This is a genomic window from Mesorhizobium sp. M0923 (assembly GCF_040319365.1).
Lineage (GTDB): Bacteria > Pseudomonadota > Alphaproteobacteria > Rhizobiales > Rhizobiaceae > Mesorhizobium.
The window spans coordinates 506,337-564,007 of sequence record NZ_JAMYNW010000001.1; the positions used below are offsets into that span (position 1 = coordinate 506,337).

The window sequence follows — 57,671 nt, forward strand, 5'->3', positions numbered from 1 at the left end:
ACTGGATGGCATTCGACAAGAGTTTCTGGTCGCATCTTGCCGCTGGCGCTGTTGATCGCGGCTATGCCGTGGCGATGCCGTCCTACACGCTCTGTCCGCAGATGCGCATTGGCGGCATCGTCAAGGAAGTCGGCGCGGCGATCGGCAAGGCGGCGGGGATGGTCGCAGGGCCGCTGATGCTGACCGGACACTCGGCCGGTGGCCATCTTGTTAGCCGGATGGTTACGACGACGACGCCGCTGGCGCCCGAAATTGTCCGGCGCATTCGCCATGTCGTATCGATCTCGGGTGTGCACGATTTGCGCCCGATCATGCGCACCGGCATGAACGAGACGCTGGCGATCGATGAGGCCGAGGCGCAGGCCGAAAGCCCGGTGCTGCTGCGCCCGATGGACAAGGCCCGCCTGACCTGCTGGGCCGGCGGCGGCGAGCGCGCCGAATTCCTGCGCCAGAGCGCGTTGCTGGCCAATATCTGGATCGGCCTGGGTGCCGCGACCAGTTCGGTGGTCGAGCCTGACCGGCATCATTTCAACATCATCGACGGTTTGGCCGATCCAGACCATCCGCTGACCCGGACCTTGATCTCGGAGTGAGGCAGGTTCAGCGTAGCATCAGCACGTCGCAGGCGGCGCCCGCCGCCGCGGCGGGCGTGAACGGCGCACGGACGATCAGCCCGTTGGCATCGGCCAGCATTTTCAGCATCGAGGAGTCCTGGATGCCGAACGGCGTCGCCACGAGCGTACCGGCGTCGTCTGTGACAACAGCCCGCACATAATCTTGCCTGAGATCGTTGGCCGGCATGGCAGCGCCGAGCCGTGCCTCACGCATATCCTGCTGAAAGGCGCGGCCGCCGAGCCGCGCCAGCAGCGGCTTCAGGAAGAGCTGGGTGCAGACCAGGCTCGCCACCGGATTGCCGGGCAAGCCGATGCAGCGAATGTCGCCCAGCCGCCCGAACATCAGCGGCTTGCCCGGCCGCATGGCGATCTTCCAGAAATCGAGAGTCATGCCTTGCCCGGTCAGCACGTCATGGACGAAATCGTGGTCACCGACCGAGGCACCGCCCAGCGTGACGATGACGTTCGCGCCAGCCTTCACGGCCTTTTCCACCAGCGCAGCGATCGCCTCCCTGCGGTCCGGCGCGATGCCAAGGTCGAGCACTCGCGCACCGACCGACTGTGCGGCGGCGGCGACACCATAGGCGTTGGAGGAGATGATCTGGTCGGGGCCAAGCTCGCTGCCCGGCGGCAGCAATTCGTCGCCGGTGGCGATGATGGCGACCAACGGCCTTTTGACCACGCCGACCTCGGGGTGGTTGGCCGATGCCGCCAGCGACAAGGCCGCCGGGTCGAGCAGGCGGCCTTTGTGCAGCAGGACGTCGCCTTTGGCGAAATCGAGCCCGAGGCGGCGGATGTTTCGCCCCTGCACCGTCGGCTCCGTCACTTCGACGACACCGCGGCCGAGATCGCGGACGTTCTCCTGGATGACGATGGTGTCGGCGCCTTCGGGAAGCGGCGCGCCGGTGAAGATACGGACGGCCTGCCCCTGCTGCACCGTCCCGGCAAAGCCGCTTCCGGCCGGCGCCATGCCGACCACCGAAAGCTTTGCTGGTAAGGACGCGATATCAGCCGCCCGCACGGCATAGCCGTCCATGGCGGAGGCGTTGAACGGCGGCTGGGTGCGGAGCGCCACAACCGGCTCCGCCAGCACGCGGTCGGCGGCATCCAGCAGCGCGACGCGTTCGCCCTGCAGTGCAGCTGCGCCGTCCAACAGGCGCTCGAGCGCCTCAGCAACTGGGACCAGCGCCATCAGCGGCCTGCCTCGGTGACCCCATCTTCGGTGATCTTGTAGTCGCCGGATTTGCCGCCGGTCTTTTCAACCAGCCTGATGCCGGAGATGACCATGGCGCGGTCGACCGCCTTGGCCATGTCGTAGATGGTCAGGCAAGCGACCGAGACGGCGCTCAGGGCCTCCATCTCAACGCCGGTTTTGCCGGTGACGCGGGTCAATGCTGTGACCTTCAGGCCGGGCAAAGCTGCGTCCGGCTCGATATCGACAGATATCCTGGTCAGCAGCAGTGGATGGCAGAGCGGGATCAGTTCATGCGTCTTCTTGGCCGCCATGATGCCGGCGATACGCGCGGTACCGAGCACGTCGCCCTTCTTGGCATCGCCGGCGAGGATCATGTCCAGCGTCTCGGGCCGCATCGACACGAAGCCCTCCGCGACTGCCGTGCGCACCGTCTCAGCCTTGTCGCCGACATCGACCATGTTGGCTTCGCCGCGCGCGCCAAGATGGGTGAGGGCGGCCGCCATCCTCAGATCGCCTCTGCCGGCGCCTTGCCCGTCAAAAGCAGGCGCGTTGCAGCGGCCACGTCCTGTTGACGCATCAGGCTCTCACCGACCAGAAAAGTGGCGATGCCGCTCCGCTCCAGCCGGCGGCAATCGTCATGCGAAAAGATACCGCTCTCGCTGACCAGAAGGCGGTCGGCGGGCACCATCGCGACCAGCCGTTCCGAGGTCTCGAGGCTGGTTTCGAAGGTCCGGAGATTGCGGTTGTTGATACCGATCAGCCGCGACGACAGCTGCAGCGCGCGTTCCATCTCAGCCTCGTCATGCACTTCGACCAGCGCGTCCATGCCGAGCCCGAAAGCTGTCGCTTCGAGTTCTCTTGCCAACGCGTCGTCGACGCTGGCCATGATGATCAGTATGGCATCGGCGCCCCATGCCCTGGCCTCGTAGACCTGATAGGGATCGAACAGGAAATCCTTGCGCAAGGCAGGCAACTCGACGGCAGCGCGCGCATCGCTGAGGAACGCGGGCGCCCCCTGGAAAGAGGGTGCGTCGGTCAGCACCGAAAGACAGGCGGCACCGCCTTCCGCATAGGCCCTGGCCAGCGCCGGCGGATCGAAATCGGCGCGGATCAGGCCTTTGGATGGGCTAGCCTTCTTGATTTCGGCAATCAGCGCGAACCTGCCGGATTGGCGCTTTGCTTCAAGGACGGAAAGAAAGCCGCGCGGCGCTTCGGCGTCCGTTGCCCGTGCCTTGATCTCGGCAAACGGCACTTGCGCCTTGGCCGCCGCGATCTCGTCGCGCTTGTAAGCCTCGATCTTGCGCAGGATGTCGGACATAGTTCTAACCGTTCGAAATCTCGACCAGCCTGTCGAGCACTTTCAGCGCGCGGCCGCTGTCGATGGCCTGCGCCGCCGTCACCATGCCGTCGGCAAGTGTCGTCGCCTTGCCGGCCACCACCAGCCCGGCGCCGGCATTCATCAGCACCGTGTCGCGAAAGGCGCCGGCGGCGCCGCCCAGCATGTCGCGCAGTGCCTGGGCATTGTGGGCGGCGTCGCCGCCGCGCAACTCGTCCTTGGTGTGACGCTTCAGCCCGACCGCTTCCGGGGTCAGCACAAAGCTGCGGATCTCGCCGCCGGCCAATTCGGCGACCTGCGTCTCGCCGGTGGTGGTGATCTCGTCATAACCGTCGCCATGGACGACCCAGGCATGGTCGGCACCAAGCTCCTTCAACGTTTCTGCCACCGGCATGATCCATTCGGGCAGGAACACGCCGACCATCTGCCGTCTGACACTGGCCGGATTGGAAAGCGGACCCAGCAGGTTGAAGATGGTGCGGGTGCCGAGCTCGACCCGGGTCGGGCCGACATGCTTCATCGCCGGGTGGTGCGCCGGCGCGAACATGAAGCCAACTCCGGCCTCGTGGATGCAGCGGCCGATCGTCTCCGGAGGGATGTCGATCTTGACGCCCAACGCGATCAGAACATCGGCGGCGCCGGTCAGCGAGGACAGTCCGCGATTGCCGTGCTTGGCGACGGGCACGCCGCTGCCGGCGATGACGAAGGCGGATGCGGTCGAAATGTTGACGCTGTGCGAATTGTCGCCGCCGGTGCCGACAATGTCGATGGCGCCCTCGGGGGCTTCGACGCGCAGCATCTTGGCGCGCATGGTGGCGACGGCGCCGGCGATCTCGCTGACGGTCTCACCGCGCACCCGCAATGCCATCAGGAAGCCGCCGATCTGGCCGGGGGTGGCGTCACCGGACATGATGATGTCGAAGGCCTCGCGCGCCTCCTCGAAGGAAAGAGCGCTACCGGCGGCGACCTTGGCGATGTGGATCTTCAGCGCGCTCATCTGGCCAGGGCTTGGGTTACGGCCGTCTGATCGATGCGGACGTCATATTGCGTCTGCAACTGCGCCACCAACTGGTCGAGCAGGTCGTCGGACATACCGGAGGTGAAGGATTTCTGCGCGTCCTGGGGTACTGAGTTGGCGTCGGCCCCGGCGGGCTCGAATACCTCGGCAACCTTGAACAGGATCTGTCCGTCGCCTGTGGGCGAGGGGATTAGCCCGGTGCCGCCTTCGCCGACGCCGAACATCGCGGCGGCCCCTTCCTTGCCGAAATCGACGTCGTCAGCATCGCGCTTGACACCGCGCTTGGTCTGCTTTTCGAGCTTGAGCTCACCGGCGATCACCTCGAGCGTGGCGCCGGCCTTGAGACGCTTCTCGAGCTCTTGTGCCTTTGCGGTAAGCCGTTTGGTGGTCTCCGCCGCGGTCCAGTCGGCCACGACCTTCTGGCGGACTTCGTCCAGCGTGCGGTCGCGGGCCGGCGTGATCGCGCTCACGTCGTAGAAGACGAAGCCGTTATCGGCGGTGGTGAGGCCTTCATTGTCGGTTCCGGGTTCGGATTCGAACACCGCCTTGATGAGCGCCGGCGATTCCGGCAGGTCTTTGACGATGCTTTCATCCGGCCTTCGGCCGGTGCGGTCGATGGCGTCGATGGTAACGACCTTCAGCTTCAATTTGGCAGCTGCCTCAGCGAGCGAACTGCCGGAGGCGCGAGTATCCTCGTAATTGTCGTGCACGTCCAGCAAGATGCGACTTGCCTCGCCCAGTGCCAGATCCTTGCGGATCTGCTCGGACACTTCGGCCAGCGGCTTCACCACTTCGGGCTTGATCTCGGTGACGCGCAGCAGAACGGGGCCAAAGGCGCCCTGTACGACCGGGCTGACTTCATTGGCGTTGAGCTTGAAGGCAGCATCGGCAACCGCCTTGTCGGCGATCTTGTCCTTGGCCAGCGTGCCGAGCAGGGTGTCGGCCGGCGTCTTGCCTTCGGCGGCGACGATCTTGTCGAAGGTCGCGCCGGTCCTGAGCGAATCGAGCGCCGCCTTGGCAGCATCAGGCGTCTTGAACACAAGCTGCTCGATGGTGCGCATCTCGGGCGTGGTGTAGCGCGCCTTGTTCTTGTTGTAGTCGTCGCTGACCTGTTGATCGGTCACTGCGCTCAAATCCATGATGTCTTCCGGTTCGAGCCTGACATAGGAGAACTTACGGTATTCGGGCGCGGCGTAGGTTTTCTTGTTCTCCCCGAAATAGGCCGAAAGCACGCTGTCGGACGGCGCTTCTATCGGTTCGACCAGCGATTTCGGCAAGGTCAGGTAGTCGATTGTGCGATCTTCGCCGCGATAGAGCGCGACCGCCTTGAAGAATGTATCCGGGGCTTTGAGGCCATCCGAAACCGCCTCGACGATCTGCTGGCGGACCGCCACCTGGGCGCGGTTTTTCAGATAGTCCTCCGGCCGCATGCCGATCTGCCGGAGCAGGTACTCGAAGGTTCGCCTGTCGAAGGTTCCGCTAGGCCCTTTGAACGCCGGGTCTTCGCGGGTCAGTTCGGCCAGCCGGTCCTTGGACAGGCCAAGGCCGAGCTTGCGGGCCTGCTCGTCGAGGACGGCGCCCGAGACGAGTTGCGCCAGCACCTGGTTGTCGATGCCGAGCGCCGTCGCCTGCTCACGGCTGATGCGCTGGCCGAATTGCTGCGACATTACGCTGAGCTGGCGATCGTAGGCGAGGCGGTATTCGTTGATCGAGACCTTGGTGCCTCCGGCCGTAATCACGGCGTCATGGCCGGCAAGACCGCCCATCAGCCGCCCCGAGATGCCCCAGACGGCGAAGCTCAACACCAACAATGACAGCAGCAGTTTCGCGACCCAGGTCCCCGCCGCGCTTCTCAACATACCAAGCATGAGTACTTCCGATTTTTGCGCATTTCGCATGCGCCGAGTCTGAAACAAGCGCAATAGCGCCCTTCCTGCTCACTGTCGATTGCTTTGTGGCCTGATTTTGATAGTGAGAGCCAGCTGGAAATTGCCCGGAGAAACAAATCCCATGACGCCTGGAATCCGCCCGCTCGTCGCCGGCAACTGGAAAATGAACGGGACCAGCGCCTCGCTCAACGAGCTCAGGATGATCGGCAACGGCTTCATGAGCGGGCTCGACGCCGAGACCGAAGCCGTGGTCTGCGTGCCGGCGACCTTGCTTGCGCACGCCGCCGAGATTCTGTCGCGCACGCCGGTCCGGGCCGGTGGTGAGGATTGCCACACCGAGGAAAGCGGCGCCTATACCGGCTGTATTTCGGCGGAGATGCTGAAGGATGCAGGCGCCAGCCATGTCATCGTCGGCCATTCCGAATGCCGTGCTGATCGCAAGGAGAACGATGCCATAGTGCAGGCCAAGGCCTCCGCCGCATGGCGCGCCGGGCTGGTGGCTATCATCTGCATTGGTGAGACAAGAGCCGAACGCGAAGCAGGAGCCACGCTTGACGTGCTGTCGCGCCAGGTTGCGGGCTCGGTACCGCCAAACGCCACGGCGTCCAACAGCGTCATTGCCTATGAGCCGGTATGGGCGATCGGCACCGGCTTGACCCCGACCGCCGCCGACGTCGCCGAGGCGCATGCGCATATCCGTGAAGAACTGGCGCGGAAGCTTGGCAATACGGCGGCCAAGATGCGCATTCTCTACGGCGGCTCGGTCAAGCCGTCCAACGCCGTCGAGTTGCTCGGCGTCAGGAATGTCGACGGCGCGCTGGTCGGCGGCGCCAGCCTGAAGGCAGCGGACTTCCTCGGCATCGCGGAAGCCTATCGAAACATCGCTTGATACTGGGACTGCTTGCCGGATTTGAGCGGACGGCCGGCGCCAGAATCGTTGCAAAGGACGCATTGCTTCCCATATTCCGGCCACGGGCTTGGAAATGCCGTCAAAGCATTGTATTGAGCCGCCTCCAAATCAGCGGCCGCGCAAGGCCTTGCCAGGATAAATTATGGAAACCGTACTGATCGTCGTCCACCTCATGGTCGTGCTCGCGCTTGTCGGCGTGGTGCTGCTGCAGCGCTCCGAAGGCGGCGGTCTCGGCATCGGCGGCGGATCGGGCTTCATGACCGCGCGTGGCGCCGCCAATGCGCTGACGCGGGCGACAGCGATCCTGGCCGCGGCTTTCTTCGTCACTTCGCTGACACTGTCGATCGTCGCGCGCTATGGCGAGAAGCCGATCGACATTCTCGATCGCGTCCCGGCGAGCTCGGACGGGGCAGGCAAGGGCGTACTCAACCAATTGCCCGGCACCACGACGCCGCCTTCAGGCAACACGGCGCCGACCCCGCCGTCCGGCAATGGCGCGGCAACGACGCCTCCGGCAACAGCCCCGGCGACGCCGCCAGCGACAAACGGCGCCACCGCGCCGGCCACGCCGCAGGTCCCCAACCAGTAATCGGGCATCTGATGCCGCGATCTGTTGTCGTTTGAACACAGTCGCGGCAAATGCCGCACAATCACGAAGATTCGACCGCGCCCTACGCTTGAGGCGCTTCCGGCTAATCGATTATACATTGCGCGCGGCATTTTCGGCGTCCTTGGGGGGCGCCGGGCGACGCCGTGGGCAACAAGCATTGAACGATCGGATCTTCCCCATGCAGCTTCGCAGCTTCATTTTTGCCGGCCTTTGTGCCGTGCTCAGCCTAGGTGCGCCCGCTTACGCGGCTATGCCGACGGCAAATTCGGCTCATAAAGCCGCGACAACAACTGACGTCGTCAACGTCGCTGCCAAAAGCGATGCGGCGCAATTGAAGCTTCTCAAGAAGAAGAAAGATCCGACGCCGGACGACCTTGCGCAGATCCGCAAGATCGAAGCCAAGATCGCAGCCGATAAGGAAGCCGCTCGCGCCAAGGCACTCGAAGCCAGGAAGCTGGCGATGCGCGAGGCGGCGAAAGCCAAGGCCGATGCGGAACGGCAGGCATTCCTTGCCAAGGAGAGCCAGCCGGTCGCGGCGGTCAAGGTGGCTGATGCCAAGCCGGCCAAGAAGAAGACCGTCAACATCATCGAACCGATCGCACCCATCGCGCCGATCCAGTCGGCCGAGCCGATCCCGGCCGAGGCCATGAACGTTGCGCTGACCGGCAACAATGGCGAATTGCGCAGCGAACCGGTCGGGCAGAAGCCGCAGAGCGTCGGGCTGTTCGCGGGACTGTTCGGCGGCACATCCTCTTCATCGATGTCGCTGCTTCCTGAGACGCGCGCGCTCGACGCCGCGCTCGAAAGGAAGCAGGCCAAGCGCCAGTTCAAGGTCAAGCCGGAATTCGTGCCGCAGGAGGTCGAATTCACCGGCTACAACCCCGGCACCATCGTCATCGATACCAGCGCCCGCCGTCTCTACCTCGTCGAATCATCGTCAACCGCCCGCCGTTATGCCATTGCGGTCGGCCGCGAAGGCCTGCAGTTCAAGGGGACGGTTGCCGTCGGCGACAAGCAGGAATGGCCGCGCTGGATTCCGACGCTGGATATGCAAAAGCGCGAACCCAAGCATTATGGGCAGTACAAGGACGGTATGCCCGGCGGCGGCGACAATCCGCTCGGTGCGCGCGCCATCTATCTCTACGATGGCAAGAAGGATACCCATCTGCGCATCCACGGTACCATTGCACCGCAGTCGATCGGAACCAGCGCCTCCAATGGCTGCTTCCGCATGATCAACGAGCACGTCATGGATCTCTATCGCCGGGTGAAAGTAGGCACCAAGGTCGTCATCATCTGACGCCTCGACAGATCGTGCCAAAAGGGCCGGCCTCGCCGGCCCTTTTGTTTTGATACGCCAATGACCAGAGCGCCTTCTTGGGAAAAAGCCTTCGCGGCGGTTTTTTCTCTGGCGGAATCAATTCGGCCGCGTTAAGCGATGACTCCCATGGCGCGATATGTATTCATCACAGGCGGCGTGGTTTCCTCACTTGGAAAAGGCATTGCTGCAGCGGCCCTTGGGGCTCTCTTGCAGGCGCGGGGCTATCGCGCACGCATCAAAAAGCTCGATCCCTATCTCAATGTCGATCCCGGCACGATGTCGCCCTACCAGCACGGCGAAGTCTTCGTGACCGACGACGGCGCCGAGACCGATCTCGATCTTGGCCATTATGAGCGCTTCACAGGCCGCTCGGCCAACCAGCAGGACAACATCACCACCGGCCGCATCTACAAGAACATCATCGAGCGCGAGCGGCGCGGCGACTATCTTGGCGCCACCGTGCAGGTCATTCCGCACGTCACCGACGAGATCAAGAACTTCGTCCTCAACGGCAATGACGACTACGATTTCGTGCTGTGCGAGATCGGTGGCACCGTCGGCGACATCGAGGCGATGCCGTTCCTGGAGGCGATCCGCCAGCTCGGTAACGACCTGCCGCGCAACAACGCCGTCTACGTCCACCTGACCTTGATGCCTTACATTCCGACGGCGGGCGAACTGAAGACCAAGCCGACACAGCATTCGGTCAAGGAGTTGCGCGGCATCGGCATTGCGCCTGATATCCTGCTGGTCCGCGCCGACCGGCCGATCCCCAAGGAAGAGCGCAGAAAACTGTCGCTGTTCTGCAACGTGCGAGAAAGCGCCGTCATCCAGGCGCTCGACGTGCCGCATATCTACGACGTGCCGATGGCCTATCACAATGAAGGGCTGGATTCGGAAGTGCTGGCCGCCTTCGGCATCGATCCGGCGCCGAAGCCGCGCATGGAACGATGGCAAGCGGTGTCCAACCGCATCCACAATCCGGAAGGCGAGGTGACTATCGCCGTCGTCGGCAAATATACCGGCCTCAAGGATGCCTACAAATCGCTGATCGAGGCGCTGTCGCATGGCGGCCTCGCCAACCGGGTCAAGGTCAAGCTCGACTGGATCGAAAGCGAGATATTCGAGAAGGAAGACCCGGCGCCGTGGCTGGAAAAGGTCCATGGCATTCTCGTCCCCGGCGGTTTTGGCGAGCGCGGCTCGGAGGGCAAGATCCTGGCGGCGAAGTTCGCGCGCGAGCGCAAGGTGCCATATTTCGGCATCTGCTTCGGCATGCAGATGGCCTGCATCGAGGCGGCTCGTTCGCTGGCCGGCGTCGAGCACGCATCATCGACCGAGTTCGGTCCAACCGAGGAGCCGGTCGTCGGCTTGATGACCGAATGGCTGAAGGGCAACATGCTGGAAAAGCGCAGGGAAACCGGCGACCTCGGCGGCACCATGCGGCTCGGTGCCTACCAGGCCGACCTCGCCAAGGGATCGAAGATCGCCGAGATCTATGGCGATACGCAGATTTCCGAACGCCATCGCCACCGCTATGAGGTCAATGTCGACTACAAGGAGCGGCTCGAGGATTGCGGCCTGGTGTTTGCCGGCATGTCGCCGGATGGCGTGCTGCCGGAAACGGTCGAATATCCCGACCATCCCTGGTTCATCGGCGTGCAGTATCATCCCGAGTTGAAAAGCCGGCCGCTCGATCCGCACCCGCTGTTTGCCAGCTTCATCGAGGCGGCGGTAGAGCAGTCGCGGCTGGTCTAGATTAGCCGCCGATGCGAACTTACGTCGCGCTGCTCTACAGCATCATCCTGGGCGAGGGGCGGCGGGTCGTCATGTCCGATCTCAAGGCGATGGCCGAAGGCCTGGGCCTGAACAACCCGCGCACACTGGTGGCGACCGGCAATCTGGTCTTCGAGGCGCAGGAGACAGAACTCGCGGCGTTGGAGCAGCGGCTGGAGGCGGCGTTCGCAAAGACTTTTGGCCGCCATGTCGACATCATCGTGCGCCGCGCCGACGGCTGGCTGAGGCTGGCGGCCGGCAATCCGTTCCCAGCCGAATCGGCTAAAGCCGCGGACCAGGTGGCGGTGCGCGTGATGCGGGCGCCTGTTTCCCCCGATGCGGTCTCTGCGCTGCAGGCCTATATCGGCAGGAATGAAAAGCTGCAGGCGGTCGGCGGCGACATCTGGATCGTCTTTTCGCGCGAGACGCCGAGTTCGCGGCTGCTTGCGGCGGTGAGCCACAAACGCCTCGGCATCGGCACGTCGCGCAACTGGAACACCGTGCGCCGCCTGGCCGAGATGGTCGCAGAATGAACGGGGCGGCTTGCGCCGCCCCGAATCCGTTTAGGCCTTGGCCATCTTGGCCCAGGCGCCGAGTGCCATCGTACGCAGCACGTAATAGATGACGCCGGCAATTGCCACGCCGAAAAACCAGCCATAGACGCCCCACCAGGACGGCAGCAGGCTGGTGAAGTTGGGCAGGATCGACGAGAAGACCGCGCCAATACCGGCGGCGATGAAGGCATTGACATGCCAGCCGCCCTGGAAGCGGAATTCGCCATTCTCCCTGTAGAGCGCCTCGACATCGACCTCGCCCTTCCGGATCAGGTAGTAGTCGACCATCATCACGCCGAAGATCGGCCCCATCGTCGCGCCAATGATGTTGACGAAGGAGGCGGCACTGCCTTCCCAGGGCGCGAAGGGATAGAGCACCAGCGCGATCAGCGCCGCGATGTAGCCGCCCTTCTTGAAGTCGATCTGACGTGGAAAGACGTTGGAGAAGTCGAAGGCCGGCGACACGAAGTTTGCCACCACATTGATGCCAAGCGTCGCTACGGCAAAGGTCAGGGCCGCGAGCGCCGCCAGGAACCAGCTGTCGAATTTCGCCGAGATCTGGTCAGGATGCAGCAGCACCTCGCCATAGACGTCGAAGGCGGCGATCGTGGTGACGCCGGCGACCAGCGAGAACAGGATGAGATTGACCGGCAGGCCCCAGATGTTGCCCTTGCGCAGCGATGCCTTGTCCGGCGCATAACGGGCGAAATCGCAGAAGTTGAGGTAGAGCGCTGAGAAATAGGTCACCCAGATCGCCGCTACAGCAAACAGCGAGGTCCAGGAGCCCGGCGTGCCCGGCACGCCCGCGTCCTTGGTCTTTTCCAGCAGCACATCCATCGGGATGTCGCTGGTGAAGGCGAAGGTGCCTGCCTTGATGCAAAGATAGATCGCCAGGATCAGCATCATCACCCACACCGCCGGTCCGGCCCAATCCTGGAAGCGGCGCACCGTTTCCATGCCCCTCTGGATGATCAGGAGCTGCAGCGCCCAGATGACGGCGAAGCAGATCACCTCGAGCCCGGAGTGGCCGAGGAAATGTGTGCTCTGGTTGAAGTCGGCGAACCATTGCGAGCGGATCAGCAGGGCTACGATCGCGCCGGAGGCCGCCGCCGTCTGCGCGCCGTACCAGAAGCAGGCGACGATGGCACGCACCAGCGCCGGTATGTTGGCGCCCCAGATGCCGAAGGAGGCGCGCGCCAGGACCGGGTAGGGCACCCCGGTCTTCACGCCGGCATAGCCGACCATGTTCATCAACGCATAGATGATCAGCGAACCGATACCGATGGCGATGATGAAGTTGACGAAGCCGCCGCAGAACAGGAACAGGCTGGCAGCGAGATAGTAGCCCCACAGGCTGTGGACGTCCGACGTCCAGACGTTGAAGATCGAGAACGGTCCCCAGTTTCGAACCTTCGCCGGAGCGAGATCCTCATTGTACAGGTCCGGTGATGCGCCTTGTATGGTCATAGAGATGTCCTCCCCTTGTTACCGCACGCGCCTCCACGCGTGGCACGCAGGTTAAGCCTGACGCAGGGGAACCGGCAAGCAGACGATCTGCCGGCTTTGGGCTTAAAGATATTCAATGAGAAACGCGCTTATCGACCGGACGCTGCCGTGGCTGCGATATTGAGCTTCGCCCTTGATTCGGTCTCTGCCTTGTTGTCGGCCGGTCGAGCACCGGAGACCGGCGAGACTTCGAAATTGGCCCCGAGCCAGGCTATTGCGCCGGTCACGCCATCGAGGACATAGGTTGCGGCCGTCGGTCCGTTCGGCTTCACGCGGATCGAGATGCCGCCAATTTCGTTGATGGCCTCGAAACCGTGTTCGTCCGATGTGTCGTCTCCGAGGAATATCGGCCGCCGGCCGACAAAGGGCGGAATGTCCATGAAACGCCGGATGGCAGCACCTTTGACGGCTTCCAGAGGCATGAGCTCGACGCCGGCGTTTCCGGGAAGCACCCGATAACCCTTCGGAAGCCGGGCCAATGCCTGTTCGATCAACTGGATTGCCGGCGCAAGCAGTTGCGGCGCTGCTCTTGTATGGACGGCAAGGACCGGACCCTTGCGCTCGACATAGACCTTGCCGCTGCCCAGTTCGGCCTCGATCTCGTCGGCAAGGGCGGCGATGTCGGCAGGCGCGTCGGCGGCATCGATCGGACCCGTCGGCGTCAGCCGGTGCTCCAGCCCATAGAGGCCGGCGATCCTCAGCTTCAGCGGGTGGAACAGCTTGTCCACAGCGGGGATCGAGCGGCCGGTGATGAAGGCGACCGCACCATCCAGCCGCTGCTCGATGTGCCCAAGCAGATTGCGCAATTCCTCGCCGACCGACACCGCGTCGGGATGGGCAGCGTGTTCCAGCAGGGTTCCGTCGATGTCGAGGAAGAGCGCCCATTGCCCTTCCGGCAGGTCCGGCGCCGGCGGTTGTTCAAAGCTTTTCACGACGCTGCCTTCCGTGCCCGCTCGAACATCGAGATGACGTTGTTGGTGTTCGACGGCGGGCGCTCGCCAGTTCCGGTCACCCTGTCGAGATCGCCGCGTTTGCGCAGGCGCGCGGCATCCAGCAACATGCTGCCGGCCCAGCGGTAGACATTATTGTCGCGGACCATCTCGCGCATCGGCCGCAAACGCTCGCGCTGCTCTTCCGGCGTCATCGTCAGCGCCTGCAACAGCGCCTCGCTCATCATGGCTGCGTCGTAGGGGTTGACGATCAGTGCCTCCAGCAATTCGCGCGAGGCGCCGGCGAAGGTGCTGAGCAAAAGCACGCCCTGTTCGTCGTCGCGCGCCGCGACGAATTCCTTGGCGACAAGGTTCATGCCGTCATGCAGGCTGGTGACCATGCAGATGTCGGCGGCGCGATAGACCTCGTAGACCTGCTCCTGCCGATGATGTTCGGCGACCATCAGGATAGGGCTGTATGTCTCGCTGCCATAGCGCCGGTTGAGCTCCTCGGCACAGCGGCGGCATTCGTCATGGAGTTGCTGGTAGGCCGGCAATGTCCCCCGGCTCGGCGCCGCGATCTGCAGGAAAACCACCTTGCCTATCCATTCGGGATATCTGGTGAACAATTCGTCCAAGGCATGGAAGCGATCGAGAATGCCTTTCGTGTAGTCGAGGCGCTCGACGCCAACGCATAGTTTGGTCTCCGCAGACAGGCCGAATCTATCGCGGACACGGGCGCGGCACTCCTCGACAGACGGCAAACTTGCCAGCAATTGGGCCGGCCATTCTATGGAAATGGGATAGGCGTGGACCAACGTGGTCTGTCCGCCATAGGAGATCGCCGCGTCGGCCCGTTCTATGCGGCTCTCCAGAAAGCGGTCGACACTTTCGGTGAAGTTGTTGGCATGGAACTGGGTATGAAAGCCGATGATCGAACTGCCGAGCAATCCCTCCAGGATCCGCTCACGCCACGGACAGATGCTGAACACTTCCGAATTGGGCCACGGGATGTGCCAGAAGGTGATGATGATGGCGTCCGGCAGGCGCTGGCGGATCATGCGCGGCAGCAGCGCGAAGTGGTAGTCCTGCACCAGCACGATCGGCCGCTCGTTGCGTGCTTCGGCAACCACCGTATCGGCGAACTTGCGGTTGACGGCCTCGTAGGCGTCCCAGTCCGAGGCGCGAAAGATCGGGCGGGTGAAGGCGATATGGCAAAGCGGCCATAGGCCCTCATTGGCGAAGCCCAGATAATAGCCCTGATATTCCTCCTCCGTCAGCCAGACCCTGCGCAGCGTGTAGGACGGATTGCCTGGCGGCACTTGCACCCGGTCGTCCTTGTCGACCGTGAGACGGTCTGCCGTTCCGCCGCCATAGGCGATCCAGGTTCCGGCACAGGCGCGAGTGATGGGCTCGAGTGCCGAAACCAGCCCGCTGGCCGGCACCAGAAGTTGGACCCCGTCATCCTTGATGTTGTGGATGTAAGGTTCGCGGTTGGACACGACGATGACCTGTGCGTCCGGCAGGTCGTCGGCCAGGATCTTACGCAATGTGTCGGGCGACCATGTGACCAGCGCCGCGTCGGCCGACTGGCCGTTCTTTTCGAACTCGCGCAGCACCTTGCGTGCCGCTTCCGATGCGACATCCTCGCTCGGCGTGTATGCGGCCGCCGTTGCGCGGCCGCGGCGCTGGCGGGATATCGATAGGAGAATGGCAAAAGCGGAAAAGCCAAAACTTGCAATCAGCAAAACCCAGAGCAGGTCTACAGTATAATCTGACATGGAATGTGATCTCGCCTCCGGCCGCCGATAGCCGTTTTTATTGGTTTTTCTGGTTCGCTGCCGTGCGACAACAACAGTTCCCACGCCGCCCATTTTTGCAACGCACAAAGAGGCTATCGGTTCCGGACGATTGCGGTGCCGCGCGTCGTTTTCGATGCGCCGCTGCGAGGCGGCGTCAGGTGCGCACGATGAGCGGTACCATCCCCTCATACCGATCGGCGAGAAAGGCGACGACCCGATCGCCGACACGCTGGAATGTGAGGTCGACCACCGCCGAGCCGACACCCAGATGCCGCAGTGTCAGCGTGTCGATGCCGATCGGCAGCCTCGGGCGGGTGACCCGGATTTCACCGTCCCAGCCATCGATTTCCAGGCCAAGGCAGGCCTGCATCAACATGAAGGCCGATCCCGCCGACCAGGCCTGCGGCAGGCACGCGACGGGATAGGCGATCGGCGCTTCGCCCGGCGACCTGGTAAAACCGCAGAACAGTTCCGGCAGCCGCATGTTGAAATGGACAGCCGACTCGAACGTGCCGCTCATCAGCCGCACCACGCTGTCGCGTACGCCATAACGTGCCAGGCCGGCACCGCACATGGCAGTGTCGTGCGGCCAGATCGAACCGTTGTGGTAAGACATGGGATTGAAGAATATCGCATCGTCGGCCAGCGTCCTGACGCCCCAACCCGAGTGGAACGACGCCGAGAGCAGCTGATCGGCGACCAACTGCGCCCGTTCCGGCTCGGGCAGCCCGACATAGAGGAGATGGCCGGCATTCGACGTCCGTACCTTGCAGACCTCGCCGGCACCGTCGATCGCCATGGCGTAGAAATTGAGATCGTCCATCCAGAAATGGCGTTCGACCGCGGTGCGCGTGGTTTCGGCGCGTTCGTCCCAATGATCGGCCTTGTCGTCCTCGCCACGGCGGCGGGCGAGCGCTGCCAGCCCACGGAACGCGGCAAAGACATAGCCTTGCACCTCCACCAGGGCGATCGGCCCCTTGGGCATGCGGCCATCGGCATGGAAGACCGAATCGAAGCTGTCTTTCCAGCCCTGGTTGGCGAGGCCGGACTCGGCGCCGCGCTGATAGGTAACGAACCCGGTCGCGCGGCTTATCTCTTCGGTCCATTCGGCCGCAGCACAGAGCGATGGCCACAGGCTGTCGATGAACGCCATGTCGCCGGTACGATCCGCATAGGCACAAGCGAGATGAATGTAGAGCGGCGTGGTGTCGACACCGCCGTAATAGCGGCCAAACGGGAGCTCCCGCAGTGCCGCCATCTCGCCCTTGCGGGTCTCGTGCATGATCTTGCCCGGCTGCGAATCGCTGAACGGCGACGTTTCGGTTGCCTGATGCTGGGCGAGAAAGGCGAGCACGCCGCGCGCCAGCCCGGGATTCAACCACAGCATCTGCAGTGCGGAGATCACCCCGTCGCGGCCAAACGCCGTCGAGAACCAGGGTATGCCGGCATAGGGGTAAGGTCCGGTTGCAAGCTCGGTGGTCAGCAACGCCACGTCCGCGCGCGCGCGCTCGATCCAGTCGTTGAAGACGCGGCCAGAGCTGTGCACCGTCGCGCCGTGGCGGCGTTTGGCGCGCATGCCGAAGCGAGCGCGGGCGGCGGCAGCCCGAAAACGGTCGCGGTCGGGTGTCTCCGCCACTTCCGGGCCGACTTCGATATAGAGGACCTCGCTGCTGCGCTTAGTCACCGCAATCAGGAAATCCGCACGGTTGGTGGTCAAATTGTCCGGGGCTTGCGAGAACGAGATCGCCGACAGGCGCACAAGCTGGTCCAGCCCGTCATATCGAAGCACCACGGACGTCGGACTGGTCTCGGCGGCATGGGCTATCCCGCGCTTGGGCCGGGTCGAGCCGCGCACCTCGAACATGTCACGGAAATCTGCTGCGAAATGCAAGGAAACCCGAATGGCCGACGATTCCTGGCTGTAGTTGGAAAGGGTGATGCGCTCGAACAGCCGGTCCTGCCAAAGCAGCCTGACGCGTTCTATGTGGATCGCGCCCTGCGGAATATCCCGGCCACCGACACTCTGAATCGGCAGATTGGTCAGGTTCGAGGTGAAAAGCACATTGTCCTGGCTGAGCGATGCGCCGAGCAGCGACATTTGCCGGCCACCGACCGTCAACCGAAATTCCGAAAGCACACGCGTGTCGTCTCGGAAAAAGCCGTCGCCGGCGCCGCGGATGTCGCCATAGGCGTCGGCCACCGCGAAGCAGTCGCCTTGCTTGAGGGCGAACAGCCGGTGCGGCTCCCGAGGCGCGACCTCGTCGAGAGAGGCAAGGGCTACGGCGGGATCAAGCTTACGCTCGTCGAGTTGATTCATTCGTCACAAACTCTGTCGTTTCGTTCTCAACTTCCACAATGACGCCGATCAGGACGCTCTCGCTTCACCGGGAGCACCGATCAGGTGCGCATAGGCTGCCACATAGTCGTGGGCCATTCTCGTGGCAGAAAAACGGTTCTCGAATACGGCTCTCACCTGACGCCTGTCGAGGCGTAGCAATTCCGGTATCGAGGCGACCGCAGCGTCGACTGTATCGACAAGGAAACCGGTCACGCCGTGGTCGATGATCTCCGGCAGGGCACCGCAATTCCAGGCGATTACCGGCGTGCCGCAGGCCATCGCCTCTATCGCGGCAAGGCCGAACGGCTCCGGCCAATCGATCGGAAACAGCAGGCCGGCCGCCTTGCCGAGGAATTCCGCCTTTCTGTCCTCTTCGATCTCGCCGATATAATCGACACGGTCGCCGTCGATCAGCGGCTCGACCGTGTCGTGGAAAAACGCGCGGTCGTCATCGCCAATCTTTGCCGCAAGCTTCAGTTTCAGCCCGGAGCGCAAGGCGATCTCGATGGCACGATCGGGGCGCTTGTCGCGCGACAGCCGGCCCAGGAAGGCCAGATACGGCTCGTCCGCATCCGTCTCGAAAGTCGGCTCGTAGATATCGATCGGCAGCCCGTGATGGATGGTCGCCAGCCAATTGGCCTTGGCGAGTCCGGCTCTCTGGCTGCGGGAAATCGAGATCATCGGAAAGCGCGGAAAACGTTCGTAGGCCGGCGCCAGATCGACATAGTCGAGCCTGCCATGCGGTGTTGTCACCGTCCGGTCGGGCATGTGTTCGAAGAAAGGAAAATGCAGGAAGTGGCTGAGATGGAAGTGGATGACGTCGAACTGCTGCGCACGGTTCCTCACCTCGGCAAGCATAGAGAGATGTGCCGCGGTTTCGGATTTGTGGGGGCGCGGATCGAGACGCAGCGCACGCTCGCGACACGCCACCAATTTCGCCGACGTTTTGGTATCGCCGCTGGCGAACAGTGTCACGTCATGGCCAAGCTCGACCAATCCTTCGGTCAGATAGGAGACGATGCGCTCCGTCCCTCCATAGAACCGGGGTGGCACGGATTCATGGAGCGGCGCCACATGGGCTAATCTCATGTTTTGGCATTTCCCTCAAAAAGACTGCTCGTGGGATCGAAATGCATCAGTCGCGCTAACGTTCCCGTACAACGGCAAGATGTCGCGCAATGGGGACTGCCGGAGCTTGCCGTCCAGCCAACATTTTTCATGGCAAGCCTCTTTTGCCGGGAACCAAAGGGCCAGTTCGCGAGTTTAGTGGGGTTCGATCGCACGCATCCGGTCGACGGGGAGGAAATGATGGACCGCTTGCAATTCTTTTCGCCCGTGCGGATTTTGCGCGGACAGGGACAGCCTGTGGAGGAAATCGACAGCGTTGCCGAAGCGATGGCATTCCTGCGAAAATGGCCGGCCGGGCGGCGCGGGCCGGTTTACCAATGTGCGGTGAATTGCTGTGCTGCGGCCATGGCCGGCCGGATGTCGGCCGAGGAAGCGAGAAAGGCTTTTGCCGGCTTCGCCCGGATCACCCGCCTGCTCGAGGGCGATAGGCCGTTGCCGGTGAGCGGCGAGGATCGGCATCGCGCGGATGCGCTGCGACGATAGCGCCAGCTGCCGCTAACCCTCAAAACAAGATATCATTCAGCCGGAACGCCCGATCGGCGACCGACTCGCTTTCGCGAACAGTCGTTTGAACTGGGCTACAGCACCGTTCTCGGCGATGTAATCGCAATAGGCGGCATAATCGGGGTCGCGTGACAGATGGCGTTCCTCGGTGATGGCGCGAAGTGCATAGACGGCGTTGAGCCCGAGCAGGATGGCGGAGTGCCGCAGCGCTTCAGCGGGTCCCGTGGCGGTGAGGAAAGGGACGGAGACCAGCCACCAGGAGAGGTTTTTCGAAACATAGGCGGGGTGCTTGATCCAGCGATACGGTCCGCAGGTGATGATTCCGCGGTTGGTGAGATTGGAAAATCTCAGGCCAAAGCTCACGGTGGACCAGACAAAAATCAAGACGCAGAAGACGATCGCCGATCCCCAGAAAACCTGGAGCGCCGGTGTGGGCATCACCGCCGTCCAGTTGACGCCCGTTTCGTAATTCAGGTAGGCACGGGTGGCGGCATTCATGGGTTCATAACAGGCAAGACAAACCAGCCAGCCGAACACAGTGGGCTCGACGGTGCGGATATGGTTGTCGAGGACGCGCAGCGTGAAAATGTAGCCGACGACCGCGACAAGGACATCCACCATGAACAGGAGATCGATTGCAAAAGCGTGCCAGCGCATGATGTCGAATTGATACGGTTGTTCCAGTCCGGCCAGGATCGAACCTAGCGCGGAGCACAGATAGACGAACATCAGCGGCAGGAAGAAGCCTTTGACGATCCAGCCCCGCACATGCTGGCGTATCTGCTCAGTCCTTTGCGGCACGGCGCCGCCGAGGACGAATGCACCGATTTCGGCATATGAATCTTCCGGATCGGTTTGCCGGCGATCGACATAAGCAACATAAAGCGGCGCGGCGACGAGCAGCGCCGGCAAGGTGTCGTAGAGAGCTGCCCAGTAGGGGGCGTAAAACTCACGCCGGTATTCCGGCAATATCCAGTAGACTGCGGCAATCGTCGTGAGCGTGACGATGAAGCCGATGAGTTTGCGCATGACGCGCTCGACTTCAAGCGCTCGCATCGGCTTTGCCTGCAATCCCGTTGAACGCCTTCGAAACGTCTGGAAATAGGCCGTGTCGACCGCGATCATCGCTGCCGCGGTAGCTGCAATGACAGTCATGGCCTGCAAATGCACAGGCCAGCTTCTGTCGACGAGCACCCCGACGGCCAGCGCAAGACCAAGCAGTCCTGCAAGGCCGGTGAGGGGCGCGGTCGCGGATTTCGGTTGGAGCGTCAAGCTACTACTCCCGTTGTCGTGAGGGTTTGATCGTCGTGGGCGGCCGGCACGGGTCACGTGGTGTGCCCACCCGCCGCCGCTGGAGCCACTTGAGCAGCTGCTACACTCCACCGCTGCCGTTGGATCCGCCGCTGCTTGTTCCGTCATTGCCGCCGCTTGAACCACTGCTGCCGCTCGACCCGCTGCTGCCGCTTGAACCACTGGTGCCGCTCGACCCGCTGCTGCCGCTTGAACCACCGCTGCCGCTTGAACCACTGGTGCCGCTCGAGCCGCTGCTGCCACTCGAACCACAGCTGCCACTCGAACCAATGCTGACGCTTGAGCTGCTGGTGCCGCTCGAACCACTGCTGCCGCTTGAGCTGCTGGTGCCGCTCGAACCGCCGATGGGCCCCTTGTTTGCGTTGCGCGGGGAGGGATAGTTGTTAGCGCCCTCGCTTACATTTTCGCAGGTGCACTTGCGCTGATATTTGGTGCCGAAAGCACTGCGTTCATTGCTCGCCTTCTGGCAGACCACCCTATGGCAAATCAAAGTCGCTTCGGTTGTCTCGGGGGTAAGGCCTGTGATGACTATTGCGGTTGTCGTGGCCGCCATGCCCATGATTGTGAACCGGAGTAAATTCCGAAAATTTTGCATAGATACCTCGCTTTCTGACGCCTCGCTTCTCGGGCTTTCGCCCAAGCTTCCTCATTGTCGAGCGGGTGTTTGCAACAAGGCCGCATACGGATCGCTTACGCCTCAGCGGTCGGGCTCAGGGGCGGCGTAAAAACGTTGGACAAAGCGCAGACAATGGTGCCGCATTGCGGTATTTCGATCAGAAAAAGACCAAAGATGCGCTTTTCGGGGGAAACAGATAATGTCGAAACGGCTTAGACTGGTGTTGGGAACGGCCGGCGCAATTGCCGTCGCCATCGTCTGGGGGATCATCGCCACGTCGATGGGGCTGCCATCGATCCTGATAACCGTAGGAGCGGTCGCGATCGGCGCCGGCATCTACAGCTATCAAAGCCGGAGCTGATCCGGCATCCGGCGACGGCGGCTTAGCCAAAAAATCCCACAGTCCCGGACTGCCCGCGGCAATGTTCAGTGTACGAAAATTACCAACGGCAGCGTCCTGTGGAACGTGTGGCCTCTCGAAGCTATTGTGGTGGCGGTCCGAGACACCCCCGCCTCGGGCCGTTGGCTCACCCAGCCGAGTGGTCCGCTGCTACCCAATGGCGGCGGACCGTTCACCCGCAAGACGGACCCCGGAAGACGGACATTGTGCCGAATCGAGGGAGAACCATGGTCGTTGACGAGATTGCAGCGCGGCGCCTGAAAATTCTGATCGAGCAATATATCGAGACCAGGAAGAGGCGCCACGATGAGGTTTCTACCGCAGCGGCTGAGATCGCCATCAGGGCTGTCATGCCGAATTGCCCGGTCTCCGGAAAAGCCTTGGACGACATGATTGCGGCATGTGCGTTCGAACATGGGCTGGGGGTGCTGTTCGATCGACCTGACGCATGAAGGCTAAAATTAGATAAACCGACCAACCGGAACCGGCATGCCGAGATATTTTTTTCACTTCCGAAACAATGACGGCCGCTTGACGGAAGATTTCGAGGGTCAGGAGTTGGACGGTTTGTCCGCGGCTCAGGATAACGCCATGGCTTCGGCCAAGGAAATCCTGGCCGAGGGCCTGCTCAGCGGCAGCCCGGTCCTGACAGGTCTTTCCTTCGAAATCTGCGACGAGAACCGGAAGCTGCTATTCCGATTTCCCTTCTCGGAAGCTGCCGAAAAGGCTGGCACTCGACCGTGATTGGCCAAAGGCCCGCAATGCGGGCGAGCTTTGTCGAGCCTGGCTGAAAAACCGCATGTCGCGGGCAAGGCGGTCGTTGGCGCAAATCAGCACCATAAGCAAATTAGTAGCATAGCTGCCGGCACAAAGCAAGAACAAACATGGCTTGCCTTGCCGACAGGGGAACTATTTATGCTCCCGTTTGTCGGCCCAGGGCTACCGTAGCATTCCAGGATCTCGAGGGCAGGGGACTGACCAAGGCGAGCGCGGCGAGACTGATCCGCGATCGCGACGGCCTGATCTCCCTGGTCGCCGAGTTGGGCTCTCTGACGCTCCAGGCGCGACGAGGGCGCCTGACACTTTCGACGCACATCTGCTGCGGGCATTGCCCTGCTGTGCGCAAATATGTGATGAGGAGGTGCCGCGCCATCGTTGCGGCGCGCAGATTAAGCCGGGCAGTGTGCTAACTTCCGCTGGCAATCGACCAATTTCCGGACCGGCCTGGTACGTGACCGTGATCTTGAGTCGCAGTGCATGGGAGTTCCATTCCCGATCTTGGCTTATTACGTGCACCGGAAGCGCTTCGTTGCGGGATAAGGCCATGTCCTTCAGTCGGAACTCGACGTCATTTCGCGTCTGATGACGGCAGAGTTTCTCTCTGCCGTCATCAGAACACATACCGAATGCTGGAGGATACAGGTGAAATTGAGAGACGCGGCACTTGCTGTTTTTTCAAACAAACGCCGAGGCGTGGCTTGGTATAAGATCGCACAGAAGAAGGCGGACAGATACGGCTTCTATGTCTATTCCAGCCATATGGTCTGGAAGGACCAGCCATTTTTCCGCAAGGCACTGCAGCGGGTCAAAAACATCCGCGGGATTCCAGATCCGCGAGCTTTTGTCCTGCAAAGCTGCCTACGATCGATCGAGCGGATCGACGGCGATGTGGCCGAATGCGGCGTAAGGCAAGGCCGGTCGACGATATTCATGCTGATGAGCGATCTTCGGCCACGGCACTATCACCTTTTCGACTCGTTCGCCGGCCTCTCGGAACCGACCGCAGAGGATCGCAAGCGAAACGGCCAAACGCCGTGGAAGTCCGGCGATCTCAGCACTGACGAGAGGGTAGCCAGAGAGAATATTTCGGACTTCGGCAACACAACTTTTCATGTGGGATGGATACCGGAAACTTTTCCCAGCGTAGCCGACCGGCGTTTCGCCCTGGTCCATATTGACGTCGATCTATACGAGCCGACGCGTGACGCGCTTGCCTTCTTCTACGATCGGGTGTGCGCACATGGCATCATCATATGCGATGACTACGGCTCCGCGCTCTGTCCTGGAGCCCGAAAGGCCTTTGACCAATTCTTCGAAAACCGCCCGGAAGGCATTATCGAACTTCCAACGGGGCAGGCGATTGTCGTAAAGGCAAGCTAGTCCTGAATGGTTGCGGCGGCTCTCCATCGGATGAAGCGAGGACGTCGCCGAAAGCCATGATGGAAATCGGCAGGGCACGGGTATCAATTCTCGCTTGATGGCACCTGAGACGGAGCAAAATAGGCATTGAAGAACTGCTCAACGATCTCGTCGACGACTGAGTTCTTTACGTGCCGCAAGTCCTCTCTGTAGCTACGAGCGAGGCCTCCATAGGTGACAAGCTCGAACGAGGGAAGATAATGGACATTGTCCCGTTCCCGGCAGACTTGACCAAGCACGGCGCGAAGAACGGACTTGCCTTCAGTGCTCGCGGTGACGACATCCGCGTCCTGAAATGTGCGCGCCAATGCAACCGGTGAGACCGTGAGAATTATCGGCGCATCGGGTTTGCGTTCACGGACCATGTCCACGGCAGCCATCACGTTGGCGTAGTTTTCCTGAAAGCTGCTGACGTGAAGCGTTGTTTCCTGCATTCCGCCGCCGCCGAGATAGAGCGGCTTCTGCGCTGCTGCTTTGCCACTGGCCTTGTTGATGAAGACCTCGGTCATTCCAAAGGTGAATATGAATGCCGTGGCGGCATCGAAGCCAGCCCGCATCTCCCGGTTTACGCTCCCGATCACCTCTTTGAGAACTTCCGGAGATTTGGCGAAAATACCGCGCCGATACGGGTCCTGAAAGCTGGCCGAGCCCCAAGGGACGCGTTTCTTGACCTGCCACCAGTCGTCGTCTGCCTGATCCCACACGCCAAGCATTTGCTCGAGCTGGAGGCGAACAGTGAAAGTGTTGTAGAAGTTCATATGTTCCTGCCGAGGCAGCTCATCTACAATGGCCTCCGCGGGGTCGAAGCTGATATTTCCGTAGGACGGGACGCATGCGATGCGTCTGTTTGTCAACGCGCGTCGAATTTCCTGCGCAAAGCAACTCCCCATCGTGAAGAATATGTCGTCAGAAGTTAATACGGGGGTTTTGCGTATAGTAATGGCGCCAGAGCTTACAAAGTCGCCATACTTCGCGTTCAATTTATCCGACGCCATCAGACGGACAGGTTTGGCGTATCCGAGTCGATTGCGTATCCGAAGGTACCTTCGTTTAACTCGCTCCAGAAATGGCACAGTCGCTCCATAGTGGTCACAGCTGGCCCCAACCGCAATGCCGGACATGTAGTCCGCTTCGCGGCTAGCTGCAATCAGAAGGATTCAAGATTGACTATTCGAACGACGTCAGACCTCAGATGCGGTTCTTTTGGCGCATGTTGTCGCGGCGCAGTCTGGTCCCGCTTCACGCTTCATTGAGGCGTCTGTCGGGCTGTCCGCTGACCCCGACAGTTGTGCAGAAATCGCCTTTGGTGGATCGGCAACGCAACATGAGCCGCGCCCTTGGGACCGGGGGATCTCTCTCGCGCACGTCTGGCGTAACCCAAGGCAGACCGAGGGATTAGGGCCTACCAGAGAGGGTAATTGTCCTCCGGCTCAGCTTCCTCGTCAGCTTTTCCTCGTTTTTTTATGACCATCCGCACCAATGCTATTGCGGCTACAACCAGCAAAGCAGCGGATGTCCAAAAAAATATACTATTCATGAAAAACATTCATAGTTTTTCTCTCGTATACGTCAGTATATTAGAGGTTTCTCTTTGGAAAAGTTCAGAAGACCCTGTTCCATAATCGCGTTGGCAACAATCCTGGCAGCAGAATCCGCTCCCTTCTCGGTGAAATGCACCTCGTCGTAATAATTTCTATCCAAAGTCTCGCTGCGTTGGCAAAGGTAAGGCAACGATCCATGGAGATCAACGACCGAGGCGCCGGTTCGCTTGGCTATGTCTTCCACAATGCGTCTGTGTTCCCAAACCGCGTTTGCAGCGGGATCGATTGGGTCTTCCTGCCGATAATTGGGGTTTACGAAGAGAACCGAGGCTCCGGCTGCCTTTGCGAGGACGACCAGTGCACTAAAGTTCGCACGAAACGCGTCTGGTGGATTGTGCGCAATGTGCTTCGAATTTCGACGTCCATCGCCTCGACGTCGAACAATGTTCCCGACATACGCGGTCGCCAGATTTTGCCGTCTTTTGAACCAACCCGAAAGCCCGCCACCTGACGGTGGCTCGAACCAGGAGCAGGAATACTGGTTGTAGTCTCGAGACAGTCCTTCCAGTCGGCGAGGATGAACATCATTGTGGGTATAGTAGTATACGATAAGATTAGGTGACAATGGTGCTACGTGGAAAAGAAGTCTCAAAACGTTCTCGACCGAGGTATATCCGCCAACTCCTGCGTTGACGATGTCAATTTCGACTCCCGGTTTCAGATCCCTCAGGTATTCGCCCAGCCGGTGCGGATAAGTACGGCTATCGTCTTCTATTCCGGTACAATAAGTAGACGATTCTCCCATACAGACAACTCTTAGACATTGCTCCGGCTTCGGCATGGCGGTTTCCGGGCCCCGGAAGCCCAGGCTATTGTGTCTCGATCTGCCGTTGCCCGAGTGCCACACAGGATTCAGCTCATATAGGGTATAGGGGTTTGGCCGAACCAAAGGTGTCGGGCAACCAGCCCATTTGGCAATCAAGCCTGGGAAACCGATCTGGAGCAGCGCCCTATCGCCTAGAAGCATAATGAGGCCTTTGCGCAAAGTGCGCCGCGCTCTCCAAAGTTGCTTTTTAACCACGTTCATCTCGACACCATGTAGCAACGCCTTTCGTGCGCGTGCTCAATCGGGCTCAAACTCACCGCGGTAGTCCATTGCGAGGGCGGAATCCTGCTTCGGCTTATGGAGAACGCAGTTACCAGCCACCAGCACGTCCAGATCCGTTCCCATGAAGCAGCGAAAAGCATCCGTCGGGGAACATACGATCGGCTCGCTGCGCACATTGAAACTGGTGTTCACCAAGACAGGACAGCCGGTAAGCGCTTCAAACCGGGTGATCAACGCGTGGTATAGCGGGTTGGTCTCGACGTGCACCGTCTGAATCCTGGCCGAATAGTCGACATGCGTGACGGCAGGAATCTCGGACCGACGGACGTTCAGCTTGTCTATTCCGAACATAGCGGCCTCGGATGCAGTCATCGCGCGGTGACGGCTCTGCTTAACCGGAGCAACGAGGAGCATATAAGGCGATTCACCCTCCAGATCGAACCAGTCCGACACATGTGCCGACAGGACTGAGGGGGCGAACGGACGAAAACTCTCGCGAAACTTGACCTTGAGATTGAGCGTCTTCTGCATATGGTCCGACCGCGGATCTGCAAGGATGGATCTGTTGCCAAGCGCCCGTGGTCCGAATTCCATCCTGCCCTGGAACCACCCCACCGCCTTGCCGTCGGCCAGCGCCGCAGCCGTGGCATCGATCAGTTGGTCGGTTGGCATGACTTCGAAAACGGCTTTGGCTCGGCTGAGTTGCGCTTCGATCTCGCTCTGACCGAATTCCGGACCGAGATAACTCCCTTTCATGGAATCTTGCTTGGCTATAACCCGCTCACCGCCGAGTTTAAGATGCCAGGCGGCGAGTGCGGCCCCAAGCGAGCCTCCGGCATCGCCGGCTGCGGGCTGAACCCAGATTCTCTTGAAGGCACCATCTCTGAGCACTTTGCCGTTCGCCACGCAGTTAAGCGCCACACCGCCGGCCATGCACAGATTGGGAATTGCAAAATCTCGTGCCAAGCTGCGAGTCAGCCGAAGAACGATCTCATCGGCGACGGCCTGGATGGACGCGGCAACGTCCATATGAAAATCAGTTAACAGATCGGTATCAGGGCGCCTTACCGGCTGCCCGAAGAGGCTGGCGAACCGTGCGTTCGTCATTTTCAGTCCAGTGGCATACGCGAAATAGCTTTGGTCGAGACGGAAGGTTCCGTCCTCCTTCAGGTCGACCAGCTTTTCCAGGATCAGCGATTTGAACCGAGGCACACCATAGGGGGCCAGCCCCATCACCTTGTATTCGCCACTGTTTATCTTGAAGCCGAGATAATAACAGAACGCCGCGTATAGAAGCCCGAGCGAATGCGGAAACCGCAATTCCCGCACGACATCAAGAGTTGCGCCCCTGCCGATCGCAACTGTCGTGGTTGCTTTCTCGCCAACGCCGTCGAGAGTTAAAACCACAGCTTCATTAAAGGGCGACGGGAAAAACGCGCTGGCCGCGTGGCTCACGTGGTGTTCGGAAAAAAGGATCCGGGATGGATCCTTGAAGCCGCGGTCGATTCTGCGGAGTTCGTCGAAAATGATCCTCTTCTGAAATAATTTTCCCGTCAGCCAAGCGGGCATCGCCTTTCGGAATGAATCGAATCCGCTAGGAGCGGCGTCGAGATAGGTTTCAAGCAGACGCGAAAATTTTAGCAGCGGCTTTTCATAGAATACGACGTAGTCCACATCCTTCAGCAAGACACCGCCGGTCTGCAAAACGGAGCGAATGGCGTTTGAGGGGAAGCGTTCGTCGGCTTTTCGACGGGTGAACCGCTCCTCCTGGGCCGCCGAAATGATGGCGCCGTCGACGACGAGGGAGGCCGCGCTGTCGTGGTAGAAAGCCGATATGCCCAATATATTGGTCATAATATTGTCTTCAAAACTGATTGGTCATCGAGTTCAAATCGTTCTTGGTTCTTCGTTCAATCCAAAATGTATCATTGGAATGCGTTCTTTGGAGCCGTCGGCAGATCACTCTGACCAACCGGCGTGCAAATCCGACGGGAAATACCACCCCAAAGAACGTCGATGCACACACCAAGTCGGAAAACCAACCATTGGCCGCAGCCCTCTTGGAGGGCACGTTGTGAATGTCAGACACTATTTTCGCCCACCACGAGAATGCACCCAAGCTATTGGCAAACGATTGAGCCGAAGGAACAAAGCTTGTCAAGGACGCGGCGTATCACCGAGCCGATTGAGCCCGTGCGGCAGCCTTGACGGTCGCCATTCAATGAGTCGGGTTCGGCATTGACTGCGGCTCCGAACGAAGCCACAGACATGGAATAGGATATGAACTATCGCGGATGCTCAAGCGGCGTCCCGAAATCGTGCGGGTCGGCAGAGAGCAGAGGCCCTCCGGTACCAACGCACATCGCATCGGGAAATGGAATGAGCGCAAAGAGACGAATTTCGGCGGTGCTGGCATACCCGCTGGTTAAGCGTCTGATCATCGAGAACCTGCCGCCGCACAAAACGCTGTATCTCGCCGGTTTGCTGTGTTCGATCGCCGTTGCGGCGACGACCGCCGCGTCGGCTTGGATCATGAGCACCATGGTCAATAGCATCTATGTGGAACGCAACGCTGCCGCCGCATGGGGTATCAGCGCCGTAATCATCGGCATTTTCCTGGTTAAGGGCATAGCCGCCTATTGCCAGACCATCACGACGGGAAAGATTCGCCGGGCTATCGTCTCGGACCTGCAAAACCGCCAGTTTTCTCGAATGGTGCGTTTCGACATCGGTCGTTTCGCCAATCAGCATCCGGCGAAATTCGTCTCCAAGATCATGTTCAACGCGCGCGCCGGGTCATCCGTTATTCTGACGCTCACGAGCAGCACCGTCTCCGATGTGCTGACGCTGATTGGCCTGGCAAGCGTCATGGTCAAGCAGGATCCGATGATGTCGCTGATATCCGTGGCGGTTCTGCCGCTGCTGTTCCTGTCGGTGGGCGCCATAACCAGGAAGCTCAAGGCGCTGGCAAGGGGCGAGACGGAGTTGGCTGCACTGGTCCAGTCGATCGGCACGGAAGCCGTCGAAGGTATCCGGACCATCAAGTCCTTTCAGCTCGAAGACAAGGCGGTCGCCAGCTTCGCAAAGGCCGTCGGCAAGATGGAAAGGCGCGGCATCCAGATAAACCGGACGTCAGCGTTGATGAGTCCGTTGATGGAGACCGGCGGCGGCGTGATCATCGGGCTGTTCGTCATTTATGCCAGTTGGCAGACCCTCGGCAACGGCAAGACCCCGGGCGAGTTCATGGCCTTCATAACCGCCTTTCTGCTTGCCTATGAGCCCGCCAAGCGGCTGGCCCGCGTCAATGTCGATATCCAGAAGCAGATGGTGGCGGTTGAGCAGATGTATGATTTGATCGATACGCCCGAGCAGCGACAACTCGCAACCGCCGGCGAGCGCCTCACCGATGTCGAGGGCGGTATCCGTTTTGAAGATGTGGCCTTCTCCTACGAAGGCAACAGCCCGGCGCTGCACGGCGTTTCCTTCGAGGTACGGCCCCGTGAGAAGCTGGCGATCGTCGGCCGCTCCGGCGCCGGCAAGACCACCATCGTCAATCTGATCCTGCGCCTCATTGAGCCGGACAAGGGCCGGATCCTCATCGACGGAAAGGACATTTCCAAGATCGGCCTCGCCGACGTTCGCGACAATATCGCACTGGTGTCACAGGATGTCTTCCTGTTCGAAGGCTCGATCCGCGACAACATCCGCGACGGACGCCCGGGCGCCACCGATCAGGAAATCGAGTCCGCGGCGGACCTCGCCCGGGTCACCAGCTTTTCCTCCAGCCTTGAAAACGGGCTCGACACTCTTGTCGGGCCGAGTGGCACCAACCTGTCGGGCGGGCAGAAACAACGCGTCGCCATCGCGCGCGCGCTGCTCAAGAATGCTCCGGTAATCGTCTATGATGAAGCAACGTCCGCGCTTGACGGCGAAAACGAACGGGCGGTCATGGAGGCTGCTTTCGACGATGCATTCGAGCGCACGGTGATCTGCATTGCGCACAGGCTTTCAACCATCAAGGCAGCCGATCGCATCCTGGTGTTTGACGCTGGCATTCTGGCGGACGCCGGGACTCATGACGAGCTTGCCAGGCGCAGCGAAATTTATCGCTCGATCTTTCACCTGGAGGCGTCCGGCCCGATCGTCGAGGGCAGCAAGCAGCTGCGGCAAAGCGTTTTGCGCTGACGGCGATGACCAGTTTTTATCACGGTTCCTATGTCAGGTATGTGATTGCTGGGATAGGCCTGCGATTGCGCCGATACACAAAGGCCGCGCGGACATTGTTTGCCGGCTCCAAGCCTCATTCCGTTCTTGAGCTGCAGGCCAAGGCCGACGCGCTGATCGCGCGCAGGGACTGGACAGGCCTTGAAGCAAGTATCAATGAAATGGCCATCATGGCTGACCGTTCCCGCAACCCCGAGCTGATGCAGAAGGCAGGACAGGCCTTCGAACGGCTGGGCAACTTCGCCCGGGCGGCCGAGCTTCGGCTTACCGCTCGCCGGCTGCGGAAGGGGAAAAATGCCAACGAGTGGACCGGGGAGAACCTCGGTTCGGATACACTGCTGATCGATCTTGTGGAGGATGACCCGCGCAGCCTTGGCCGGGTTATCCGCCACGCGCGACTGGCCGGCGCCGCCGCTGCCTATGCGCAAAGTGCAACAATTCGGGCAGAGCCGCGGCTCATATCAATTCTGCAGCGAACGTTCCCGAAGGCGACCGTGGTCCCGGCGCAGCAGGATGTGATCGGCGACAAACGTGCGACCTTCGAAGATCTCGCCTGGGTGTTCGGACGCGATGCCGAGAAACTTGCCGCCGACTTCGTGCCGCTGCGAGCAGATCCTGGGCTCGTCGAGACATTCCGCAAGCATTATCGCTCGATCACGGATCTGCCGCTGGTCGGCCTCTCCTGGGGTAGCAAATCCCACACCAAGGACGTGCCTGACTTCCCCGAATGGGCACGGTTCATCGCCCAGACACAAGCGACATTCGTTTCGCTTCAGTACGGACAGATCAAGCCGGCGCTGCGGCGCCTGCGCAATGGCAATGACGCGCGTCTTATCTATGACGACAGCGTTGACCAGATGGTCGATATGGACCGGTTCGCTGCACAGGTCGCAGCGCTCGATGCCGTCGTGACGATCAGCAACACGGCGGCTCATCTATCCGGAGCACTTGGTATTCCGACTATTTTCCTGATCGACGACAATTTTCAGACGGCGTGGCCAGTCATCGGCGATCGAACGCCTTGGTATCCGAAGGGCGTCGTCATTCGTAAGGAAGGGCGCGCGTGGTCGGTGGTGCTCGACGAGGTTGGTCAAAGACTCTCGTCGATCTTGACGACGCATTCCGACGCTGCCTGTTGAGGATCGCCGTGCCGAACAGACGATCCGTCCTTCAAAAAGCAAAAGCTGCGGACCTGCGCCCGCAAGCAGGCGCGGGCAAGCGGCTACAGACACTTTTTGATCGAGCAAAGGAACTTCTTAAACGGCCCTCGCGTCATGCCGACGAAAGCGTCGAACGGCATATGAGGCTGATGGCGGAGAGCGTCGAGCGAAGCGACTGGAAGGCGGCCCGGGACCATGCGCTGGCACTCGGCCTGCTGGGTGAGCAGCTTGGCGATCGCGGGCTTGTCAAGAAAGCCGGGCGTGGCCTCAGACGTCTCGGCGGCGGGAACCGTGCCTGGCAGTTGATTGCGTCGAGCAAGCAAATGCCAGGCAGGCCCGAATGGGATGGCAGTGATCTTGCGGGTCGCAGGCTTGCCGTCGAGCGCCGCGAAGGCGATCTTGCGATTTTCCTTCAGTTCGCGTCGTTGCTTGGCCCGGTGATCGCGGCTGCCGAGCGATGCATCGTCTCGGTCGAGCCGCGACTGGTGCCACTCTATCGCCGAACATATCCTGCGCTCGATCTCAGGCTGGAGGAACAGGGGGAGGTGGCGGCGGTGGACGCCGATGTCTTCGCCTGCTTCGAGACACTGGCGAAGCACTTCTGGCCGGATGAACCGGCAGCACGCGCGCCCTTCGTCCCGTTGGAGCCGGACCGCCGATTGGTCGCCGAGTTGCGCAGCACCTACCTCGATCGCGGCCCCGGTCCTCTGATCGGCTTTGCCTGGGGAAGCCTGAACAAGGCCAAGGACCTGCCGGCCCTGGACGATTGGCGGGCGTTGCTCGGCAGCCTGCCGGGACGTTTCGTCAGCCTGCAATATGGCGATGTCGGGCCGGCGCTTTCCGAGTTCGAGCACTGGGCGCCGGGACGCATCATCCATGACGCTTCCGTCGACCAGTTGTCGGATATGGACCGCTTTGCCGCGCAAATCGCTGCGCTCGATGCCGTGGTGACGATCAGCAATACCGGCGCCAATCTGGCGGGGGCGCTTGGCGTCCCAACGGTCGTCATGCTCGACGACGGGTTTCGGCTGTCGTGGCCCGCCTTCGGCGAGACCGTGGCCACATATCCAAGCGTTCGACTGGTCAGAAAAGGCGGCCAGGCATGGGCGTCCGCAATGCAGGAAGCAGGTGGACGGATCAGGCAAATCATCAGTGGAGTTGCTGATGGCCGATAGCCGATTTCTTCTCCGGTTCCGCCGCGCTATCGCGCTTGCCGGCTACAAATACAAGGTTTGGTTCCGCAGTCATCGGCGGCAGCTTTTCCTTCGCTGGCGCGACGGCGATATTGCCGATCAGATGGCGGATTATCGGCGAAGCATCGAGGCGCGCGATTGGTCGGCCGCGCTGCCGAAAGCCTTGGCGCTAGCATCGATCGCGAAGTCGAGGGGCGAGGTACATCTGCTCGACGAGCTCGGCAAGGCGCTGATGCGGATGGGCGCTTACGGCCCGGCGGCCGAACTCAAGATCGCCCGGCGCCATATCGTCGAAGGGCGTGTCGAGCGTGAGTGGCTCGGCCAGGATGTCTCGGGCCAGGTACTGCTTGTCGACCTGATGGAGACCGAGAAGCAGGGGCTGGCCACCGCGATCCATCATGCGAGTTCCGTCGGCCGCGCGCTCGCCCGCGCCGCACGATTGATCGTGCTCGTCGAGCATCGGTTGGTGCCGTTGTTTCAGCGGACATTTCCCATTGCCGATGTGCGGGCTGTCGGTCCCGGGAACAAGGCCGCCTACGCCGAGGCGCAGGCCTTTGCCGGCGTCCAGCATCTGACTGCTGTGTTCGAAACCAATGAGGCGACGATCCGGGAGCATTTCGTCCCGCTTAAACCGGATCCGGCGCGGGTCGCTGAACTTCGCGCCCGCTACAGCGAGGACGGCCGGCCGCTGGTCGGCATCGCATGGGGCAGCTCCAATCCCGGCAAGGACCTGCCGCCGCTGGCGGCGTGGCGTCCCCTGCTTGGCCGACAGGACCTTCGGTTCGTTTCGCTGCAATATGGCCGGACCGAGTCAGACCTGAAAATCTTGACCGATGGCGACCCGACACGTGTGTTGCACGACCCTACCGTGGATCAGCTTGTCGACATGGACATGTTCGCGGCGCAGGTTGCAGCGATGGACGCCGTCGTAACCATCAGCAACACCGGGGCCCACCTGGCGGGCGCCCTCGGCGTCCCGTCGGTCTTCATCCTTGGTGACGGCTTCAAACGTTCGTGGCCAGTGGAGGGCGACCGCACGCCCTACTATCCTTCGGCCGTGCTGGTCTCAAAGCGCGAACGGCCCTGGGCCGACGTGATGGACGAGGCGCGACACCACATGTGCTCACTCATCGCCTCTAGTTGACTCCGCCACGCCTGGCATCGCGAACGCACTAGGAAGGCCACAGCAGCCAAGTGGTCAAGGGCCTTTTTTTACGGCGAGAACGCTGTAAACTGCCGGCTGGCGGCTGGTTCAAGACTTGGAGGGCGATGCATATCTTTGGGTAGGTCGGGGAACAAGTCGGCTTCTCTTATCAGCGAAGACTTTGTGCAGCGGCTCCTCGCGGTGTACAGGCTTGTGCATCCAGGAAACCTGTTCAGGCGGGGGCGTATCTACGCTCGCGGCAGGGCAGAGACGAGGACGGTCTACTTCGTCCCACACAATCGCAACAATGTTCGTCTGCTGGCTGATGCGGCTCAACTTCTGGTCGACGGCGGCATTCAATGCGTATTCGCGCATATTGACGGATTGAAACGCGGCGGCGTCGCACGCCCTGAACTAAACGCCCGGGGAATGTCGCATATCAGCTTTGCTGAGCTCAAGCGGACGATCAGACCCTGCGACATGCTGGTGACTGGAAATGACTATGCACCGCAATTTTTTAGGCGGTTCATAGATTCTATCAACTTCGGAATGGTCCGTGTGGTCGGCCTCATCGGAGGTGCGAGACTGCTGCAGCCGCATCGATTTGTGAGAGCTGACTACATCCTGTCGATGGGACCGGCAGCGCTGCAGCAACGACGACAACCGACCTACATTGTCGGCTCCCCGGTAATTGAGCGTGCTGTCGAAAACGCGGGCGCCAGGCACGATGAAGGGCTTTTCGTGCTGGTGAACTTCAAGGGGGATATCGAAGACCTCGCAGACCGCCAATCGATTGAAGCGGTGGCAGCCGCATGTGCGAAACTCGGCCTTGCCCATGTCGTTAGTGTCCATCCCACGATGTTCGCAAAAGTCGACATGCCGAACAAATCGCCCGTAGACTTCGCACAACTGCTCCCGGACGCCCTGGCGCTAGTAACTCGCCCAAGCACCACGGTTTACGAAGCGATCGCCTGCGGCATTCCGGTGGTGCTCTTTCCGCTGGTTTCGCCGATGGTCGAGTTCGACAGTCCTATGGGCGCTTTCAAACCAACATGGTCGGAGCATCAACTCGTCGACGATATCCTTGCTGCGGTCAGGTCAAGACCGACCTATTTTGAGCAAAGCCGGGACTTCCTCAATGCCAATCTGTCGATTGATCCAAAGATGCCAGCTTCGCAACGGATCGCCAATGCTTTGATCGATATTTACAACCGCTGATTTTGCGCAATCAAAGTGCTCGCAATCGGAGGCCTAAGTTGAGATTGTTGTCCAACTTCTTTGCAAAAAGGCCGCCACTCCTTGTCGTCTCGTTTCCCAAGTCCGGGCGGACGTGGCTGCGCGTAATGCTTGACGATCTGGGCGTCAATGCGGCTTACACGCATGATGGTTCCGACCACAAGGAGCTGCGTGACATTGCACAGATCAGCACCGACAAATCACGCTACAAACGGCAGCGGATCCTATTTCTGACGCGAGACCCCCGCGACACTGTGGTGTCTGGATATTTTCAGGTTTGCAAACGCCATCAGCTGGGAGCAGGTCCGATAGGCGAATGTGTAAGGAGCCCCAAACACGGCGTCGAGAAGATTGCCCTTTTCAATCTGCAGTGGTTCGCAGCCGCAAGTTACATGCGAAAAATTGCGCTTCTGCGCTATGAAGATATGCAGCGGGATACAAACGACGCTTTGCGCAGTGTCGGAAACTTTGTGGGAAAGTCCTTCGACGAGTCCAACCTTGCTGATGTGGTCGTCAGTAGGTCGTTCAAACGAATGCAGCAATCTGAAATCTCAGGAGAACTGGGTGCGCGCTATGGCGGAAAATTGCGACCACGCAATCCTGACGACCCGGAAAGTTTCAAGGTTCGAAAAGGTAAGGTCGGTGGTTATTTGGACTACCTCAGCGTAGATGATGTAGCCTTCTGCGACAATGTACTTGCGCGGCTCGATTACTGGAAGCGGCTCGATGAGGCCTTCCTGCGGCATGGCATATCTTATATCGGCGACAGGGGCAGGTGTGAATTGATCCGATGCATCGGTTTGTCTGCGGATGCGGACATAGCGGCACGACGCCGATAGCTACGATTTTGCCTCATATGCCGATGCCTTTTTTGCCATCTAGGTTCTGCTCTCCGGTTCGAGAAGGCCGAGAAGCAGGTCTGGCTGGCCACAGCGATCCATCATGCGAGTTCTATCGGCCCGCGCGCTCGGCCCGGGCCGATCCCCAGATCACGGCCGCCTACGGCCCTGGGCCGAGGTGATGGACGAGGCGGAGAAGAACATGAGGCGCCTGCTCGAGGCCGCTCGAGCCTGACCGTACAAATCAGCAGGGCGGTTGAGCATCCAGGCAGTTTCCTATACTGGTCTGGCCCGGCTGGCGGAGCCGGCAAAAAGCTTTCGAACCGAAGATCTTCCTGCGGAGCCAATGATGTGCGGATTGTTCGGCGTCTATCGTGCCGAGGGCTTTTCGCCCGACGATATCCATCGTGCCGACCAGGCCCGCGACACGCTTGTGCACCGCGGCCCGAATTATGGCGGCGCACGTGTCACCAGCGATCTCTATCACGGGTTTCGGCGCCTCAGCATTATCGACCTCTCGGCGGCAGGCAATCAGCCCATGGTCAGCGCCGACGGGAAGTTCGCGATCACGGTCAATGGTGAGATCTACAACTATCGCGAGCTCCGCGCCGATCTGATTGCCAAAGGCTGCGTATTCACCTCGCAGTCCGATTCCGAAGTTGTGCTGCATGGCTATCGGGTGTGGGGGCTCGAAGGGCTCTGCGAGAAGCTGGACGGCATGTATGCGGCCGTGATCCATGACGGGGAACGCCGCAAGCTGCATGCGATCCGCGACCGGCCGGGCATGAAGCCGTTCTTCTACTTCCATTCGGGACGCCGATTTGCCTGGGCGTCGGAACTGAAAGCGCTGCAGACCTGGCTCGGCGACGATCTGCCGCCGATCGACGAGACGGCTGTCCTGGACTATCTCGCATGCCGCTATATTCCAGCGCCCAAAAGCCTTTACCGCAATATCTTCAAACTTCCGGCCGCAAGTCGGCTGACATTCGATCTGGAAACCGGCCGCGTCGATGTCGGGCGTTACTGGACCATGCCTACCGAACTCCGCTCGGACAATGACGACCGCCTGGCCGACGGGCTGCGGGACCGCATGCAGGCGAGCGTTGCCGCTCACATGGTGAGCGATGTGCCGGTCGGCTATTTTCTCAGTGGCGGCATAGACTCGGCGGTTGTCCTGTCGCATGCCGTTGCGGTGAACCCCACGGCAAAGGCGTTTTCGATCGGCTTCGAAGATCCGAGATTTGACGAGAGCGCGCAGGCGGCCAAGGTCGCGGCGCTGTTCGGCGCCGAACACGCGATCCGGATCCTGCAGCCGACAGAGCTCGATGACGTCTTCGACCGCACGCGGGAATGGTATGACGAGCCGCTTTCCGACAAGGCCGCCATCCCGGCGTTTCGTGTCTGCGAATTTGCCAGCCGCGACAGGACCGTCGTGCTGACGGGCGATGGCGGGGACGAGCTTTTCGGCGGCTATCGCTCATACAAGCGGTTTAGCGGCATTCGCAGGAAGCAACGTTTCGTCCCGTTCGGTTCACAGAGCGGGTGGCGCCTGAAGGACCGCAATTTGCGCCTGATCACCACGCGTGACCCGGTCGAGCTCTCCATCGCCATTGGCTCCGGCAGAACGAGATGGCAGCGCGACGTCTATCGCGAACGCCTTGCCATCGCTGCTGACTATGATGAACTCGCCCATCTCAGGGCGTGGTGGAAGCCGGAACTCGGACCGTTGCGCAGCCTGCAATATCTCGATTTTCATACCAGTCTGCCCAACAATATCCTGACCAAGGTCGATCGGTTGAGCATGTCGGTTTCGCTCGAAGCGCGTATCCCGTTCCTGTCGCGAACGATGATCGAATATGCGTTCAGCCTGCCGGAGTCGTTTCTTTACAAGGATGGCCAGCTTAAGGGCGGGCTTAAATACGCATATCGCAATGTTTTGCCGGCAAGCACGCTCAAACGTAAGAAGCAGGGATTTGGTCTTCCACAAAGCTGGAAGCGAACGGCCGTGGCTTCGCAATCCGAGGAAAGCTATCAGGAGGCGGTATTGTCCGGTTTCCTGAAAGGCGCCAAGTTTTCGAATGCCTCCGCATAGCCACCCTCAAGGCTACCAGCATTTCTTTTTTGCCGTGACGGAGCGGGGTCGGGCCATGGGAGCACTGCCGACATGGTGATGCGGACCGGATTCATATGCGGCTGCGGTCATAGCGGCACGACGTTGATCGCGACGATCCTCGCAGCCCATCCCGACGTCTACCTGCCGTTCCAGGAAACCAATGTCTTCTTCAAATGGACGCCGCTGGCGATGTTTCGCTATTGGAAGCTGAAGCGCGCGGCGCGCGGTGCCGGAAAGACCTTGCTGCTTGAAAAAACGCCGCGGCATATCCGTCGCGTCGGCCGTATTCGCCGCCTCGTGCCCGGGGCGCGTTTCGTGATGCCGGTGCGGGACGGGCGCGACGTCGTGGCGTCATTGGCCAAGCGTCTTGGCGATCCAAGGGAGGCGCTCGACCGCTGGATCGGCGACAATGCGCTCGTTCTCGCCGAACAAGGACAGCCGGATGTACTGATCTATCGCTACGAGGATCTGGTCGAGGATCCGGCCAAGATCGTCGAGCGCATCTGCGGCTTTCTCAACCTGCCCTTCAGCCCGGACCTGCTCGACTATCACAGGAAGCCGCAGCAATGGTTCAAGCCGGCCGAAGTCGAACTTGAGAAGCAACATACTGCACTCCGCAACCAGCAGGTCAATCAGCCGATCTATGACGGGCGCGGACGATGGAAGACCGACCTTGGTCAGCAGGAATTGGCGGAGCTTACCGAGGGCCGTGGGAAGCCCCTGATGCAGGCTTTCGGGTACCTTTGAGCGATACGCCCGATATTTTCACTCTGGAAGCGCGCGCGGATAGCCAAACTGATCGAAGTCGCGCTCATATGCGCGATAGATGGAATCCGCCAGTTCTGGCGTGAAGTAGTCGGCAAGCCTGCGACGCGAGGAGGTGTGCAGGGGCGGCATCGCCGCGCGCCGCATATCGTCGCCTGCACCGACATGATCGAGAACCCGTTCGAAATCCTTTGCGAAAGTCTCGGTCTTGCCGATGAGGTCGAACGCAACTCCTGGAACTTCGACAATGTCGCTTTGCCTCTGCCAATGTTTGTCGATGCGCCATGTGGACGTCTTGCAGGCAAAGGCGACGAAATCTGCAAAGGAAAGGCTCTTGTCAGCGCCGACAGGCAGCGCCGGATCGGCCCGTTCGCGGTGGGCCAGATAGACCTCGACCCTGCCATAGCCAGGCACAAGGGGACGGTCGCGATATTGGTCGGCCCAGCACGACAACAGCCTGGTGTAGGGATTGCGAACGAAGGTAAATCGCAAGGCTTCAGCACTTGTCGCCATGTGGTGGAACTGCACGATGCCGTGGCGAGGCGCCTGCAACCGTGACGCCTTTCGGTTGTGGACCTTCCAGTTCTGGTCGCTGCGCCACCCCGACACGGTGTCGTTGCCGATCATGGCTGCAAGGTTGCTTCGAATGCGGCTGCTGGCCGCCTTCGGCGTTGCCAGGTACAGGATCTTGAGTTGCGGGACCACGTCGATCAAGTCGTCCGGCAGGTATGCGGTTGCCACGGCCCTGCGGTAGAAGGCGAGGGCTTCCGGATGCGCCCAGGCAAGAAACGGCTCCCTGACTACGTCGCGAAGGCTTTGCAGCCGTGGCCGCAACGAGCGCTCGAGGCGACGGAATGCGCCGAGCTGGGGTTTGCCCGGCACGACATTATCGGGCGAAACATGGCTGGTCGTCATCGGCAAAAACCCTCGCCTTGAAATCAGTCTACCTGTCGTGGCATAGGCCTGTAAGCAGGCAGACTGTCTTTACCGCATTGCCCTATCCAAGGCTGGCTTACGGCGCTTAATAGACCGCGAAGAAACTCCCGCCAAGTTCGAAAGCTCAATTGAGGTGGATAGAGGCATCGCGCGTCGCACGGGCTTGTCACAGCACGACCAACGCTTCCGGCCCTGGTGCAGGACAATGATCGCCTTTTGTGCTGCGATGTTTTTCCGGGGGTGGGAAGGCGTTAGACAACGCAAATGTTCCGCCAAATTTTTTACATTCAATCTCTAACTTGGCAGCGTCGACAGACTTACGCTATACGCCGCGGTGGGCACGGTAAACGGGGGACGAAACCACTCACGGATCGAGCTCGAATGTGCTGAAACGATTTCGGAAAATCAAAACAAAGGTTGGCCGAACGGTCGCCAAAAGGACCATACCGGCTTCTCCGTTTTACAAGCGATACCCGTATGGCGGCAAATTGACGATACTGACCGCCGATCGGCAAGGATTGTTTGATCCCGATCACGGATTTTTCTACAATCGCATTGCGAAGTCGGCCAACTCTACGGTCACAATAAACTTGGCCCAGCTTAAATTTCGCGAAAAGTTCCAGCTCGCCGGCGCGAAGAAACAATTGCTGCAGAGCGACACCCTGTTGCGTCCGTCGCAATTGACCGTCGATCAGGTTGATTCGATTTCGAACGTGTTCGCGTTCACGTTTGTGCGGAATCCCTACAGCCGCGTGCTGTCGGCCTATTTGGATAAGGTCGCGACGGGAAAGAAAAACATCGGTAAGCGCGGCAATATCCCGACTTTCTGTGAATTTTGTGATCTCCTGGAAGATGGCTGGCTGTATGCGGACCTCCATTGGGCTCCGCAGACATCGTCGCTTGTCATGCCCACGTCCGAGTTTGATTTTATCGGTCGTGTCGAAAATTTCGCCGAGGACTTCCAAAAGGTGTGGGATCGGATCAGTGGCGGCAGGCAAATCAGCAACACCATCCACCGCAGCCAAAGCCGAACGGATGCGACGAGCAAGGCCGACGATTACTATGATAAGAGATCGCGCGGGATCGTCTCTAGCCTCTATGCCGAGGATTTTGAGGCTTTCGGCTACTGACGGCAATGCGCGGCTTCTGCTCGGCGGCGCACAGTCTACCTCAGGAAAACGACACTCCAGTCGATCATGTGCAAATCTTCACGGCGTAGCGAGGTCAAATGGCTCTGTCTCAGCATGATCGGCAGGTCCAAGCCGAACCGACAGTGCCGATCCTGTTCGTGCGCCAGCGTTATGCGCCTTTCGGTGGAGGCGAGATCATGCTGGAAAACATCATGGCCGCGTTCGCGGCGCGTCAGCGGCCGGTGGCCGTGCTCTCCGGCGACTGGCCGCGTAATGAAGGGATAGAGTTCATCCATTGCGCCGGCCGCCGCTTTCCGCGTTCGCTGCGGGCGACGTCCTTTGCTCAAGCCGCCTGCCGCAAGATCGCCGAGATGCCACGGGCGCTGGTGCAGAGCAACGATCGCCTCCCGTGCTGCGATGTCTTCCGGGCCGGGGAGGGCGTTCATGCCGCCTATCTTGCCGAGCGGCGGCGTTTCCAGACGCGGCTTGGCAGGGCGGCAATGGCGCTGAGCCCTTTTCACCGCCAGACGCTGCGCCTCGAGCGCGCAACCTATGCCAGCCCACGGCTCAAAGCTGTCATTGCGATTTCGAAAATGGTCGCAGACGACATTGTCCGTCACTACGATTATCCGGCGGAAAATGTGCACCATATCCCCAACGGCGTGGACCTCGACCGCTTCAATCCGCAACTGCGCCAACAGCATCGGACCGCGGTCCGCGCGCGGCTCGACGTCGACGATAACAGGTCGGTCGTCCTGTTTGTCGGCTCGGGCTTTGCGCGAAAGGGGCTTCTTGCACTGATGAGGGCTGTCGCCAGGCTCGATGGCGAGCCGGAATTGTGGGTCGTCGGCCACGATTCGCGCGCCAACGCCTTCAGGCAGGCTGGTGACAGGCTGGGTCTCGGCGCAAGGCTCAAGATGCTGGGGCCGCAAAAGGACATGTTGCCGTGGTACGGCGCGGCCGATATTGCCGTGCTGCCTTCCATCTATGATCCTTTCGGCACAGTGGTGATCGAGGCCATGGCCAGCGGCTTGCCCGCTGTGGTAAGCACCGGCTGCGGAGCGCGCGAGCTTGTCGAGCGGTTCGAGCCGACGCTTGTTTGCGACGCGGCCAGCGAAAGCGACCTCGCTGCAGGGCTCGCGCACGCGCTGCAGTTGTCGTCACGATGTGAGACCGCGACCCGGGTGAGAGCGGCGGCCGAGCATTATGATTTCAACGTCATGATAAAGCGAATGATGGCGCTGTATGAAAGCCTTGATCTGAAATGATTTTCGACTTTGTTGGATTAGGTTAGTACCCTCAGTGCGCTAACAGGCCGGGAGCCGATGCTGCAGATACATTCGAATGACAGCGGCAGCTTTGATGCCGGAACCTTCTGACCGTGCCGGTGCTCTCGGTCGTTATCATCACCCGCAATGAGGAGGCGTCCATCGCGCGCTGCCTTCGTTCGGTGGATTTTGCCGACGAAATCGTCGTTCTAGACAATGACAGCAGCGACAGAACCAGGGACATTGCCGGTGATCTCGGAGCCAAGGTTTTGATGACCCTTGATTGGCCCGGTTTCGGCGCGCAAAAAAACCGTGCGCTTGCCGCGGCAACGGGGGATTGGATCCTTTCGCTGGATGCCGATGAGTGGGTGGAGGCGCCGCTCGGTGCGGAAATCAGAGCCGCAATCGCCGACCCAAAAGGCTATGACGGCTTCGAAATACCGAGAAGATCGCGCTTTTGCGGGCATATTGTCCGCCATGGCGGCTGGTCACCCGATCTGGTGCTCAGGCTATTTCGTCGCCGCTCCGGGCGCTTCAGCGACGATACCGTGCACGAGAAAGTAGTGGTGAACGGGAAGGTCGGGCGATTGTCCCAGCCGATCGAGCACGACTCCATCGCCGACCTGGCGGATGCCCACGACAAGATTGGCCGGTACGCCGAAGCGTCCGCCGCGCGGCTGCTTGCCGAGGGCAAAAAAAGCTCGATAGGCAAGGCGGTTTTGCGCTCTGTCTGGGCTTATATGCGCAGCTATGTTTTCCGGCTGGGATTTCTGGACGGTTCCACTGGGGCGATGGTTGCCGCTTATTCCGCCAGCTACACCTATCAGAAATGGGCGCGTGTGGCATTGGGGAGCGAGGCCAATTCCACCCGAACCAGCAAGACCGAGGCCAGGACAAATCTGTGAGAAACCGGCTTGCGCGACCGCCATTGTTGCCGAGCCATCGCCAACTAGTTAGTGTACGACCGTTAAAATCGAAAGCCAGGGTAGTGAATATGACTGATGCGTTTAGGGTATTTATCGGATGGGACAGCCGTGAGCCGATCGCGTACGACGTCGCGCGCCACTCGCTGCTCAAACATGCGTCGGCGCCTGTCTCCGTCATTCCGATCAAGCAGGACGAGATGCGTAGCCGCGGGCTGTACTGGCGGGAAAAAGACCCGCTCGCCTCAACGGAGTTCACCTACACGCGCTTTCTGACGCCCTTTCTCGCCGGCTACACGGGTTGGGCCCTGTTTTGCGATTGCGATTTCCTGTGGCTCGGTGACGTCGCAGGCCTGCTGAAATATACGGACTCGGACAAGGCGGTCTATTGCGTCCAGCATGACTATACGCCGAAGGCCACGACCAAGATGGATGGCGTGGTCCAGACATCCTATCCTCGGAAAAACTGGTCGTCGTTGATGCTGTTCAATTGCGCGCATCCCTCGGTCAAATCGCTCACGCCAGAGGTCGTGAACCAGGAAAGTGGCGCCTATCTTCACCGAATGCAGTGGGTTGCCGACGAAGATCTGGGCTCATTGCCGGTAGAGTGGAATTGGCTCGAAGGCTGGAACGAAAAGCCTGCTGTCGGCACACCTAAGGCGGTCCACTATACGAGCGGCGGCCCGTGGTTTGCCGAGTGGCAGAATGTCGACTATGCCGATTTGTGGATAGCAGAACGCGACGAATTCCTGGCTTCAGATCAAGCACAATCTTCTCAGAGCGCAGTTCGATAAGCGCCATCGTGTTTGGCAGGTGAGCGCTTCCGAAGTGGAATCGATTTCGTGTCGCGAAGAGCGCAGCAACCAGCCGTCAGACGCTGGGCGTCGACAACAATGCGTGGTGCCGCCTTGGGGCGGGACCGGGGGCGGATTGTGCCTAAATCTGGCGGTTCCGGCCGGATAAGATGCCGCACCAGGTAAGGATCAGCTCGCGGCAATATGATCGGTCTGGGGTCCGTCAGCTCTTTCATCGGCCTAGCCGGCACGCGAAAGTCGACCATGCCGTCATTGCGAAGACGCCTCGATCGTTTTTTGGAAAACCGCGGGCCTAAAATACCGCGGCTGCAGCTGAACCATGTCGAGCGCCTGGCGCTGGTCCGTCGCCATGGTGATTTTTCCCTTGCGTATTCGGCCGCCGTGCAGAAGGGGCTTCATTACTTCGGCGATGCCCAGGGCTACATCGCTTACGGCAGCAAAACGCGACATCATTTCGCGCTCGGTGATCCAATGGCTGCCCCGGCCGATCGGCGCGACTATATCAAACGTTTCGTCGAGGTTGCAGGCAGCCCGTGGTTCGTGCAGATCGGCGAACAGACGGCGCGCGTGCTTGCCGGGCTTGGCTATCAGGTCAACCGCCTTGGCGTCGACACCAGGCTTGTCCTGCCCGGCCACGACTTTTCCGGAAGGCGCAATGAGACAGTGCGCTATTCCGAACGTTGGCTCTTGAGGAAGGGGTTTTCCTTTGCGGAGGACAACGGGACCGTCTTCCTCGACGAGATTGCCAGGCTCTCCCAGAACTGGCGGGCAGACCGCATCGTCAAGCGCTGGGAGATGAGGTTTCTCAACAGGCCCTTTGCCGATCACCTTGGCATCGACATGCGCCGCTTCGTCCTGCACGGTCCGGATGGAGAGCTCGTGGCCTTGCTGGATTTCGATCCGCTGTTCAGTGACGGCAAGGTCATCGGCTACACCACCTCGTTCAAGCGCAAGCACATCGATGCCTCGGCGCATGCCGAGATCGGCCTGACCAAATTTGCGGTCGACCGCTTTCGCAACGAAGGTGTTTCCGTCGTTACCCTCGGCCTGTCGCCGCTGGTCGAAATCGGACCCAGCGGGTTTGTCGAAAGCGATTTCTGGCGGTGCGCTTTCCAGCGCGCCTATGAATCGCCGTGGGTCAATCGCACCCGCTTCAACCTGCAGGGGCAGGCGGCCTTCAAGCGCCGGTTCCACGGTGTCGAAGAGCCGACCTATCTCGCCTTTCGCAAGGGGACCTTTTTCGAGGCGCTTTCTCTGCTCCGGCTGATCAGGGCCGTCTAGTGCCTGGTGGATGGGGCTCGTCGTCTCCCAGTATGTCGACCTCACACCGGCCAGGCTTGGTTGTTTAGGTGGGAAAGGAAGGCCGCGGCGGGATGCAAAAGACCGGCCGCGAAGCGCCGGACGGTTCTTGCTGTCGTCCCCAGTCCCGCCGGGGCACTTTTGGTAGCCCGAGAACGGCTCCGCATCAGCGCCAAGGGGTCGGATTCACGGTTGCTGCAGCGTACCGCCAGGAATAACGAGGGTACCTTGGCCTGGCCTTGAGTATCTGAAGCCTATGAAGAACAAAGCGACGATGATCAAACAAATGACGATGACCGCGACGACGCTGCCAGGACGGTGTCCGGTATCTGGCGGTTGGACCATTGCCTTCCCGCATGGCTATCGCCGTTGACCTTCTTCATTCTCCAGCCGAGCATGACGACTGTCAATGGATGCAGGGGTTGCCCCCGCCGTCTGTTGCGCAAAATGTTTTCCCGTGGGTTAGTGGCGGCGCGTTGAGTTGGCCAAATGATCGATCAACCTCTCCCCGTTCACGGGAGAGGGTATCGTCCTTCGACGAACTCGCGAGGCAGGTGGGCGGCGCGGACTCAACCAATATTACGGGAAGACCGCCGCGTATTCGCTGCGGAAATCCCCGATGACGTCGTCGACCGTCATGTCGGGGTCGCCCTGGAATGTGTACATCGTATTCCACACCGAGTTCAGCCAGTCGGTGTCGGATATGTTGAAAGGATTCTGGACGCTGAAGCCGGGCTTTTTCAGCGAGTCGAGGACGAGCTGGTTGCAGGCGTCGAGCTTGTCGGTCGGAACGTCCAGGCGCACCGGGCTCGATCCCTTGATGGAAGCGAACTCGGCGTTGATCTTGGGGTCGACGACGGTACCGGCGAAGTCGAGCTCTGCCTTGAGCACGTCATCGGGCTGGCCGCCGAGGATGCCGAACGCATCCACCGTCACCGATAGCGCCTTGGTGCCGGGAATGTTGATGCAGCCGAAATCCTCGCCGAGCACCTTCTTGTTGGCCTTCCACTGACCCTTCATCCAGTCGCCATGGATCTGCATGAGCGTCTTGCCCGAAATGACCGTGCTGGTCGTCTCGTTCCATTGCCGGTTCACCCAGCCCGCGTCGGCCTGGCTGGTGATCTTGCGGAACATGTCGATCGCGTCGCGCAGGCCTTTCTCGTCGAACACAGTCTTGTCAGGCGTTTCACCATAGAAGCGGTTGTATATGTCCGGGCCGGCGACGGCAGCGACCAGGGCATGAAAGAGATAGCCGGCCTGAAACGTGTTGCCGCCCACTCCGATGAAGGTGAAGCCGGCCTGCTGGACCTTTTTCATGTCGGCGAACATATCGTCGAGCGAGGCCCATTTGGTCGGGTCGACGCCGGCCTCGGCGGCGACCTTCTTGTTGTAGTAGATCATCCCGTCGATATGGACGCCGGTCGGGATTTTGCGGATCTCGCCGTCGACCTTGATTGACTTCAAAACCGTTTCGGGAAAATTCGGCGTCGCCCCGATCTTGTCGAAATAGGCGTCGAGCGGCTCGCCCAGTCCGCGTTTGGTCAGATCGCGATAAAGGCCAGGCTCGGAGTTGATGAACAAATTGGGTGGTGTGCCGGCGACGATCAGGCTGACCAGCGGGCTGGAGCCGGCCTGCTCGTGCGGCACGGCCATCTCGGTAATCTTATTACCTTTCGCTTCGAACGCCTTGACGATCGCGTTGAGCGCGCCGATCTCGCTCTCATTCGACCATGTATGGAACAGTTTGAGCTCGGTGGCGGCGGCGCTGGCGAACGGCGCGGCGCCGATCGCCAGCGCCAGTCCAAATGCGCCCAGCAGTCTCTTGGACGTCAGTCTTCTGGACATCGTTTCCTCCCTATTGATGTTAAATCCGACTCCGAGTTTCGGCGTCGAAAAGATTGAACCGGTCGGCCGGAAAGATCGCTCTGACGCTGGCGCCGTCCCGCAGCGCGCCGATCTGCGAATGGTCTACATGCACAGCCAGCAGCTCGTCGGCGGCCGCCAAGAAGGCGGTACCGTCGCTACCGGTCTTTTCGCTGTAGCGCAGCGGCAGGTCGAAGATGGCGGCCGGTTTGCCGCCATTCGGCCTGCCGATCGAGAAATGCTCCGGCCGCAAGCCGACCAGCACCTTCATGCCCGTGGCCGGCTGCCTGATGAAGGAATAGTCGGACAGGTCCATCTCGACGCCGGTCGACCGGTGGGTCGCGACGACGCGGTTGCCGGTGAGATCGATCGTCGTCTCGAAGACGTTCATCGGCTGCGAGCCGACAAAACGAGCGACGAAGAGGTTGGCCGGCCGCTCGTAGATCTCGTCCGGCGTGCCGATCTGCTGGATGACGCCGCCGTCCATTACAGCGATCCGCGTCGCCATAGTCATCGCTTCGACCTGGTCATGGGTAACGTAGACGACCGTCTTCTTGAGGTCGTGGTGGAGCTTCTTGATCTCCAGACGCATCTCGGTGCGCAGCTTGGCGTCGAGGTTGGACAACGGCTCGTCGAACAGGAACACGTCGACATTCTTCACCAGCGCGCGGCCGATGGCGACGCGCTGGCGCTGGCCGCCGGACAGTTGCGCCGGACGGCGGTCGAGCAGCGGTTCGATACGCAACAGCTGTGCGGCCCAGGCGACACGCCGCTCTATCTCGCCGCGGTCGAGCCGTTGCGCCGAGAGGCCGAACTTCAGGTTGCCGCGCACCGTTTTTGTCGGATAGAGCGCATAGGACTGGAACACCATGGCCAGGCCGCGGTCCTTGGGATCGAGATCGGTGACATCGCGGCCGCCGATGGTGATCGAGCCTGCGGTCACCTCCTGCAGGCCGGCAAGCAGGTTAAGCAATGTGGTCTTGCCGCAGCCGGACGGGCCGAGCAGCACCAGGAACTCGCCGTCATTGACGGTGAGGTCGAGATCCTCGAGCACGGTGACGCGCCCGAACTGCTTGACGATATTTTTGAATTCGACCTTCGGCACGGCTATCCCTTGATGGCTCCGGCGGTGATGCCCTGGACGAAGAATTTGCCGAGCCCGAAATAGACCACCAGCGGCGGGATGGCCGTCAGCAAAGCTGCGGCCATGTCGACATTGTAGTGGACCTCGCCGCGCTCCGTGATGACGGTGTTGGCCAGGATGACGGTCATCGGTTGGGCGCCCATGCCGCCAAAGGTGAGCCCGATCAGGAAGTCGTTCCAGACGCTGGTGATCATCAGGATCAGCACGACGATCATGATGTTGCCGGACATCGGCAGGATGATCTCGGCGAAGATGCGCCAGAAGCTACCGGAATCCATGATCGCCGCGTTGATGATCTCGGGCGGCACGTCCTTGTAGAAATTGCGGAAGATCAACGTCAGCAGCGGCATCGCCAGCACGGCGTGGATGACGGCGATCGCCCAAATGGTGCCGTAGATGCCGAGCGAGGCGGTCAGGGCGACCAACGGGATCATGATGATCTGGAACGGCACAAAGGCGCACATGAACAATACGAACAGAAAGGGGCCAGCCCAGCGGACGTTCCACAGAGCCAGCGCGTAGCCGGTGACCGACGCCAGGGCGATCGACAGGAACAGGCTCGGGAACAGAATGGCGAGCGAGATGAAGAATCCGTGCCTGACACCCTCGCACGTCATGCCCGAGCAGACTTCTGCCCAGGCCTTCCACCAGCCTTCGAATGTCCAGGTGGTCGGCAGCGAAAAGACCTCGCCGAGCGCGATCTGGTCCATTGTCTTGAAAGAGGTGACGATCACCACGTAGAGCGGGATCGAAATGAAGGCCGCGCACATGGCGAGGAACACGAGGACGGCGATCGACGCTCCCTTGATGCGGCGGCGCCTACGGGGGTAGACGCGCCCGCCGATGCGCGCGGCCGCTGATGTCTCGTAAGCGGACACGGCATTCATACGGCGGCGGCCTGGCGACGGCGGACTTGCCAGGCGGTGACCAGCATCAGCGGCAGGAAGACGGCAGCCGTGATCAACAGCATGATGACTGCTGAGGCGGACGCGTAACCGATGTTGGAACGGGTCGAATAGGCGTTGATGACGAAATAGGCCGGCGTCCAGGTTGACGTACCGGGTCCGCCATTGGTCATGGCGAGCACGATGTCGTAGGTCTTGACCACGCCGAGCGACAGCAGGATCGCGCAGGTCAGGAACGTGAACTTCAGCATCGGAATGATGATCTCGACGTAGAGCCGCCAGAAGCTCACGCCGTCGAGCTTGGCGGCGCTCCAGATTTCCGTGTTGATCGACTTCAGGCCGGCCAGCATCAGCGCCATGTAGAAGCCGAGCCCGTGCCAGATCGAGGCGAGAATGATGCCGTAGATTGCCGTGGCAGGATCGGCCAGCCAGTTGAAATTGGCGCTTTCCCAGCCCAGCTGGTGCAGGAAGTTCTGGACACCGAGGGCCGGGTTGAACATCCAGCGCCAGACGATGCCGGTGACGATCAGCGACACCGCGAGCGGATAGAGAAAAATCGTCCGGAAGAAGCCTTCGCCGCGCTTTTCCTTCTCGATCATCGCGGCCAGGATGAAACCCAGCACGATGGCGAGCGCGCTGCCGATCGCCAGGACGACGACGTTCCGGAGCGAGGTCATCCAGACGCCGTCGCTGAAAAGCCGGTCATACTGGCGCGCCCAAACTGCGGGGTCGATCGCGTAGTCAGGGAAACGACGCGAACGCGTGAACGACATCCAGATCGTCCATCCGATGGCGCCGGCGAAGGCCACCAGGGTGACAGTGAGCGCAGGAATCAGCGCAAGCTGCGGCGAGACCTTGCTCCACCTGAGCGCCATTCGGGTTCCTCCCTCGAAGGCCTGCCTTAGCCGATCGCGGCTCTGGCAATTTTCATATTAGCGTTAAACCAATCATGACGATATCGCTCTGTCAACAGTGACAAGCAAATCGGGATCAAATGGCACCGGGCATTCGAGAAAACGACGCTGCAGCGCAGCAAACCCGCGCTTTGGCGGGTGAGAATTCATATTGACAAAGCGCGCGGCGGGGAGCAAAGGCGATATTAACGCTCATACGAAATTCGACCTATCGGGAGGAAAACGTCATGAAAGGGATCACCGGCTTCGGCCACGCCGCCATCAAGGTGAAGGACCTGGACGCCAGCCTCGCCTTCTATAGGGACAAGCTCGGCTTTCCCGAGATGCTGCGCCTTCACAATAAGGACGGCAGCACTTGGCTGGTGTATCTCAGGATCACGGAAGAGGTGTTCTTGGAGATATTTCCCGGCGCGGAAAACGATCGCGCTCCCGGCTGGAACGCCAACGGCGTCAATCACATGTGCCTGACGATCGATAATCTTGACAGCTTCTGCCCGGCGATCGAGGCCAACGGCATCAAGCTGACCGCACAGATCAAGGACGGGCTCGACGGCAACCGCCAGGCCTGGATCGAGGATCCTGACGGCAATCGCATCGAGCTGATGGAGATGCACGCCGATTGCCTTCAGTACAAGGGTCTGAAACGGTTGCGCGAAGAGGGATTGCTGCCGGCTTAAGTCCTCTCAGGCAACATGGCCAATGTGACGAGATCTTGCAGAGAACCCGTACCCGACTGAAGGACATCGCGGTGGCCACCGGCTACTCGGCGAACACCGTTTCGCTGGCGCTGCGCGGCAGTCTGCGAATTCCGGAGGAAACGCGCGACCGTATCCAGTCGGCCGCGCAGAGCCTGAACTATTTTCCGAACACCATCGCGCAGGCGCTGGTCAGCCGCGAGACGCGGACGATCGGGCTGGTGCTCACCGACATCATGAACCCGACGCTGACGCTGGTGTCGCGTTTCCTCGAGAGGGAGCTCGCCCAGCGTGGTTATTCCCTGATGCTGGCCGCCAGCGACCACGATTCCGCCAAGGAGTGGAGTGCGCTGAACGTGTTCCGCTCGCGGCAGGTCGACGGCATCCTCATTTATCCGACCAACCACGACCGGCTCGACCACATCCGCGCGGTGCGTCAGGTCGGATATCCCGCACTGGTGCTTGCCGATATTCCGGTTGCCGGCCTCGACGTGGTGGCGATCGACGACCGCAGCGGCGGCTACAAGGCGGTCCGGCACCTGATCGAGCGCGGCCATCGTCGCATCGCCATGCTCGACGCGGCGCAGCTGCTCGGCAACAGCGAAAAGCATGACGGCGCGTTTCGCGCCGTGACCGAGGCAGGGCTTCCCGCCGATGCGCTCGTCGTGGTCAAGCCCGGCGGCCATTCGGCGACCGACGGTTTTCAGGCGATCGGCGAGGCAATGAAGCCGAAGCAGCGGCCGACGGCGCTGTTTGCCACGACCGATTCGCTCGCCATTGGAGCGTTGCGCTGGTGTCGCGAGCAGGGCGTCTCCGTGCCCGGCGAACTGGCGATCGTCGGCTATGACAACACCGAAGCGGCGGACTTCAGCTCGGTGCCGATTACATCGATCAACTATGCCGCCGCCGAGGTCAGCAGCCATGCGGTTGAGCGGATCCTGTCGATGATCGGCAAGCCGTTACCGACGCCGATCGTGACGCTGATCGATCCGGAACTGGTGATCCGCCAATCCACCTGAGGCACGGCGCGTTCGATCGTCAGACACGACCAGCGTGGCAGCGCGATGCGCAGTGGCGGAGCGGACGTTGCTCACCGGTTTCGTGCGCCCTACGTGTGCAGCGAAAGATTGATGTAGCTGAGGGGCTTTCAGTTGCGGCGGCAAAATCGTAAATTCGGTTACGTTTGGGCGGGCATCCTCGCCAAATTGGTCTGACAGAGACATTAAGAAGATAATGAAATGAATATGTTACGCCACAGACTTGCGGTGGCGCCAATGATGGATGGGGAAGATAGATAATAAAATCAAATGTTTATGAGGGTTTGTGTGCAACAACTGCACACGAAAGTTCTCCTTCTCGTCCATATCCGTTCTTGCGACGGAGTATCCGACCGCACTCTTAGGACGCCTTTTGAATAGCTGCGCTGACTTATCTCGCGAGGGCCGTCGCCAGTGTATCCGCGATCTGCCGTCTGCCAGATGGCGGACGTCACACAAAGCTGATCCCACGCGGCGCTGCTGATGTCCTCGACACCAATGCCCGGCTACGCATGCGTATTGTGCGGGAGCCGTAACAGTGCCTGCGCTCGCTGCAATATCAAAAGATGCTCCGGCTTCAGGGAGGCCACACCCACCGCCCATTCGGTCGGCGGTGAAAGCGCGTCGTTGCAATGCAAGTGAAAAAAACTACCGGGCAATCAAAGCAGACATTTCTGGACTGTTTGTCGAGCGAGGCGGAGTTTGGCGCAACGCTTGAACTTCAGCCGGGACCGAAATGGCCTTACCGTCCGATCCAGATCACGACGCCCGCGAAACACTTCGACTGATCGGTCCCGATCCGCAGAACTGGGTGCCGGATCGGGAGGGCATCGACCACAATGTCTTCATCGTCGGTGGCGGGCAGACGGGCGCGACCTTCGCCTTCGCGCTGAGGCGCGCCGGCATCGGCAAGGTCACGGTCATCGACGCCGCATCGGACGAAGGCAAGGCCGGCATCTGGCTTACCCATGCGCGGATGAACCGGCTGCGGACGCCGAAAGGCCTGCCGGGACCAGAACTCGGTCTGCCAGGCTTGAGCTTTCAGTCATGGTATGAAGCCCGCCACGGTGCGGAAGCGTATGCCGGTTTCGACCGCATCGCGCGGACGGATTGGGCGAGTTACCTGAAATGGTATCGAGAGTTCCTCGGTATCGGCATCCGCTACGGCACGCGTCTCCTGCGCATCGAGCCGGCTGCCGGGCATTTCCGCCTCGATCTCGAAGCGGAAGGCAAACGATCGGTCGAAACAGCGCGCAAGATCATCCTGGCCAATGGCTTTGGCGGCAGCGGCGGTGCGGTGATACCGGATGTGTTCGCAGCTCTTCCCCCGGGTATCGTCGCGCACAGTTCGGCGGCAATCGATTTTGCCTCGCTCAAGGGCAAGGCGATCGCTGTCGTCGGTTCCGCGGCTTCGGCATTCGATGCAGCCGGGACGGCCCTTGAGGCCGGGGCAAAATCGGTGCGTCTCTTTGCCCGCCGCAACAGCATTGCCAGCGTGCCGATCAATCGCGTCCGCGGCTATCCCGGTGCCTATGACAACTATCCGCTGCTGCCGGATGCGGTGCGCTGGCGCCAGGCGCTGCGGTTTCGCGATGCCGGTTCGACGCCGCCACCCGATGCGGTGGAGCGGGTGGTGCGGCACCAGAATTTCCACCTGCACCTCGGCGCCCCATGGACGAAGGCCGGTGTCGACAGCGGTAAGGTCGTCACCGAGATCGCCGGTGAGACGTTTGCCTTCGACTTCGTCATCGCCGGTACCGGCTATTTCGCCGACCCGACACGCAAGCCCGAATTCGCCGATTTCGCCGCCTCTATCCGCCTGTGGCGCGACCAGTACGCGCCGCCCAAAGCAGAACGCGATAAATTCTTCGGCGCCCATCCCTATCTCGGTCTCGGTCATGAATTCCTTGAGAAGGCGCCGGGCGAGGCGCCGTTCCTGAAGGATGTCCATGTCTTCAATCCCGGCGGCTTCGTCAGCTTCGGCCTGCCGATCGGCGATATCCCGTCGATCAGGCGCGATGTGCCCGCCGTGGTTGCCCGCATCAGCCGCGATCTCTTCCTCGCCGATCTCGACAGCCATGAGGGCCGCATAACCGGCAGCCATCCGGCCGAATTCGGCGAAGAGGCCTATGCCTCTGCCGTTTGGCGGCCGGCGCAGACCATCGCGGCGGAATAGACGCATTTCAATGGACAAGTGCCGATGACCTTCAGCCCTGACCTTTCCGACCCGTTCGTCGCCACGGCGGTTGAGTTGCGCGAGATCTTCGATCGGGATGCGGTGGCGCGTGACAAGGCCGGCGGACGGCCGGTCGAACAGATCCGGCTGCTGAAGGAGAGCGGCTTGCCGTCGGCGCAGATTCCCAAGCGCTATGGCGGCAAGGGCGCATCCTGGCTGTCGGTGCTTCGCGTGGTGCGCGAATTCGCCCGCACCGATGGTTCGCTCGCCCATCTCTACGGCTACCATCATCTGCCGCTTAACGGCGTGTTGTTTCGCGGCACGCAGGCGCAAAAGGATCAGCTGCTAACGCGCTCAGCCCGGGAAAACTGGGTCTGGGGCAATTCCGGCAACGCCATGTCAAAGACCTCGACGGCCAAGCGCAACGGCAAGGGCTGGATCCTCAGCGGCTTTCGGCCTTTTTCTTCCGGTTCGCATATCGCCGACTATATCCAGGTCGCCTGGGAGGACGGTCAGGACCGGCTGGCAGCGGCGATCCCGGCCGAGCGCGAAGGCATCGTCATCGAGGACGACTGGGATGGTGTCGGCCAGCGCCAGACGGGTTCCGGCAAGGTGACCTTCAAGGATGTGCATGTCTGCGACGACGAACTGATCGGCTCACCCGCGGCGCCGCTAACGCCGTTCCAGACGCTGACGTCACTTTTCCAGCAGGCGGTCCTGCTCAACCTGTTCGTCGGCAGTGCGCAGGGAGCACTGAGCGAAGGGCGCGACTATACGGTCTCGCAATCGCGCCCCTGGATCTATTCCGGCTACGAGAAGCACACGGACGACCCGTTCGTGCAGCGCAAATATGGCGATCTCTATATCCGAACGCTCGCCGCGGCCGAACTCGCCGATGTGGCGGCGAAAAGCGTCGATGCCGCCTATAGCCAAGGCGAGGCCTTGACCCTGGAGCAGCGCGGGCAGACGGCGATCGATCTCGCCACCGCCAATGTCTATGCCGGGCAAATCGGCCTCGATGCCTCGAGCGAGGTTTTCGAGGTGATGGGCGCCCGCTCGGCCACCAAGGCCAACGGCTTCGACAGGTTCTGGCGCAACGTGCGAACGCACACGCTGCACAATCCGGCCGAGTACAAGAAGCGCACCATTGGCACCTGGTTGCTGACCGGGGAATTCCCGGTCGGCGGATTGTATCGCTGAGGAGGCGGGAGACATGGCCAGGCGCAAGGACAAGCTCAAGCTTGGAGCGTTTCTGCTCTTCACCGGCCACCATGTCGCCGCTTGGCGTCATCCGGCGGCGGGCGAGGGAACCAGCCTCAGCGACTACATTGAACTTGCCAGGTTGGCGGAAGCGGCCAAGTTCGACACGATCTTCTTCGCCGACGGCGTCGCGGCGCGGCTGAAGGATCTGGAGGTCGCCAGCCGCAAGGCGCATAGCGGCGTCTATCCGTTCGAGCCGATCACGCTGCTGTCGGCGCTTTCGGCGGCGACCAGGAACATCGGCCTGATCGCCACGGCTTCGACCAGCTATTCCGATCCCTACAATCTGGCCCGCCAGTTCGCTTCGCTCGATCATTTGAGCGGCGGCCGTGCCGGCTGGAACCTGGTCACCTCTTCCGATCCGGAAGCGGCGTTCAATTTCGGCCACGAGGCGCATATCCAGCACGGCGACCGCTACGACCGGGCTGAAGAATTCGTCGATGTGGTGCTCGGCCTCTGGGACAGCTGGGAAGACGATGCCTTCTCGCGCGACAAAGCGAGTGGGCGCTATTTCGACAAGGACAAGCTGCACGTGCTGAACCACAAGGGCCAGCACTTCAAGGTGCGCGGTCCGCTGAACACGCCGCGAACGCCGCAAGGTCATCCGGTTGTGGTCCAGGCCGGGGCGTCCGGTCCGGGCAAGGAGCTGGCGGCTCGTACCGCGGAAGCGATTTTCGCCGCGCAGATCACGCTCGACGAAGCCACCGCATTCTATGCCGACGTCAAGGGCAGGCTCGGCAACTATGGCCGCTCGGAAGATGACCTGAAGGTGCTGCCTGGCATCTTCCCGGTCGTCGGCCGGACCGAAGCCGAGGCGCAGGAGAAGTTCGAACAGCTGCAGGACCTGATCCAGCCGGAAGTCGGCCTCGGCCTGGTGTCGGCGCTGGCTGGCGGCTTCGATCTCAGCTCATACCCGCTCGACGGGCCCGTGCCGGATTTGCCCGAGACCAACGCCGGCAAGAGCCGGCAGGCTCTGGTGATCGACCTGGCACGGCGCGAGAATCTGACCATTCGGCAGCTCTATCTGCGCATCGCCGGCGCCCGTGGCCACTGGCAGGTGGTCGGCACGCCGCAACAGATCGCCGACACCATGGAAGAGCGGTTCGAGAATTACGGCGCCGACGGCTTCAACATCATGGCGCCGATCATGCCTGGCGGCTTGAAGGATTTCATCGAACTGGTGGTGCCGGAACTGCGCCGCCGCGGCCTGTTCCGTCAGGAGTATGAGGGCAGGACCTTGCGCGACAATCTCGGCCTGAAGCGGCCGGCAAATCGGTTTTCGCGGTCCGCCGCGGCAGCCGCGGAATAGGCAGACCATGGCGCGCGACAAGCTCTTTCTCATTCAGCCGGGTTTCTCCGACCCGAAACATCCAGGCCGGACATTCGTCTGTCCCTATTGCAACCAGGTCGAAGGGATGCTCGCCGCCTTTCCCGATCTCGCCGCCAGACTGGACGTCGAGCGCGTGCCGTTCGCGAGGCCGAGGGACAAGGTGATCGACGCGCTCGGCGAGCGGCATCAGTCCCTGCCGGTGCTCGTCATCGGCGGCGATCCGCCCACCGACCTGCCGACGGCCAAGGGCCAGGCCTTCGCCGACGACACCAAATGCATTCTTGCGCTTCTGGCCGAGCGCCACGGCTTCCCGCATCTGCATGAGTGACAGCATGACCTTCGATCCCGATACCTCCAATCCATGGATCGCCAAGGCGGTCGAGCTGCGCGACATCTTTGCCCGCGACGCGGTCGAGCGCGACCAGCTTGGTGGCAGGCCGAGCGAACAGATACGCCTGCTCAAGGAAAGCGGCCTGCTCACAATCGTCATCCCCAAGGAATTCGGCGGCGCCGGCGAACCCTATTCGACGGCGCTGAAGATCGGCCGCGAGTTCGCCAAGGTCGACGGCTCGATCGGCCACATCTACGGCTACCATTTCAGCGCATTGATCGCCGCCAGGCTCAATTCGGACGAGCCGCGTTCGGCCGATCTGCTGCGGCGTTCGGCTGCCGGCGACTGGTTCTGGGGCAACACCGGCAA

General features: G+C 61.0%; 51 protein-coding genes (2 of these 51 cut by a window edge). 32 read left to right on the top strand and 19 right to left on the bottom strand.

Annotation, left to right across the window (positions count from 1 at the left end; all coding sequences use genetic code 11):
• Positions 1 to 593, top strand: the 3' portion of a protein-coding gene (locus NKH89_RS02430; RefSeq protein WP_352790160.1) for a hormone-sensitive lipase. The gene continues 238 nt to the left of window position 1, outside the view; 593 of the gene's 831 nt are visible here — the last part of the coding sequence; its start codon lies beyond the left edge, outside the window; its stop codon occupies positions 591 to 593.
• Positions 594 to 600: 7 nt separating this feature from the next.
• On the opposite strand, the gene NKH89_RS02435 is transcribed toward NKH89_RS02430, so the two are convergent.
• From NKH89_RS02435 to NKH89_RS02455, 5 genes are read right to left on the bottom strand one after another with little or no spacing between them, the layout of a single operon-like run.
• A complete protein-coding gene (locus tag NKH89_RS02435; protein ID WP_352587164.1) occupies positions 601 to 1,806 on the bottom strand; it encodes a molybdopterin molybdotransferase MoeA in 1,206 nt (401 codons plus the stop codon).
• On the bottom strand, positions 1,806 to 2,312 hold the full coding sequence (moaC, locus tag NKH89_RS02440) for a cyclic pyranopterin monophosphate synthase MoaC (protein WP_023717712.1): 507 nt from the start codon (positions 2,310 to 2,312) through the stop codon (positions 1,806 to 1,808). The genes NKH89_RS02435 and moaC overlap by 1 nt, the downstream gene beginning before the upstream one ends.
• 2 nt (positions 2,313 to 2,314) lie before the next feature.
• Positions 2,315 to 3,127 carry an indole-3-glycerol phosphate synthase TrpC gene (trpC, locus tag NKH89_RS02445; RefSeq protein ID WP_023717711.1) on the bottom strand — a complete coding sequence of 271 codons (813 nt, stop codon included), beginning with the start codon at positions 3,125 to 3,127 and terminating at the stop codon, positions 2,315 to 2,317.
• A 4-nt stretch (positions 3,128 to 3,131) separates the two neighbouring features.
• A complete protein-coding gene (gene trpD / locus NKH89_RS02450; protein ID WP_352482657.1) occupies positions 3,132 to 4,142 on the bottom strand; it encodes an anthranilate phosphoribosyltransferase in 1,011 nt (336 codons plus the stop codon).
• Positions 4,139 to 6,031 carry a SurA N-terminal domain-containing protein gene (locus NKH89_RS02455; protein ID WP_352908370.1) on the bottom strand — a complete coding sequence of 631 codons (1,893 nt, stop codon included), beginning with the start codon at positions 6,029 to 6,031 and terminating at the stop codon, positions 4,139 to 4,141. Before NKH89_RS02455 ends, trpD begins: the two co-directional genes overlap by 4 nt.
• A 142-nt stretch (positions 6,032 to 6,173) precedes the next feature.
• Between NKH89_RS02455 and tpiA the strand changes: the two genes are divergently transcribed.
• The 5 genes from tpiA (at position 6,174) to NKH89_RS02480 (ending at position 11,199) form a co-directional block, all read left to right on the top strand.
• Positions 6,174 to 6,941 (top strand): triose-phosphate isomerase, encoded by a 768-nt coding sequence (tpiA, locus tag NKH89_RS02460; RefSeq protein WP_023717708.1) that lies wholly within the window; start codon positions 6,174 to 6,176, stop codon positions 6,939 to 6,941.
• A 163-nt stretch (positions 6,942 to 7,104) separates the two neighbouring features.
• Positions 7,105 to 7,551, top strand: coding sequence for a preprotein translocase subunit SecG (secG, locus tag NKH89_RS02465; RefSeq protein ID WP_023717707.1), 447 nt, complete (start codon positions 7,105 to 7,107; stop codon positions 7,549 to 7,551).
• Between the two features lie 199 nt (positions 7,552 to 7,750).
• Positions 7,751 to 8,872 (top strand): L,D-transpeptidase, encoded by a 1,122-nt coding sequence (locus NKH89_RS02470; RefSeq protein ID WP_023717706.1) that lies wholly within the window; start codon positions 7,751 to 7,753, stop codon positions 8,870 to 8,872.
• Positions 8,873 to 9,019: 147 nt separating this feature from the next.
• On the top strand, positions 9,020 to 10,648 hold the full coding sequence (pyrG, locus tag NKH89_RS02475; RefSeq protein WP_352448839.1) for a CTP synthase: 1,629 nt from the start codon (positions 9,020 to 9,022) through the stop codon (positions 10,646 to 10,648).
• Between the two features lie 11 nt (positions 10,649 to 10,659).
• A complete protein-coding gene (locus NKH89_RS02480) occupies positions 10,660 to 11,199 on the top strand; it encodes a DUF1697 domain-containing protein (protein ID WP_023717705.1) in 540 nt (179 codons plus the stop codon).
• A 30-nt stretch (positions 11,200 to 11,229) separates the two neighbouring features.
• On the opposite strand, the gene NKH89_RS02485 is transcribed toward NKH89_RS02480, so the two are convergent.
• The 5 genes from NKH89_RS02485 to NKH89_RS02505 form a co-directional block, all read right to left on the bottom strand.
• Positions 11,230 to 12,687 carry an NCS1 family nucleobase:cation symporter-1 gene (locus NKH89_RS02485; protein ID WP_352494608.1) on the bottom strand — a complete coding sequence of 486 codons (1,458 nt, stop codon included), beginning with the start codon at positions 12,685 to 12,687 and terminating at the stop codon, positions 11,230 to 11,232.
• Between the two features lie 128 nt (positions 12,688 to 12,815).
• Positions 12,816 to 13,658 carry a trehalose-phosphatase gene (gene otsB / locus NKH89_RS02490; protein ID WP_023717704.1) on the bottom strand — a complete coding sequence of 281 codons (843 nt, stop codon included), beginning with the start codon at positions 13,656 to 13,658 and terminating at the stop codon, positions 12,816 to 12,818.
• Complete coding sequence (locus tag NKH89_RS02495; protein WP_352482652.1) at positions 13,655 to 15,436, bottom strand: alpha,alpha-trehalose-phosphate synthase (UDP-forming); 1,782 nt, start codon at positions 15,434 to 15,436, stop codon at positions 13,655 to 13,657. Before NKH89_RS02495 ends, otsB begins: the two co-directional genes overlap by 4 nt.
• A gap of 175 nt (positions 15,437 to 15,611) precedes the next feature.
• Positions 15,612 to 17,774 carry an amylo-alpha-1,6-glucosidase gene (locus tag NKH89_RS02500; RefSeq protein ID WP_352494610.1) on the bottom strand — a complete coding sequence of 721 codons (2,163 nt, stop codon included), beginning with the start codon at positions 17,772 to 17,774 and terminating at the stop codon, positions 15,612 to 15,614.
• A 48-nt stretch (positions 17,775 to 17,822) separates the two neighbouring features.
• Positions 17,823 to 18,884, bottom strand: a complete 1,062-nt coding sequence (locus tag NKH89_RS02505; protein WP_352494611.1) for a glycosyltransferase family 4 protein — start codon at positions 18,882 to 18,884, stop codon at positions 17,823 to 17,825.
• A 219-nt stretch (positions 18,885 to 19,103) separates the two neighbouring features.
• Here NKH89_RS02505 and NKH89_RS02510 point away from each other — a divergent pair, with 219 nt between their 5' ends.
• A complete protein-coding gene (locus NKH89_RS02510; protein ID WP_023717701.1) occupies positions 19,104 to 19,406 on the top strand; it encodes a DUF982 domain-containing protein in 303 nt (100 codons plus the stop codon).
• A 36-nt stretch (positions 19,407 to 19,442) separates the two neighbouring features.
• On the opposite strand, the gene NKH89_RS02515 is transcribed toward NKH89_RS02510, so the two are convergent.
• Positions 19,443 to 20,864: a methyltransferase family protein gene (locus NKH89_RS02515; RefSeq protein ID WP_352908371.1), complete on the bottom strand. Its 1,422-nt coding sequence runs from the start codon at positions 20,862 to 20,864 to the stop codon at positions 19,443 to 19,445.
• Here NKH89_RS02515 and NKH89_RS02520 point away from each other — a divergent pair.
• The 5 genes from NKH89_RS02520 (at position 20,846) to NKH89_RS02540 (ending at position 23,914) form a co-directional block, all read left to right on the top strand.
• Positions 20,846 to 21,118 carry a hypothetical protein gene (locus tag NKH89_RS02520; RefSeq protein WP_352908372.1) on the top strand — a complete coding sequence of 91 codons (273 nt, stop codon included), beginning with the start codon at positions 20,846 to 20,848 and terminating at the stop codon, positions 21,116 to 21,118. The two genes, NKH89_RS02515 and NKH89_RS02520, sit on opposite strands and share 19 nt — an antisense overlap.
• Positions 21,119 to 21,553: 435 nt before the next feature.
• Entirely contained in the window at positions 21,554 to 21,715 is a 162-nt protein-coding gene (locus NKH89_RS02525; RefSeq protein WP_023717698.1) for a hypothetical protein, read from the top strand.
• 266 nt (positions 21,716 to 21,981) lie between these two features.
• A complete protein-coding gene (locus NKH89_RS02530; RefSeq protein WP_023717697.1) occupies positions 21,982 to 22,206 on the top strand; it encodes a hypothetical protein in 225 nt (74 codons plus the stop codon).
• Between the two features lie 37 nt (positions 22,207 to 22,243).
• Positions 22,244 to 22,498, top strand: coding sequence for a DUF6894 family protein (locus NKH89_RS35730; RefSeq protein WP_023717696.1), 255 nt, complete (start codon positions 22,244 to 22,246; stop codon positions 22,496 to 22,498).
• A gap of 678 nt (positions 22,499 to 23,176) precedes the next feature.
• Positions 23,177 to 23,914 carry a TylF/MycF/NovP-related O-methyltransferase gene (locus NKH89_RS02540; protein WP_051409619.1) on the top strand — a complete coding sequence of 246 codons (738 nt, stop codon included), beginning with the start codon at positions 23,177 to 23,179 and terminating at the stop codon, positions 23,912 to 23,914.
• A gap of 83 nt (positions 23,915 to 23,997) precedes the next feature.
• Here the strand turns inward: NKH89_RS02540 and NKH89_RS02545 are convergent, their stop codons facing one another.
• The 3 genes from NKH89_RS02545 to NKH89_RS02555 all read right to left on the bottom strand — a co-directional run bounded on the left by NKH89_RS02545 (position 23,998) and on the right by NKH89_RS02555 (position 28,456).
• Positions 23,998 to 25,074 carry a GSCFA domain-containing protein gene (locus NKH89_RS02545; protein ID WP_084642470.1) on the bottom strand — a complete coding sequence of 359 codons (1,077 nt, stop codon included), beginning with the start codon at positions 25,072 to 25,074 and terminating at the stop codon, positions 23,998 to 24,000.
• Positions 25,075 to 25,522: 448 nt separating this feature from the next.
• Positions 25,523 to 26,335, bottom strand: a complete 813-nt coding sequence (locus NKH89_RS02550) for an SGNH/GDSL hydrolase family protein (protein ID WP_352908373.1) — start codon at positions 26,333 to 26,335, stop codon at positions 25,523 to 25,525.
• A 282-nt stretch (positions 26,336 to 26,617) separates the two neighbouring features.
• On the bottom strand, positions 26,618 to 28,456 hold the full coding sequence (locus NKH89_RS02555; RefSeq protein WP_352908374.1) for a carbamoyltransferase family protein: 1,839 nt from the start codon (positions 28,454 to 28,456) through the stop codon (positions 26,618 to 26,620).
• 525 nt (positions 28,457 to 28,981) lie between these two features.
• On the opposite strand from NKH89_RS02555, the gene NKH89_RS02560 reads away from it, so the two are divergent.
• The 8 genes from NKH89_RS02560 to NKH89_RS02595 all read left to right on the top strand — a co-directional run bounded on the left by NKH89_RS02560 (position 28,982) and on the right by NKH89_RS02595 (position 39,258).
• Positions 28,982 to 30,787, top strand: a complete 1,806-nt coding sequence (locus NKH89_RS02560) for an ABC transporter ATP-binding protein (RefSeq protein WP_051409617.1) — start codon at positions 28,982 to 28,984, stop codon at positions 30,785 to 30,787.
• Positions 30,788 to 30,852: 65 nt separating this feature from the next.
• Entirely contained in the window at positions 30,853 to 31,965 is a 1,113-nt protein-coding gene (locus tag NKH89_RS02565) for a glycosyltransferase family 9 protein (protein ID WP_352640893.1), read from the top strand.
• 161 nt (positions 31,966 to 32,126) lie between these two features.
• Positions 32,127 to 33,161 (top strand): glycosyltransferase family 9 protein, encoded by a 1,035-nt coding sequence (locus tag NKH89_RS02570; RefSeq protein ID WP_352482639.1) that lies wholly within the window; start codon positions 32,127 to 32,129, stop codon positions 33,159 to 33,161.
• Entirely contained in the window at positions 33,151 to 34,323 is a 1,173-nt protein-coding gene (locus NKH89_RS02575) for a glycosyltransferase family 9 protein (protein WP_352908375.1), read from the top strand. Before NKH89_RS02570 ends, NKH89_RS02575 begins: the two co-directional genes overlap by 11 nt.
• 201 nt (positions 34,324 to 34,524) lie before the next feature.
• Complete coding sequence (locus tag NKH89_RS02580) at positions 34,525 to 35,541, top strand: glycosyltransferase family 28 protein (RefSeq protein ID WP_156948027.1); 1,017 nt, start codon at positions 34,525 to 34,527, stop codon at positions 35,539 to 35,541.
• A gap of 47 nt (positions 35,542 to 35,588) precedes the next feature.
• Complete coding sequence (locus NKH89_RS02585) at positions 35,589 to 36,398, top strand: sulfotransferase domain-containing protein (RefSeq protein ID WP_352858406.1); 810 nt, start codon at positions 35,589 to 35,591, stop codon at positions 36,396 to 36,398.
• Between the two features lie 349 nt (positions 36,399 to 36,747).
• On the top strand, positions 36,748 to 38,490 hold the full coding sequence (gene asnB, locus NKH89_RS02590; RefSeq protein WP_198030461.1) for an asparagine synthase (glutamine-hydrolyzing): 1,743 nt from the start codon (positions 36,748 to 36,750) through the stop codon (positions 38,488 to 38,490).
• Positions 38,491 to 38,568: 78 nt separating this feature from the next.
• Positions 38,569 to 39,258, top strand: a complete 690-nt coding sequence (locus NKH89_RS02595) for a sulfotransferase family protein (protein WP_352908376.1) — start codon at positions 38,569 to 38,571, stop codon at positions 39,256 to 39,258.
• A gap of 18 nt (positions 39,259 to 39,276) precedes the next feature.
• Here the strand turns inward: NKH89_RS02595 and NKH89_RS02600 are convergent, their stop codons facing one another.
• On the bottom strand, positions 39,277 to 40,191 hold the full coding sequence (locus tag NKH89_RS02600) for a sulfotransferase family protein (protein WP_023717683.1): 915 nt from the start codon (positions 40,189 to 40,191) through the stop codon (positions 39,277 to 39,279).
• 509 nt (positions 40,192 to 40,700) lie between these two features.
• On the opposite strand from NKH89_RS02600, the gene NKH89_RS02605 reads away from it, so the two are divergent.
• The 5 genes from NKH89_RS02605 (at position 40,701) to NKH89_RS02625 (ending at position 45,629) form a co-directional block, all read left to right on the top strand.
• Positions 40,701 to 41,342: a sulfotransferase family protein gene (locus NKH89_RS02605; RefSeq protein WP_023717682.1), complete on the top strand. Its 642-nt coding sequence runs from the start codon at positions 40,701 to 40,703 to the stop codon at positions 41,340 to 41,342.
• A 98-nt stretch (positions 41,343 to 41,440) separates the two neighbouring features.
• Positions 41,441 to 42,610 carry a glycosyltransferase family 4 protein gene (locus tag NKH89_RS02610; RefSeq protein ID WP_051409615.1) on the top strand — a complete coding sequence of 390 codons (1,170 nt, stop codon included), beginning with the start codon at positions 41,441 to 41,443 and terminating at the stop codon, positions 42,608 to 42,610.
• Between the two features lie 113 nt (positions 42,611 to 42,723).
• A complete protein-coding gene (locus NKH89_RS02615; RefSeq protein ID WP_352844043.1) occupies positions 42,724 to 43,515 on the top strand; it encodes a glycosyltransferase family 2 protein in 792 nt (263 codons plus the stop codon).
• Positions 43,516 to 43,604: 89 nt separating this feature from the next.
• Complete coding sequence (locus NKH89_RS02620) at positions 43,605 to 44,327, top strand: glycosyltransferase (protein ID WP_352494621.1); 723 nt, start codon at positions 43,605 to 43,607, stop codon at positions 44,325 to 44,327.
• 264 nt (positions 44,328 to 44,591) lie between these two features.
• On the top strand, positions 44,592 to 45,629 hold the full coding sequence (locus NKH89_RS02625; protein WP_023717678.1) for a phosphatidylglycerol lysyltransferase domain-containing protein: 1,038 nt from the start codon (positions 44,592 to 44,594) through the stop codon (positions 45,627 to 45,629).
• Positions 45,630 to 46,226: 597 nt separating this feature from the next.
• Here NKH89_RS02625 and NKH89_RS02630 read toward each other — a convergent pair.
• From NKH89_RS02630 to NKH89_RS02645, 4 genes are read right to left on the bottom strand one after another with little or no spacing between them, the layout of a single operon-like run.
• On the bottom strand, positions 46,227 to 47,492 hold the full coding sequence (locus NKH89_RS02630) for an ABC transporter substrate-binding protein (protein WP_023717677.1): 1,266 nt from the start codon (positions 47,490 to 47,492) through the stop codon (positions 46,227 to 46,229).
• A gap of 19 nt (positions 47,493 to 47,511) precedes the next feature.
• Complete coding sequence (locus tag NKH89_RS02635; RefSeq protein WP_352482627.1) at positions 47,512 to 48,615, bottom strand: ABC transporter ATP-binding protein; 1,104 nt, start codon at positions 48,613 to 48,615, stop codon at positions 47,512 to 47,514.
• Positions 48,616 to 48,617: 2 nt separating this feature from the next.
• Complete coding sequence (locus NKH89_RS02640; RefSeq protein ID WP_023717676.1) at positions 48,618 to 49,541, bottom strand: carbohydrate ABC transporter permease; 924 nt, start codon at positions 49,539 to 49,541, stop codon at positions 48,618 to 48,620.
• Positions 49,538 to 50,434 (bottom strand): carbohydrate ABC transporter permease, encoded by an 897-nt coding sequence (locus NKH89_RS02645; RefSeq protein ID WP_352482625.1) that lies wholly within the window; start codon positions 50,432 to 50,434, stop codon positions 49,538 to 49,540. The genes NKH89_RS02640 and NKH89_RS02645 overlap by 4 nt, the downstream gene beginning before the upstream one ends.
• 266 nt (positions 50,435 to 50,700) lie before the next feature.
• Here NKH89_RS02645 and NKH89_RS02650 point away from each other — a divergent pair, with 266 nt between their 5' ends.
• The 7 genes from NKH89_RS02650 to NKH89_RS02680 all read left to right on the top strand — a co-directional run.
• The gene (locus NKH89_RS02650; protein ID WP_023717674.1) at positions 50,701 to 51,150 is read left to right on the top strand and encodes a VOC family protein; all 450 of its coding nucleotides are present in this window, start codon (positions 50,701 to 50,703) and stop codon (positions 51,148 to 51,150) included.
• A gap of 35 nt (positions 51,151 to 51,185) precedes the next feature.
• A complete protein-coding gene (locus NKH89_RS02655) occupies positions 51,186 to 52,187 on the top strand; it encodes a LacI family DNA-binding transcriptional regulator (protein ID WP_031193584.1) in 1,002 nt (333 codons plus the stop codon).
• A gap of 754 nt (positions 52,188 to 52,941) precedes the next feature.
• Positions 52,942 to 54,381: an NAD(P)-binding domain-containing protein gene (locus tag NKH89_RS02660; protein WP_352790211.1), complete on the top strand. Its 1,440-nt coding sequence runs from the start codon at positions 52,942 to 52,944 to the stop codon at positions 54,379 to 54,381.
• 24 nt (positions 54,382 to 54,405) lie between these two features.
• On the top strand, positions 54,406 to 55,581 hold the full coding sequence (locus tag NKH89_RS02665; protein WP_352908377.1) for an acyl-CoA dehydrogenase family protein: 1,176 nt from the start codon (positions 54,406 to 54,408) through the stop codon (positions 55,579 to 55,581).
• A gap of 13 nt (positions 55,582 to 55,594) precedes the next feature.
• Complete coding sequence (locus NKH89_RS02670) at positions 55,595 to 56,950, top strand: LLM class flavin-dependent oxidoreductase (RefSeq protein WP_352494623.1); 1,356 nt, start codon at positions 55,595 to 55,597, stop codon at positions 56,948 to 56,950.
• A gap of 7 nt (positions 56,951 to 56,957) precedes the next feature.
• The gene (locus tag NKH89_RS02675; protein WP_023717671.1) at positions 56,958 to 57,299 is read left to right on the top strand and encodes a DUF3088 domain-containing protein; all 342 of its coding nucleotides are present in this window, start codon (positions 56,958 to 56,960) and stop codon (positions 57,297 to 57,299) included.
• Between the two features lie 4 nt (positions 57,300 to 57,303).
• On the top strand, positions 57,304 to 57,671 hold the 5' end (the start) of the coding sequence (locus NKH89_RS02680; RefSeq protein WP_352790214.1) for an acyl-CoA dehydrogenase family protein. It continues 814 nt past the right edge of the window; only the first 368 of its 1,182 coding nucleotides appear in the window; its start codon is at positions 57,304 to 57,306; its stop codon lies beyond the right edge, outside the window.

Coding starts and splice junctions, on each gene's coding strand:
- moaC (WP_023717712.1), bottom strand. CDS start 2,312: ATGGCGGCCGCCCTCACCCATCTTGGCGCGCGCGGCGAAGCCAACATG.
- NKH89_RS02575 (WP_352908375.1), top strand. CDS start 33,151: ATGGCCGATAGCCGATTTCTTCTCCGGTTCCGCCGCGCTATCGCGCTT.
- NKH89_RS02625 (WP_023717678.1), top strand. CDS start 44,592: ATGCCGTCATTGCGAAGACGCCTCGATCGTTTTTTGGAAAACCGCGGG.
- NKH89_RS02630 (WP_023717677.1), bottom strand. CDS start 47,492: ATGTCCAGAAGACTGACGTCCAAGAGACTGCTGGGCGCATTTGGACTG.
- NKH89_RS02665 (WP_352908377.1), top strand. CDS start 54,406: ATGACCTTCAGCCCTGACCTTTCCGACCCGTTCGTCGCCACGGCGGTT.
- NKH89_RS02500 (WP_352494610.1), bottom strand. CDS start 17,774: ATGAATCAACTCGACGAGCGTAAGCTTGATCCCGCCGTAGCCCTTGCC.
- NKH89_RS02455 (WP_352908370.1), bottom strand. CDS start 6,031: ATGCTTGGTATGTTGAGAAGCGCGGCGGGGACCTGGGTCGCGAAACTG.
- pyrG (WP_352448839.1), top strand. CDS start 9,020: ATGGCGCGATATGTATTCATCACAGGCGGCGTGGTTTCCTCACTTGGA.
- NKH89_RS02650 (WP_023717674.1), top strand. CDS start 50,701: ATGAAAGGGATCACCGGCTTCGGCCACGCCGCCATCAAGGTGAAGGAC.
- NKH89_RS02555 (WP_352908374.1), bottom strand. CDS start 28,456: ATGACCAATATATTGGGCATATCGGCTTTCTACCACGACAGCGCGGCC.
- NKH89_RS02595 (WP_352908376.1), top strand. CDS start 38,569: ATGCGGACCGGATTCATATGCGGCTGCGGTCATAGCGGCACGACGTTG.
- NKH89_RS02510 (WP_023717701.1), top strand. CDS start 19,104: ATGGACCGCTTGCAATTCTTTTCGCCCGTGCGGATTTTGCGCGGACAG.
- NKH89_RS02675 (WP_023717671.1), top strand. CDS start 56,958: ATGGCGCGCGACAAGCTCTTTCTCATTCAGCCGGGTTTCTCCGACCCG.
- NKH89_RS02620 (WP_352494621.1), top strand. CDS start 43,605: ATGACTGATGCGTTTAGGGTATTTATCGGATGGGACAGCCGTGAGCCG.
- NKH89_RS02570 (WP_352482639.1), top strand. CDS start 32,127: ATGAGGCTGATGGCGGAGAGCGTCGAGCGAAGCGACTGGAAGGCGGCC.
- NKH89_RS02560 (WP_051409617.1), top strand. CDS start 28,982: ATGAGCGCAAAGAGACGAATTTCGGCGGTGCTGGCATACCCGCTGGTT.
- trpC (WP_023717711.1), bottom strand. CDS start 3,127: ATGTCCGACATCCTGCGCAAGATCGAGGCTTACAAGCGCGACGAGATC.
- NKH89_RS02600 (WP_023717683.1), bottom strand. CDS start 40,191: ATGACGACCAGCCATGTTTCGCCCGATAATGTCGTGCCGGGCAAACCC.
- NKH89_RS02670 (WP_352494623.1), top strand. CDS start 55,595: ATGGCCAGGCGCAAGGACAAGCTCAAGCTTGGAGCGTTTCTGCTCTTC.
- NKH89_RS02435 (WP_352587164.1), bottom strand. CDS start 1,806: ATGGCGCTGGTCCCAGTTGCTGAGGCGCTCGAGCGCCTGTTGGACGGC.
- tpiA (WP_023717708.1), top strand. CDS start 6,174: ATGACGCCTGGAATCCGCCCGCTCGTCGCCGGCAACTGGAAAATGAAC.
- NKH89_RS02640 (WP_023717676.1), bottom strand. CDS start 49,541: ATGAATGCCGTGTCCGCTTACGAGACATCAGCGGCCGCGCGCATCGGC.
- NKH89_RS02480 (WP_023717705.1), top strand. CDS start 10,660: ATGCGAACTTACGTCGCGCTGCTCTACAGCATCATCCTGGGCGAGGGG.
- NKH89_RS02485 (WP_352494608.1), bottom strand. CDS start 12,687: ATGACCATACAAGGCGCATCACCGGACCTGTACAATGAGGATCTCGCT.
- NKH89_RS02495 (WP_352482652.1), bottom strand. CDS start 15,436: ATGTCAGATTATACTGTAGACCTGCTCTGGGTTTTGCTGATTGCAAGT.
- NKH89_RS35730 (WP_023717696.1), top strand. CDS start 22,244: ATGCCGAGATATTTTTTTCACTTCCGAAACAATGACGGCCGCTTGACG.
- NKH89_RS02550 (WP_352908373.1), bottom strand. CDS start 26,335: ATGCCGAAGCCGGAGCAATGTCTAAGAGTTGTCTGTATGGGAGAATCG.
- NKH89_RS02610 (WP_051409615.1), top strand. CDS start 41,441: ATGGCTCTGTCTCAGCATGATCGGCAGGTCCAAGCCGAACCGACAGTG.
- NKH89_RS02545 (WP_084642470.1), bottom strand. CDS start 25,074: ATGTCCGGCATTGCGGTTGGGGCCAGCTGTGACCACTATGGAGCGACT.
- NKH89_RS02470 (WP_023717706.1), top strand. CDS start 7,751: ATGCAGCTTCGCAGCTTCATTTTTGCCGGCCTTTGTGCCGTGCTCAGC.
- NKH89_RS02660 (WP_352790211.1), top strand. CDS start 52,942: ATGGCCTTACCGTCCGATCCAGATCACGACGCCCGCGAAACACTTCGA.
- asnB (WP_198030461.1), top strand. CDS start 36,748: ATGTGCGGATTGTTCGGCGTCTATCGTGCCGAGGGCTTTTCGCCCGAC.
- NKH89_RS02505 (WP_352494611.1), bottom strand. CDS start 18,884: ATGAGATTAGCCCATGTGGCGCCGCTCCATGAATCCGTGCCACCCCGG.
- NKH89_RS02525 (WP_023717698.1), top strand. CDS start 21,554: ATGTCGAAACGGCTTAGACTGGTGTTGGGAACGGCCGGCGCAATTGCC.
- NKH89_RS02530 (WP_023717697.1), top strand. CDS start 21,982: ATGGTCGTTGACGAGATTGCAGCGCGGCGCCTGAAAATTCTGATCGAG.
- trpD (WP_352482657.1), bottom strand. CDS start 4,142: ATGAGCGCGCTGAAGATCCACATCGCCAAGGTCGCCGCCGGTAGCGCT.
- NKH89_RS02645 (WP_352482625.1), bottom strand. CDS start 50,434: ATGGCGCTCAGGTGGAGCAAGGTCTCGCCGCAGCTTGCGCTGATTCCT.
- secG (WP_023717707.1), top strand. CDS start 7,105: ATGGAAACCGTACTGATCGTCGTCCACCTCATGGTCGTGCTCGCGCTT.